General features: G+C 71.5%; 50 protein-coding genes and 1 riboswitch (1 of these 51 cut by a window edge). Of the genes, 14 read left to right on the top strand and 36 right to left on the bottom strand.

Annotation, left to right across the window (positions count from 1 at the left end):
- Positions 1–186 precede the first annotated feature (186 nt).
- The 4 genes from fxsA to ACFWU3_RS26960 form a co-directional block, all read right to left on the bottom strand.
- Positions 187–774 carry an FxsA family membrane protein gene (fxsA, locus tag ACFWU3_RS26945; protein WP_384442711.1) on the bottom strand — a complete coding sequence of 196 codons (588 nt, stop codon included), beginning with the start codon at positions 772–774 and terminating at the stop codon, positions 187–189.
- 92 nt (positions 775–866) lie between these two features.
- Complete coding sequence (locus tag ACFWU3_RS26950; RefSeq protein WP_384442714.1) at positions 867–1,658, bottom strand: polyprenol monophosphomannose synthase; 792 nt, start codon at positions 1,656–1,658, stop codon at positions 867–869.
- Between the two features lie 514 nt (positions 1,659–2,172).
- The gene (locus ACFWU3_RS26955; RefSeq protein WP_384442717.1) at positions 2,173–3,813 is read right to left on the bottom strand and encodes an amidohydrolase; all 1,641 of its coding nucleotides are present in this window, start codon (positions 3,811–3,813) and stop codon (positions 2,173–2,175) included.
- Between the two features lie 9 nt (positions 3,814–3,822).
- Positions 3,823–4,263, bottom strand: coding sequence for an Lrp/AsnC family transcriptional regulator (locus ACFWU3_RS26960; RefSeq protein WP_313947529.1), 441 nt, complete (start codon positions 4,261–4,263; stop codon positions 3,823–3,825).
- 203 nt (positions 4,264–4,466) lie between these two features.
- Here ACFWU3_RS26960 and ACFWU3_RS26965 point away from each other — a divergent pair, with 203 nt between their 5' ends.
- Both ACFWU3_RS26965 and ACFWU3_RS26970 read left to right on the top strand, forming a co-directional pair.
- A complete protein-coding gene (locus tag ACFWU3_RS26965) occupies positions 4,467–4,874 on the top strand; it encodes a hypothetical protein (RefSeq protein ID WP_384442720.1) in 408 nt (135 codons plus the stop codon).
- A 362-nt stretch (positions 4,875–5,236) separates the two neighbouring features.
- On the top strand, positions 5,237–5,533 hold the full coding sequence (locus ACFWU3_RS26970; protein WP_384442723.1) for a hypothetical protein: 297 nt from the start codon (positions 5,237–5,239) through the stop codon (positions 5,531–5,533).
- A gap of 59 nt (positions 5,534–5,592) precedes the next feature.
- Here the strand turns inward: ACFWU3_RS26970 and ACFWU3_RS26975 are convergent, their stop codons facing one another.
- Positions 5,593–6,765 (bottom strand): acyl-CoA dehydrogenase family protein, encoded by a 1,173-nt coding sequence (locus ACFWU3_RS26975; RefSeq protein ID WP_384442726.1) that lies wholly within the window; start codon positions 6,763–6,765, stop codon positions 5,593–5,595.
- A 339-nt stretch (positions 6,766–7,104) separates the two neighbouring features.
- Here ACFWU3_RS26975 and ACFWU3_RS26980 point away from each other — a divergent pair, with 339 nt between their 5' ends.
- Positions 7,105–8,370, top strand: coding sequence for a glycoside hydrolase family 18 protein (locus tag ACFWU3_RS26980; RefSeq protein WP_384442729.1), 1,266 nt, complete (start codon positions 7,105–7,107; stop codon positions 8,368–8,370).
- 125 nt (positions 8,371–8,495) lie between these two features.
- Here the strand turns inward: ACFWU3_RS26980 and ACFWU3_RS26985 are convergent, their stop codons facing one another.
- From ACFWU3_RS26985 to ACFWU3_RS26995, 3 genes are all read right to left on the bottom strand, one after another.
- Positions 8,496–9,164 carry a TetR/AcrR family transcriptional regulator gene (locus ACFWU3_RS26985; RefSeq protein WP_384442732.1) on the bottom strand — a complete coding sequence of 223 codons (669 nt, stop codon included), beginning with the start codon at positions 9,162–9,164 and terminating at the stop codon, positions 8,496–8,498.
- A gap of 60 nt (positions 9,165–9,224) precedes the next feature.
- Positions 9,225–9,368 carry an SCO1431 family membrane protein gene (locus ACFWU3_RS26990; protein ID WP_313947523.1) on the bottom strand — a complete coding sequence of 48 codons (144 nt, stop codon included), beginning with the start codon at positions 9,366–9,368 and terminating at the stop codon, positions 9,225–9,227.
- A 120-nt stretch (positions 9,369–9,488) separates the two neighbouring features.
- The gene (locus ACFWU3_RS26995) at positions 9,489–10,877 is read right to left on the bottom strand and encodes a peptidase C39 family protein (protein ID WP_384442735.1); all 1,389 of its coding nucleotides are present in this window, start codon (positions 10,875–10,877) and stop codon (positions 9,489–9,491) included.
- 175 nt (positions 10,878–11,052) lie between these two features.
- On the opposite strand from ACFWU3_RS26995, the gene ACFWU3_RS27000 reads away from it, so the two are divergent.
- Both ACFWU3_RS27000 and ACFWU3_RS27005 read left to right on the top strand, forming a co-directional pair.
- Positions 11,053–11,685 (top strand): uridine kinase, encoded by a 633-nt coding sequence (locus tag ACFWU3_RS27000; RefSeq protein WP_384442738.1) that lies wholly within the window; start codon positions 11,053–11,055, stop codon positions 11,683–11,685.
- A gap of 386 nt (positions 11,686–12,071) precedes the next feature.
- Positions 12,072–13,964, top strand: coding sequence for an AAA family ATPase (locus ACFWU3_RS27005; RefSeq protein ID WP_384442741.1), 1,893 nt, complete (start codon positions 12,072–12,074; stop codon positions 13,962–13,964).
- 3 nt (positions 13,965–13,967) lie between these two features.
- On the opposite strand, the gene ACFWU3_RS27010 is transcribed toward ACFWU3_RS27005, so the two are convergent.
- From ACFWU3_RS27010 to ribD, 10 genes are all read right to left on the bottom strand, one after another.
- The gene (locus tag ACFWU3_RS27010; RefSeq protein WP_313947519.1) at positions 13,968–15,059 is read right to left on the bottom strand and encodes a hemolysin family protein; all 1,092 of its coding nucleotides are present in this window, start codon (positions 15,057–15,059) and stop codon (positions 13,968–13,970) included.
- Entirely contained in the window at positions 15,056–16,396 is a 1,341-nt protein-coding gene (locus tag ACFWU3_RS27015; RefSeq protein WP_384442745.1) for a hemolysin family protein, read from the bottom strand. The genes ACFWU3_RS27010 and ACFWU3_RS27015 overlap by 4 nt, the downstream gene beginning before the upstream one ends.
- 202 nt (positions 16,397–16,598) lie before the next feature.
- The gene (locus tag ACFWU3_RS27020; protein WP_384442748.1) at positions 16,599–17,054 is read right to left on the bottom strand and encodes a PH domain-containing protein; all 456 of its coding nucleotides are present in this window, start codon (positions 17,052–17,054) and stop codon (positions 16,599–16,601) included.
- Positions 17,055–17,068: 14 nt separating this feature from the next.
- Positions 17,069–17,917 carry an ATP phosphoribosyltransferase gene (gene hisG / locus ACFWU3_RS27025; protein ID WP_384442751.1) on the bottom strand — a complete coding sequence of 283 codons (849 nt, stop codon included), beginning with the start codon at positions 17,915–17,917 and terminating at the stop codon, positions 17,069–17,071.
- Positions 17,918–17,967: 50 nt separating this feature from the next.
- Positions 17,968–18,240 carry a phosphoribosyl-ATP diphosphatase gene (locus tag ACFWU3_RS27030; RefSeq protein WP_142215995.1) on the bottom strand — a complete coding sequence of 91 codons (273 nt, stop codon included), beginning with the start codon at positions 18,238–18,240 and terminating at the stop codon, positions 17,968–17,970.
- A gap of 71 nt (positions 18,241–18,311) precedes the next feature.
- A complete protein-coding gene (gene ribH, locus ACFWU3_RS27035) occupies positions 18,312–18,797 on the bottom strand; it encodes a 6,7-dimethyl-8-ribityllumazine synthase (protein ID WP_313947514.1) in 486 nt (161 codons plus the stop codon).
- A 24-nt stretch (positions 18,798–18,821) separates the two neighbouring features.
- Positions 18,822–20,111: a bifunctional 3,4-dihydroxy-2-butanone-4-phosphate synthase/GTP cyclohydrolase II gene (locus ACFWU3_RS27040; protein WP_313947513.1), complete on the bottom strand. Its 1,290-nt coding sequence runs from the start codon at positions 20,109–20,111 to the stop codon at positions 18,822–18,824.
- Positions 20,108–20,761, bottom strand: coding sequence for a nicotinamide riboside transporter PnuC (locus ACFWU3_RS27045; protein WP_384442756.1), 654 nt, complete (start codon positions 20,759–20,761; stop codon positions 20,108–20,110). Before ACFWU3_RS27045 ends, ACFWU3_RS27040 begins: the two co-directional genes overlap by 4 nt.
- Positions 20,758–21,366 (bottom strand): riboflavin synthase, encoded by a 609-nt coding sequence (locus tag ACFWU3_RS27050; protein ID WP_384442759.1) that lies wholly within the window; start codon positions 21,364–21,366, stop codon positions 20,758–20,760. The genes ACFWU3_RS27045 and ACFWU3_RS27050 overlap by 4 nt, the downstream gene beginning before the upstream one ends.
- A 2-nt stretch (positions 21,367–21,368) precedes the next feature.
- On the bottom strand, positions 21,369–22,442 hold the full coding sequence (gene ribD / locus ACFWU3_RS27055) for a bifunctional diaminohydroxyphosphoribosylaminopyrimidine deaminase/5-amino-6-(5-phosphoribosylamino)uracil reductase RibD (protein ID WP_384442762.1): 1,074 nt from the start codon (positions 22,440–22,442) through the stop codon (positions 21,369–21,371).
- A 153-nt stretch (positions 22,443–22,595) separates the two neighbouring features.
- A riboswitch (FMN riboswitch) is annotated at positions 22,596–22,726 on the bottom strand.
- Between the two features lie 286 nt (positions 22,727–23,012).
- Between ribD and ACFWU3_RS27060 the strand changes: the two genes are divergently transcribed.
- Entirely contained in the window at positions 23,013–23,753 is a 741-nt protein-coding gene (locus ACFWU3_RS27060) for an SDR family oxidoreductase (RefSeq protein ID WP_384442765.1), read from the top strand.
- Positions 23,754–24,418: 665 nt separating this feature from the next.
- Here ACFWU3_RS27060 and ACFWU3_RS27065 read toward each other — a convergent pair.
- A complete protein-coding gene (locus ACFWU3_RS27065; protein ID WP_384442768.1) occupies positions 24,419–25,588 on the bottom strand; it encodes an ROK family transcriptional regulator in 1,170 nt (389 codons plus the stop codon).
- A gap of 91 nt (positions 25,589–25,679) precedes the next feature.
- Here ACFWU3_RS27065 and ACFWU3_RS27070 point away from each other — a divergent pair, with 91 nt between their 5' ends.
- Entirely contained in the window at positions 25,680–26,894 is a 1,215-nt protein-coding gene (locus ACFWU3_RS27070) for an MFS transporter (RefSeq protein WP_384442771.1), read from the top strand.
- A gap of 67 nt (positions 26,895–26,961) precedes the next feature.
- On the opposite strand, the gene ACFWU3_RS27075 is transcribed toward ACFWU3_RS27070, so the two are convergent.
- Positions 26,962–28,245, bottom strand: a complete 1,284-nt coding sequence (locus tag ACFWU3_RS27075) for an alginate lyase family protein (protein WP_384442774.1) — start codon at positions 28,243–28,245, stop codon at positions 26,962–26,964.
- Between the two features lie 171 nt (positions 28,246–28,416).
- Here ACFWU3_RS27075 and ACFWU3_RS27080 point away from each other — a divergent pair, with 171 nt between their 5' ends.
- A complete protein-coding gene (locus ACFWU3_RS27080) occupies positions 28,417–29,814 on the top strand; it encodes a uracil-xanthine permease family protein (protein WP_384442777.1) in 1,398 nt (465 codons plus the stop codon).
- A 79-nt stretch (positions 29,815–29,893) separates the two neighbouring features.
- A complete protein-coding gene (locus ACFWU3_RS27085; RefSeq protein ID WP_384442780.1) occupies positions 29,894–30,598 on the top strand; it encodes a DUF5995 family protein in 705 nt (234 codons plus the stop codon).
- A gap of 19 nt (positions 30,599–30,617) precedes the next feature.
- Here the strand turns inward: ACFWU3_RS27085 and ACFWU3_RS27090 are convergent, their stop codons facing one another.
- Both ACFWU3_RS27090 and ACFWU3_RS27095 read right to left on the bottom strand, forming a co-directional pair.
- Positions 30,618–32,309 carry a flavin monoamine oxidase family protein gene (locus ACFWU3_RS27090; RefSeq protein ID WP_384442783.1) on the bottom strand — a complete coding sequence of 564 codons (1,692 nt, stop codon included), beginning with the start codon at positions 32,307–32,309 and terminating at the stop codon, positions 30,618–30,620.
- A gap of 83 nt (positions 32,310–32,392) precedes the next feature.
- Complete coding sequence (locus ACFWU3_RS27095; protein ID WP_384442786.1) at positions 32,393–33,220, bottom strand: carbon-nitrogen hydrolase family protein; 828 nt, start codon at positions 33,218–33,220, stop codon at positions 32,393–32,395.
- Positions 33,221–33,547: 327 nt separating this feature from the next.
- Between ACFWU3_RS27095 and ACFWU3_RS27100 the strand changes: the two genes are divergently transcribed.
- Positions 33,548–34,111: a Repetin gene (locus tag ACFWU3_RS27100; protein WP_384442789.1), complete on the top strand. Its 564-nt coding sequence runs from the start codon at positions 33,548–33,550 to the stop codon at positions 34,109–34,111.
- 14 nt (positions 34,112–34,125) lie between these two features.
- On the opposite strand, the gene ACFWU3_RS27105 is transcribed toward ACFWU3_RS27100, so the two are convergent.
- The 5 genes from ACFWU3_RS27105 to ACFWU3_RS27125 all read right to left on the bottom strand — a co-directional run bounded on the left by ACFWU3_RS27105 (position 34,126) and on the right by ACFWU3_RS27125 (position 39,784).
- On the bottom strand, positions 34,126–34,581 hold the full coding sequence (locus ACFWU3_RS27105; RefSeq protein WP_384442792.1) for an Lrp/AsnC family transcriptional regulator: 456 nt from the start codon (positions 34,579–34,581) through the stop codon (positions 34,126–34,128).
- Positions 34,582–34,591: 10 nt separating this feature from the next.
- Positions 34,592–36,058 carry an amino acid permease gene (locus tag ACFWU3_RS27110; protein WP_313947499.1) on the bottom strand — a complete coding sequence of 489 codons (1,467 nt, stop codon included), beginning with the start codon at positions 36,056–36,058 and terminating at the stop codon, positions 34,592–34,594.
- A gap of 380 nt (positions 36,059–36,438) precedes the next feature.
- Complete coding sequence (locus ACFWU3_RS27115) at positions 36,439–36,807, bottom strand: DUF742 domain-containing protein (RefSeq protein WP_384442795.1); 369 nt, start codon at positions 36,805–36,807, stop codon at positions 36,439–36,441.
- 6 nt (positions 36,808–36,813) lie between these two features.
- Positions 36,814–37,236, bottom strand: coding sequence for a roadblock/LC7 domain-containing protein (locus tag ACFWU3_RS27120; protein ID WP_340472059.1), 423 nt, complete (start codon positions 37,234–37,236; stop codon positions 36,814–36,816).
- Positions 37,229–39,784, bottom strand: coding sequence for a nitrate- and nitrite sensing domain-containing protein (locus tag ACFWU3_RS27125; protein WP_384442799.1), 2,556 nt, complete (start codon positions 39,782–39,784; stop codon positions 37,229–37,231). The genes ACFWU3_RS27120 and ACFWU3_RS27125 overlap by 8 nt, the downstream gene beginning before the upstream one ends.
- Before the next feature lie 283 nt (positions 39,785–40,067).
- On the opposite strand from ACFWU3_RS27125, the gene ACFWU3_RS27130 reads away from it, so the two are divergent.
- Both ACFWU3_RS27130 and ACFWU3_RS27135 read left to right on the top strand, forming a co-directional pair.
- Positions 40,068–41,075, top strand: a complete 1,008-nt coding sequence (locus ACFWU3_RS27130; protein ID WP_384442802.1) for a GDSL-type esterase/lipase family protein — start codon at positions 40,068–40,070, stop codon at positions 41,073–41,075.
- Between the two features lie 46 nt (positions 41,076–41,121).
- Positions 41,122–41,523, top strand: a complete 402-nt coding sequence (locus tag ACFWU3_RS27135) for an ATP-binding protein (protein ID WP_384442805.1) — start codon at positions 41,122–41,124, stop codon at positions 41,521–41,523.
- Between the two features lie 221 nt (positions 41,524–41,744).
- Here ACFWU3_RS27135 and ACFWU3_RS27140 read toward each other — a convergent pair whose 3' ends face one another.
- The 4 genes from ACFWU3_RS27140 to rpe form a co-directional block, all read right to left on the bottom strand.
- Positions 41,745–42,617, bottom strand: a complete 873-nt coding sequence (locus ACFWU3_RS27140) for an RNA polymerase sigma factor SigF (protein ID WP_384442808.1) — start codon at positions 42,615–42,617, stop codon at positions 41,745–41,747.
- A gap of 266 nt (positions 42,618–42,883) precedes the next feature.
- The gene (locus tag ACFWU3_RS27145; protein ID WP_384442854.1) at positions 42,884–44,347 is read right to left on the bottom strand and encodes a GuaB1 family IMP dehydrogenase-related protein; all 1,464 of its coding nucleotides are present in this window, start codon (positions 44,345–44,347) and stop codon (positions 42,884–42,886) included.
- Positions 44,348–44,496: 149 nt separating this feature from the next.
- Positions 44,497–45,480, bottom strand: a complete 984-nt coding sequence (locus ACFWU3_RS27150) for a sugar-binding domain-containing protein (protein WP_313949087.1) — start codon at positions 45,478–45,480, stop codon at positions 44,497–44,499.
- Positions 45,481–45,615: 135 nt separating this feature from the next.
- Positions 45,616–46,302 (bottom strand): ribulose-phosphate 3-epimerase, encoded by a 687-nt coding sequence (gene rpe / locus ACFWU3_RS27155; RefSeq protein WP_384442811.1) that lies wholly within the window; start codon positions 46,300–46,302, stop codon positions 45,616–45,618.
- A 159-nt stretch (positions 46,303–46,461) separates the two neighbouring features.
- Here rpe and ACFWU3_RS27160 point away from each other — a divergent pair, with 159 nt between their 5' ends.
- Positions 46,462–48,600 carry an MMPL family transporter gene (locus tag ACFWU3_RS27160; RefSeq protein WP_384442814.1) on the top strand — a complete coding sequence of 713 codons (2,139 nt, stop codon included), beginning with the start codon at positions 46,462–46,464 and terminating at the stop codon, positions 48,598–48,600.
- An 85-nt stretch (positions 48,601–48,685) separates the two neighbouring features.
- Here the strand turns inward: ACFWU3_RS27160 and ACFWU3_RS27165 are convergent, their stop codons facing one another.
- Positions 48,686–50,119: an RsmB/NOP family class I SAM-dependent RNA methyltransferase gene (locus ACFWU3_RS27165; RefSeq protein WP_384442817.1), complete on the bottom strand. Its 1,434-nt coding sequence runs from the start codon at positions 50,117–50,119 to the stop codon at positions 48,686–48,688.
- A 32-nt stretch (positions 50,120–50,151) separates the two neighbouring features.
- A complete protein-coding gene (gene fmt / locus ACFWU3_RS27170) occupies positions 50,152–51,096 on the bottom strand; it encodes a methionyl-tRNA formyltransferase (protein ID WP_384442820.1) in 945 nt (314 codons plus the stop codon).
- A 250-nt stretch (positions 51,097–51,346) separates the two neighbouring features.
- Here fmt and ACFWU3_RS27175 point away from each other — a divergent pair, with 250 nt between their 5' ends.
- Positions 51,347–51,904 (top strand): hypothetical protein, encoded by a 558-nt coding sequence (locus ACFWU3_RS27175; protein WP_384442823.1) that lies wholly within the window; start codon positions 51,347–51,349, stop codon positions 51,902–51,904.
- A 123-nt stretch (positions 51,905–52,027) separates the two neighbouring features.
- On the opposite strand, the gene ACFWU3_RS27180 is transcribed toward ACFWU3_RS27175, so the two are convergent.
- The 3 genes from ACFWU3_RS27180 to coaBC form a co-directional block, all read right to left on the bottom strand.
- Positions 52,028–54,172, bottom strand: coding sequence for a primosomal protein N' (locus ACFWU3_RS27180; protein ID WP_384442826.1), 2,145 nt, complete (start codon positions 54,170–54,172; stop codon positions 52,028–52,030).
- A gap of 123 nt (positions 54,173–54,295) precedes the next feature.
- The gene (gene metK, locus ACFWU3_RS27185; protein ID WP_384442829.1) at positions 54,296–55,516 is read right to left on the bottom strand and encodes a methionine adenosyltransferase; all 1,221 of its coding nucleotides are present in this window, start codon (positions 55,514–55,516) and stop codon (positions 54,296–54,298) included.
- A 253-nt stretch (positions 55,517–55,769) separates the two neighbouring features.
- Positions 55,770–56,587, bottom strand: the 3' portion of a protein-coding gene (gene coaBC, locus ACFWU3_RS27190; protein WP_384442832.1) for a bifunctional phosphopantothenoylcysteine decarboxylase/phosphopantothenate--cysteine ligase CoaBC. Its footprint extends 385 nt past the window's final position; only the last 818 of its 1,203 coding nucleotides appear in the window; its start codon lies beyond the right edge, outside the window; its stop codon occupies positions 55,770–55,772.

Consider the following 56,587-nt stretch of genomic DNA (forward strand, 5'->3'; position numbering starts at 1 on the left):
GACCTGGTGAGACGGCCCGCGGCTCTGCTGTGTCCGGGGTGCGGGTCCGGCGTCCGAGCTAAGGGCTGCGGGGTCCAGAGGGCGACGCCTCAGGTCCGGAACGGGTGTGCGTCCCGGACAGGTGCGCGCCGGGCCGCACGCTCAGGAGCCTGAGGACCGGCCCGATCGCCGCACATCGGGCGCCGCTCAGGGCGTGAGCGGCGGCCTCGGGCCCGGGTCACCCTCGCCCTGGTGTCCGCCCGCCGGATGCCCCGCGTCCTGACGGATGACCTCACCCTGCACGACCTTGCCGTCGGGGCGGTGAATACGGGCCTGCTGGAAGGCGTCTCCCAGGCTGCCGGGTCCCGCCGCCCGCATACGGCGGTCGAGGGACCGCTCGGCGCGGCGCCCGAGGTACGCACGGACGGGCGGCACCAGCAGGGCCAGGCCCACCACGTCGGAGATCAGGCCGGGCAGCATGATCAGCAGTCCGCCGAGCATCACGAAGCCGTTGCCGGTGCTGCCGCTCTCCGGGGGCGGCGCCTGGCCGCTCTGTTGCCTCTGCACGGTCTCGGTGAGATTGCGGAAGGCCCGTCGGCCGGCGCGCTTCACGACGGCGCCGCCGACGATGCCGGCGCCGATCAGCAGGGCGAGCACGGTCAGCCCCCCGGCCGCCCCGGCGACCAGGGTCAGCAGCCAGATCTCGAGCACCAGCCAGACGGCGACGGCGAGGGGAATCAGGTTGCGGGCGCGTGAGCGCTTGGGGGCTGTCGGGGGCATTGAGCCGGTCGTCATGCTCCCAGTGTGCCTGGGCGTCCGCCGGAGTGGCGTAAGCGGGTGATCAAGAAGATCGCGGTCCGGACCGGAGGGTCGTCAGCCCGTCGCCGCTACGAGGATTTGCGGCCGAGGAGGCGATTCGCCCGGTCGCCGACACCCCATGCGGTGACGCGCCACAGGGCCTCGACGACGATGTCGCGGTTCATCTTGGAGTCGCCCAGCTCCCGCTCGACGAACGTGATCGGCACCTCGACCACGTGATAGCCCTCGGCCACCGCGCGGCGGGCCAGATCGACCTGGAAGCAGTAGCCCTGGGAGGCGACCTCGCCGAGTCCGAGACCCTTCAGCGTCTCGGCCCTGAAGGCGCGGAAGCCGCCCGTGACGTCGCGGATCGGGACGCCGAGGAGCAGGCGGGAGTAGGTGCTGCCGCCGCGGGACAGGAACTCTCGGTACTTGGGCCAGTTGACCACCCGGCCGCCGGGAACCCAGCGCGAACCGAGCACCAGGTCGGCGCCCTTCAGAGCGGTCAGCAGCCGGGGCAGTTCCTCGGGCTGGTGCGAGCCGTCGGCGTCCATCTCGATCAGTACGCCGTAGCCGTGCTCCATGCCCCAGGCGAAGCCGGCGAGGTAGGCGGCGCCGAGGCCTTCCTTGCCCTTGCGATGCAGGACGTGCACCTGCTCGTCGTGGCCCGAGAGTTCGTCCGCGATCTTGCCGGTGCCGTCGGGGCTGTTGTCATCGGCGACGAGGATGTCCGCGTCGGGCACGGCCTCGCGCACCCGGGAGACGATCGTCTTGATGTTCTCGGCCTCGTTGTAGGTCGGGATGATCACCAAGGATCTGCCGAGCGGTTCGTACCGCCTCCCCTGGGCTTCGCCTTGGGTAGACCCAGCGCCGTCGTTCACTACTGCCCCTTAATGTCCGTGCACAGAGCCCCACCATAGCGATCGCGCGGCGGGAGGCTGCGGCGGCACGGACCTGGGGTGTCGTGTGCCGTGCGGCGGGGGAGGCAGGGGTGCGGATCAGGGCCCGGCGTCCTTCGGGCCGACCTGGGACCCGCTGGCTGCGGGTCGACCGAGAGCCGTTGTCTACTGAACGCCGGGCCCTACCCGGGTCGCACCTGCCGGCCGGCTGAAACCTTCCCTCGCCCCCGAGGCGCGGGCGCTGGACCTGGCTCCCAGTGGCAGTGCACCGGTGCGGTGCTCTGCCCCATGGCCCAGCGGCGTTCGACGACTGGGGGGAAGTTCTCCGGTCGGACGTCCTGTGGTGGACTCGGCCGAACCTACCGGCCGGTGGGCGCTCCGTGTCAACAGTCGGGCGATCTGCGCGATTTGCCCAATTCCCCAGGTGGGAGACGAAGATCCGCAGGTCGTGGCCGAACCTCGAAAGCACCGGTCGGCGGTACGAAATGTCCGGACGTCACTCTTTCGGCCGCTCAAAGATCGTTTGTCCGGATACCACCGTTCGCAGGCAGACCGGCAGCTCGGTGCCGGGGGTGAGGTCGGGCAGGCCGGGGGTGCCGGAACGCGGGTCCGTCGACCACCGGGCGACCCGGTCGTCGGGCGCCTGGACGATCAGTTCGTCGGTGTGCCACAGGGCGTAGTCGGCCGGCGCCCCGGGCACCAGGACGCCCGCGTCGTCGCGACCCACGGCCCGCCAGCCGCCCCGGGTATGGGCGGTGAAAGCGGCCCGTACGGACACCCGGTGCTCGGCGGTGCGGTGGAAGGCCGCGGCGCGGATGGTGCCCCAGGGGTCGAGCGGCGTGACGGGGGCGTCGGAGCCGAGAGCGAGCGGGACGCCGGCGCGCAGCAGGGCGGCGTACGGATTGAGGGTGCGCGCCCGCTCCACACCGAGTCGCTCGGCGTACATGCCCTCGTCGCCGCCCCAGGCCGCGTCGAAGGCGGGCTGCACGGAGGCGGTGAGGCCGAACTCGGCGAAGGCGGCGATGGTTTCGGGGGTCAACATCTCGGCGTGCTCGACGCGGTGCCTGGCGGCGCGGACGCGGGCGAGGCCGAGCGTGTCGGCGACGGCCCGGATGCCGTCCACGACGGTGGAGAGAGCGGCGTCGCCGATGGCGTGGAAGCCGGCCTGGAGCCCGGCCTCGGTGCAGGCGGCGACATGGGCGGCGACGGCCGCGGTGTCGAGATGCGCGGTTCCGGTGTGGGCGGCGTCGGCGTAGGGGGTGTGGAGGCAGGCGGTGTGGGAGCCGAGAGAGCCGTCGACGAACAGATCACCCGCGGCCCCGGCCGCTCCGAGCTCCCTGACGCGCAGGGCGTCCTTCTCGTCGGCCACGCGCTCCGCCCAGTAGCCGACGACGCGTGGAACGTCTCCGCCGCGCGCGAGTGCGAGCAGACCGGTGAAGTCGTCCTCGTCCGAGATGTCGGGCCCCGCGCACTCGTGCACCGTGCCGATGCCGAGGGACGCGGCGTGCTCGAGCGCGGCCCGCTGGACCGCCTCGCGCTGGGCGGGAGCGACGGCGGCGTGCGCGGCTGCCCGCACCGCGTGGTGGGCGGCGCCGGTGAGCGGCTCGCCCGGGTGGTAGCCGGACAGACCGGTCACCGAGGGGACGAGGTCGAGCAGCGCCGTGGTGACCACGGCGGAGTGGACGTCGATACGCGGCAGATAGAGCGGGCGGCCGCCGGCCGCCTCGTCGAGTTCGGCGCGGGAGGGGTGACGCCGTTCGGGCCAGCGGGTGCTGTCCCAGCCGTGGCCGAGGAGGACGGCGGCGCCGGGGTGCGCCGCACTGTGCTCGCGTACGAGACGAAGGGCGTCGGCCAGGGTGGCCGCGCCGGAGAGATCGAGCCCGGTGAGCGCGAGGCCGGTGGCCGTGGTGTGCACATGGGCGTCGGTGAACGCCGGAGTGACGAGGGCCCCTTCGAGGTCGACGATCTCGTCGACCCCGTCGGCGAAGCCGTCGGCCGCCCCCTCGGAGCCCACCCAGGCGATGTGGCCTCGTTCGACGACCATCGCGGTGGCGAAGGGGTCGGCGGGGCTGTGGACTTCTCCGCCGCGCAGCAGGACGGTGCGGTCTTCGGCGCGGGGGGCGGTGCTCTCGGTCATGGGACCAGCCTAGATACGCGGCGGGCGTGCCTCGTACGGGGTCGACAGGACGACCGTGGTGCGGGTGGAGACCCCGGAGAGGGTACGGATGCGGGCGAGCAGGTGCTCGAGGTCGTGCGGGGTGGAGACACGCACCTTGAGGATGTAGTTCTCGTCGCCGGCCACGCTGTGGCATGCCTCGATCTCGGGTACGTCCGCGAGCCGTTCGGCGATGTCGTCGGGGGCGCTGGGGTCGAACGGTTTGACCGAGATGAACGCGGTGATCGGGAGCCCGACCGACTCGGGGTCGACGACCGCCGCGTATCCGCGGATGACGCCGCGCTGTTCGAGACGGCGGACGCGCTGGTGCACCGCCGATGTGGACAGGCCGGTGGCCTTGCCCAGGTCGGTGTAGCTCATCCGCCCGTCCTTGACGAGCAACTCCACGATCTGACGATCCAGCTCCTCCATGCGGATCAACCTAATTGCCCAGGTGGCTTCCGGCACAGCCGAAAGTGGCGTGGGAGGGCACCTGCGGGGGGCATGTGACGAACACCACAGTCCCGGCGGCGCCTCCGCCGTGACCGCACGGTTACCTGCCGGGCGCGTGGGGAAGTGCTTGCTGTGGTCGAGGCCGCACGTGCCTGGTCGGCCCACCCGAGGGGGAGATCTCCATGCAGAGTGTCAAGAACACCGGCCGTACCGAACCGGAGCCCGTTGATCCGGCTGAGCCCGCCGAGATGGACGAGCTGGACGCGTACGACACCTACGAGATGTACCGGGTCATCTGCCCGGACTGCGTGCAGCCGATCGCACTGCTGGCCGACGAGGACGTCCTTCCGGAGCACGCGCTGTGCCCGACTCCGTGGAACCCGTTCGGTCTCACCGTGTGCACCGGCACCGGCCGGCCCGCCTCGCAGGCGAGCGCCGCGGACGAGTCGCTGGAGGTCCAGGAGCAGGACACGGCACTGCTGTTGACGCTGCCTCAGGGTCTGGACTGGCGGATGCAGCCCTTCTCGCACGTCGGCGGCCCGGGCTCGCGTCCGGTGCGGATGCCGGCGATACGCAGCCACCGCGTCTGACGCCAAGTCCCGGCAGGCTTCGCCCTGTCGAGGCACGAGATTCCCGGCAGAAGCCGTAACGCGCAGCCCAGGACGGGCAGTTCGGGCTGCGCACTGCCGCACGGCGGGGTCCCGTCGGCCGCACTGCCGGCCTCCGGGGCTCGCACCGCGGCGGGAAGACCTGAACTCCCTTCCCGCGCACGCACGTTGCCATGTCCGCGCTCCGCATCTCCCGGACCCGTGGTGAATCAGTGGCGGAAACACGGCACTTGACGGGTTCGGGCCGGTGCGCTCCGCCCGTCCGCTCCCCGCCCGCGTGCTTACGTGGGACCACCCGCGAGCCGCTTCGGGCGCGGCCCGCAACCGGTGGAGGGAGCCGGCGGATGACGCACAGACGGACGGCCACGGTGCTCGGTGCGCTCGCGACGGCGGCGGCGCTGACGCTCGCGATTGCGAACTCCGCCTACGCGGCCCAGGGCACGCTGATCATCAACCGGGTCGCCTACGAGAATCCGAGCGGGTGTTACCCGGTCACCTGGTTCCCGTCCTCGATCACCAACAGGACCAACGCGACGGCCACGGTGTGGACCGGCGCCGACTGCCGGGGGACCATCGACGCGATCGTGTACCCCGGCCGGACCCACTACACGGAGATGGCCCACAGCGTCTCCATCCGCTGACGCAGGGCGGGGACCGACGCAGCCGCGGCCCGCCCGGGGCGGGCCGCGGCGCGGTCGGTTCAGCGGGTCTCGGGACCGGCCAGGTGGCGCGCGATGACCATGCGCTGGATCTGGTTGGTGCCCTCGACGATCTGCAGGACCTTGGCCTCGCGCATATAGCGCTCGACGGGGAAGTCCAGGGTGTAGCCGTAGCCGCCCAGCACCTGCACGGCGTCGGTCGTCACGCTCATCGCCGTGTCCGTGCAGAAGAGCTTCGCCATGGCCGCCTCGCGGGAGAACGGACGTCCCGCGTCCCGCAACCTGGCAGCCGCCAGGTAGAGGGAACGCCCCGCCTCGATCCGGGTGGCCATGTCGGCCAGCATGAAGCGCAGGCCCTGGAAGTCGGCGATGGGCCGGCCGAACTGGAGACGGCCGGTGGCGTACGAGACGGCCTCGTCGAGCGCGGCCTGCGCGACACCGATGGCGCACGCGGCGATGCCGAGGCGGCCGGAGTCCAGCGCCGAGAGCGCGATCGCGAAGCCCTGCCCTTCGTCGCCGATGCGGCGGGCGTCGGAGACCCGGACGCCGTCGAAGTTGATCTGGGCCGTGGGCGACCCCTTCATGCCCATCTTCTTCTCGGGCGCGGCCGCGTTCAGGCCCTCGGCGTCGCCGGGCACCAGGAAGGCCGTGATGCCGCGGGCGCCCTCCCCGCCGGTGCGGGCGAGCACGGTGCAGAAATCGGCGATCCCGCCGTGGGTGATCCATGCCTTCGTGCCGGTGATCACCCAGTCGTCACCGTCGCGGACGGCCTTGGTGCGCAGGGAGGCGGCGTCCGAGCCCGACGAGGGCTCCGACAGGCAGTAGGCGCCGAGCAGTCCGCCGCCGAGCATGGCGGTCAGGTGGTCGCTCTGCTGCTGCTTGCTGCCGTATCCGGCCAGTGCGTGGCAGGAGAGGGAGTGGACGCTGACGCCGAGGCCCACGGTGAGCCGTGCGGCGGCGAGTTCCTCCAGGACCTGGAGGTAGACCTCGTACGGCTGGTCCCCGCCGCCGTACTCGCTGTCATAGGGAAGGCCGAGCAGACCTGCCTCGGACAGGAGGGTGAAGAGCTCGCGGGGGAAATGTCCCGCCTCCTCCTCCTCGGCCGCCCGTGGAGCGATCTCCCGCTCGATGATGTCGCGCACCAGGGCGATGAGATCCCTGGACTCCTCGGTGGGCAGTTGACGGTCCACCGGCTGCGGGGCGCGGTCGGGCATTGCGGCGCTCTCCTCCCTGTCGGGCGATGCGGCGGTCGCGCGCGAAGGGTGTGTGCGCGCCGCCGGGTCTTCCTGCCAGGCCGATGCTGCCTTTCCGGGTCACGGATGGGGCTGGACGGCGGCTGTGGCGGGTTGAGTATGCCCGATCAGCGGGCTTCCGTCACGGGTGGAGCCGTCCGGCCCGGCCCCCGCTCCCCTGCACGGGAACTTGGTCCGAACCATTGACCCAATGGTCTAGTCCTTCTACCGTTCCTGCAACGCGTACCGCGTTCATGTCAAAAGAGTCAGACGGCCGACAGCACTCCCCCCACGTGTTCGCCTCCCCCACGAGGAGACCAGATGTCAGGTCCACACCGTCCCCGTGCCCGCCTGAGGGCACTGATCGCCGCCGCCTGTACCGCCGCGCTCGGCGCGACCCTGCTGACGGGGGCCCACGCCGCCGCCGCGGGCGGGAGCGCCCCGCAGGAGAAGACGTCGACGACGGCCGCCGCCCCGGCCGCCGCCGGCAGCAAGGTGATCGGGTACTTCACCGAATGGGGCGTCTACGACCGCAACTACCACGTCAAGAACATCCAGACGTCCGGGTCGGCCGCCAAGCTGACCCATATCAACTACGCCTTCGGCAACGTCCAGGGCGGCAAGTGCACCGTCGGCGACGCCTTCGCCGACTACGAGAAGTCCTACACCGCGGCCCAGAGCGTGGACGGCGTCGCCGACACCTGGGACCAGCCGCTGCGCGGCAGCTTCAACCAGCTGCGCAAGCTCAAGAAGCTGCACCCGAATCTGAAGATCCTCTGGTCCTTCGGCGGCTGGACCTGGTCCGGCGGCTTCGGACAGGCCGCCGCGAACCCGGCAGCCTTCGCCGACTCCTGCTACAAGCTCGTCGAGGACCCCCGCTGGGCCGATGTCTTCGACGGCATCGACATCGACTGGGAGTACCCCAACTCCTGCGGGCTCTCGTGCGACACCAGCGGGCGCGAGTCCTTCAAGAACCTGATGTCGGCGCTGCGCGCCAAGTTCGGCGGGTCGAACCTGGTGACCGCCGCCATCACCGCGGACGCCTCGTCGGGCGGCAAGATCGACGCGGCAAACTACGCGGGAGCCGCGCAGTACGTCGACTGGTACAACCCGATGACGTACGACTTCTTCGGCGCCTGGGCCGCGCAGGGCCCGACGGCGCCGCACTCGCCGCTCACGTCCTACACCGGCATCCCGCAGCAGGGCTTCAACAGCGACGCGGCGATCCAGAAGCTGAAGTCCCTCGGCGTCCCCGCCTCCAAGCTGCTGCTCGGCATCGGCTTCTACGGACGCGGCTGGACCGGCGTGACCCAGAAGGCGCCCGGCGGCACGGCGACGGGACCCGCGCCGGGCAAGTACGAGGCGGGTATCGACGACTACAAGGAGCTGAAGGCCAAGTGCCCGGCCAACGGGACCGTCGCCGGCACCGCGTACGCGCACTGCGGCAATCAGTGGTGGAGCTACGACACCCCCGCCACCATCACCGGCAAGATGAACTACAAGAACCAGCAGGGCCTGGGAGGCACCTTCTTCTGGGAGCTCAGCGGTGACACCGCGAACGGTGAGCTGATCAAGGCCATCAGCTGAGGGCTGTCCCGTAGGCCGAGAAGAACAGCGGGGCGGGGAGCCGGTCGGGCTCCCCGCCCCGCTGTCATGTTCCGGACGCACCCGGTCGGGCCCCGGAACCGCGCGTCAGGCCCGTACGCGCCGGGTCATGCCTGGACCGCGGTGTCCTGCGGATACGGCGGCGGCACGTGTTCGCGCGGCGGCTGCGGGCACTTCGGCTCGAACTCCTCGATGGTGCCGAGGGTGGCCCGGAGCTGGCGCATCAGCAGAGCGCAGACGAGCTCCCGCTCCAGTTCCTGGTGCGAGAGCCAGTCGAGCGTGATCTGCTCGACGCTGCTGAGCCAACCGAGCAGCGCCAGCCGGGCGATCATGGGAATGTCCCGCCTGCCGTACGCACCCTCGGCGATGGTGGCGATCAGTTCCTCGCGCACCGCCCCGCGTATGGACTGCACCTCGGTGTCGAACCCGACGCCGCCGGTGACGATGGTGCGGAAGGCGGCCTCGTGGTGCTGGGCGTAGCGCAGATAGCCCTCGACGGTGCGCTGCACCCGCTGGGCGCGCGGCAGTTCGGTGGCGCTCGCCGCGCCGGAGACGAGATCGGCCACCGAATCCTCGATGATCGCGAGGTAGTAGCCGCGTTTGCTCTTGAAGTAGTAGTAGATCAAACCCTTGGCGACACCGGCGTGTTTCGCGATGTCGTCCATCGACAGCGCGTCGTAGGACGTGTCGGCGAACAACTTCCGCCCGGTTGCGATGAGTTCAACGCGGCGTACCTGGGATCGTTCGGTCGCACCGCGTTGTTGACTATTATTCAAATTGCGCCCTAGTCTCCAACTGCCACAGGATTCCCGCAGTATGGCAGACCTGCGCAGCGGCTAGATCAGGCCGATCTGCGTCACGAGCATGGCGAACACGACGACGAGGGTCCAGCCGAGAATGTGCTCGAGGAGGTTCGAGTCCTCGTCGGGGCCGCCGGTACGGGTCCGGACGCGGTCTGCGGTGGTCGCGGAAGAAGTCATGGGGCTCTCGCTCGGTCGGCTGACAGGTGTGCGTCCCCCCGGTGACCCGACCACAGTGCCAAAGACCGGGGCCCCGACGGTAGAGACGTACGTCACTGCCCCCGGGGCCCGGTCCGCTCCTCAGTGGATGCCGAAGGCCTCCAGAGCCTTGCGCTGAGCGGCCGTCGGGCGCTCCGGCCAGTACAGGTAGCAGACGCCTCCTGTGCCGGAGGACACGTTCCCGCTCGCGTTGTACCGCTTGGTCCGCAGCCAGATGTTCTCGAACTCGCGGCGGCGGTAGACCCTGCGTACGGCCGCGTTCCCCGGCGACGCGGGGTCGTTCGCGATCACATCGCCCGCGGCTGTGAACCCGATCACGGTCATCAGATGGCCGGCGGTGCCGTAGCCCGCACCCGTCAGCTCCTCCTTGAGGAACGACTGCGACGTTATGGCCGGGATGCCCGCGCGTACGAGCGTCTCCAGGTCGGCGAGCGAGGACAGCCGGGTGACGACCGCGTTCATCTCCGGGTAGGTCGCCGCGTACGCGGCGTTGAACGGCCAGTTCCCGCAGCCGTTGTACTGGTGGTCGAAGGTGAAGCGGGCCGCGTGGCAGACCTGCGGGTCATCGAAGGCCGGGTTGACCCAGGCGAGGTCCGCCGGGGACGGCTTCCGGCCCCAGTACTCGATGATCATCTGCGAGGAGGTGGGGCTGCACCAGGCTTCGCCGCCGTTGTCGTACTCGGGGTACTGGCCGACGTGCGTGTTCTGCGAGTAGCGCGGCACGGCCAGCTCGCGCGCGAGCTTCGGGGTGGAGGCCGGGACGGTGAACCGGTCGGGAACATCCGAGGCCATCGCGCCGAGCCGCCGGACCGTGGGCGTCAGGCCGCTGCCGGGCTTGCGGTGGAGCCTGAGCCGCAACTGGTAGGTCGCGAGGCGCAGACCGCTCGCGGCGTTGTCGATCGAGAAGGTGTCGGTCCAGATGGACGCCTTGCCGTCGGTCTGGCCGTCGACCGAGGTCCGCCGGATGTCGCCGTCGCCCGCCGCCCATCGGCCCATCACGAACCAGGGACTGACGGTGCCGTCGGAGTAGTGGCCGCGCAGGTCGACCTGGATCCACGTGCCGGCGGGTGTGTGTGCGTTCCAGGAGGCGACGAGCTCCGTCGCCGGCACCCGGGCACGATGGACCGGGGAGGTCCAGGTGGCGTAGTCCCAGGCGGCGGTCTTCCCGGTGTGCGGGTCGGTGTAGTCGACGCGGCCGACGGGTGCGGCGATCACGACTCCGGGACGGCTGCCGGCGACCGCCCTGGTGCCGGCGGTCGTGCCGCCGCGCCAGTCGGTATACGTCGCCCAGAACCGGTTGTCGACGAACGGAATCGTTCCTGCACCTTTCCGAGCCGCAATTCCGGGCACGCCACCATCTCGCGCCCGGGGTGCGGTGGCCGCGACGGCCGACGAGGACAGGAGGCCCGCTCCCGCCGCTGCGGCGATCGCGGCTCCGAGCACGGTTCTACGGGAAGTGGCTCTGGCCATGGGACTCCCAAGTCGGTGCCTGCAGTGGGCCCACTATTACGGGTCCCTGCCAAGTTCTGCCAGCATCCCGGCATCGCGTCGCGCACCAATATTGGTCTTGTCCTTTGGGAGTTCCGCGGACCGATGCATAGGGAGTGACCTGCGGCATTCCAGCCGGCCCTCGTAGGGTGGCCGAATGGACGATCTCGAACAGCTGACGCCGGCCCTGCGGGCGCTGCCGCCTTCCTGCGGGCCGGTGCGGCTGATCGCCGTGGACGGCCACGCCGGATCGGGCAAGAGCACCTTCGCCGCACGGCTCGCGGAAGCCCTCGGGGGCGGAGTGCCGGTGCTGCATCTCGACGATCTGGCCAGCCACGAGGAGTTCTTCGACTGGACGGACCGGATGCTCGGCCAGGTCGTCGCCCCGCTCTCACGGGGTGAGGAGGCGCTCTACGAGCCGTACGACTGGGTCGAGCGGCGCTTCAGCTCGGCGCGGACGCTCGAACCGGCACCCGTGGTGCTGGTCGAGGGCGTGGGCGCCGGCCGGCGGGCACTGCGCCCTCATCTGGCATGGCTGTTCTGGATGGACAAGGACTCCGACAGCTCCTGGCGGCGGGGCCGTCTGCGGGACGGGGATGCGCTTTCGGCCTTCTGGGACGACTGGACGATGGCGGAGACTCGCCATTTCCTGACCGACCCCTCGTATTCATTCGCGAATTCCCTGGTACGCGAGTGTTCCGAGGGATACGAGGTACTGCCGAGGCCTTCTGCGACAGCACGATTGAACGGAATCATCACAGAGGGTCACCGGATTTCACCCCCATACTGAGCAGTCGGAAATCCGCCTCAAGAGTGCTCCAACTCTTCTTGACCGACGGGGCGTACAGGTCTTACGTTCTCAATGTGCGGCTTTCCGGAGTCGCCGCAGACGCGAAGCCCCCGGTTGTTCCCCCGTGATCGGGGGCTTCGTTCTGCCTTCTCCCCCACTTCACCGGCGCGACAGCCCACCTTCGCTCACCCTGGGTCACCGCCAATGGATCATTTGTGGTGCCCTTAGGCGCAACCCCTCTGCGCAGGTACGATGCACCTCGGTGGGGTCAATTCCCGTCCACGGCAAGGCGGTTCAGTGCATTGCCCACGGTCGCCCTCCCGGCGCCGGGGGTCCGGGGGCTCCCCCCGGAAAACACAGCACAGGTGCACTTTGTGGGGGACCTGATGGACATCGGCACTCAGGGCGCACCGGCCCCGGCCGACCTCGCCTGGGTGCGCGGCGTGGACGCCTACACCATGGGGGCATACCCCCAGGCGGAGGAGGAGTTCCGCAGCGCCGTGCGGCTCGACCCCGGGATGGCGGACGGCTGGCTCGGGCTGCATGCGCTGCGCGTCGACACGACGACCGCGTTGCTGCGCATGTACCGCAATCGCGAACGCTTCGGCGAGCAGCGCGCGCGGCACCGCCGCACGCTCAACTCCTGGTACTGGCTGGGCTGGTGGGTCCAGCCCGTGCTGGAGAGCCCCCGCGATCTCCTGCTGGCGCACGCCTCCCACTGGCTCGACGGCCGTCATGTGCCCGAGCTCGACCGGGCGCTCGCCGGACTGCCGCCGGTCGACGCCGATCCGCAGGTCCGGTTTCTGCACGCCTGCCGCGCCTATCTGGTCAAGGACTGGGAACAGCTCGTGCGCCACACCGAGCCGCTGGTCAACGATCAGGTGCTGGGCATCGAGGCGGGGCTCTTCGGCGGCATGGCCCGGGTGCGTCTGGAGATGTACGGACAGGCCGAGCCGCTGCTGTCGGCCGCGCTGATGCGCTGCCGCAGCGAGCAGCCGCAGCGCAAGGAGCTGCGGTACTGGCTGGCGCGCGCCCACGAGGGCACCGGGCGCAGCGCGGCCGCACTGCCGCTGTACCGGGCGGTGCACCGTATCGACCCGGCGTTCATGGACACCTCGGCCCGGCTCGCCGCGATCGCCGAGTACGACGGGATGGACGGCTTCGACGACTCGGCCGGGCTCGCCGTCTCCCTCGCCGGCTACGGGCAGGACGCGGTGGACGCGCAGGCCGAGGGCGAGGGCTCGCCGGCCGCCGACGCCCGTATCGGCGTCGATCCACAGACCCAGCTCCCCGGCTCGGTGCCCGCCGCTCCGCCCGAGACCATCCGTCACCGGGCGGCGGCGCCCGCCCAGCCGGCGCCCCCGCTCTTCCCGGCCGGCCCCACCGACCCGGACCTGCTCGCCGACGCTCTCGCCGAGCTGGACCGGATGGTGGGACTGGAACCGGTGAAGCGGCAGGTCAACGCCTTGTCGGCACAGCTGAGGATGGCGAGACTGCGGGCCGGCCAGGGTCTGCCCGTACAGCCGCCGAAGCGCCACTTCGTCTTCTCCGGCCCCTCCGGGACCGGCAAGACCACCGTGGCCCGCATCCTCGGCCGGGTCTTCTACGCGCTGGGGCTGCTCGGCGGCGACCATCTGGTGGAGGCCCAACGGTCCGATCTGGTGGGCGAGTTCCTCGGCCAGACCGCGGTGAAGGCCAACGAACTGATCGACTCGGCGCTCGGCGGTGTGCTGTTCGTGGACGAGGCGTACAGCTTGTCCAACTCCGGTTACAGCAAGGGCGATGCTTACGGCGACGAGGCTCTTCAGGTGCTGCTGAAGCGGGCCGAGGACAACCGCGACCATCTCGTGGTCATCCTGGCCGGCTATCCCGAGGGCATGGACCGGCTGCTCGCCACGAATCCCGGGCTGTCGTCCCGCTTCACCACCCGCGTCGACTTCCCCTCGTACCGACCGCTGGAGCTGACGGCGATCGGGCAGGTGCTGGCCGCCGACAACGGCGACATGTGGGACGAGGAGGCCGTCGACGAGCTGCGGTCCATCAGCGGCCATGTGGTCGACCAGAGCTGGATCGACGAGCTGGGCAACGGACGCTTTCTGCGCACCCTGTACGAGAAGAGCTGCGCGTACCGCGATCTGCGGCTGTCCGGTTACCCCGGCACGCCGACCCGCGAGGATCTGGCCACCTTGCGGCTGCCCGATCTCATGCAGGCGTACGGCGAGGTCCTGTCGGGCCGCGGTCCGCGGGACCGCGGCCCTCAGGAGCCTCCGCCGGTCTGAGCCTCAGCCGACCAGCGCGGTGTCCCGGGCCGGTGGTGTGGTCCGGGGCGTGGAGGGCACGGTGATCCGGTGGGACGGGTCACGGACCTCGCCGACCAGCATCTCCAGCACGTCCTCCAGCGCGACCAGGCCCAGTACCTGCCCCGACGCGTCCGCGACCTGCGCCAGATGGGTGGCGGCCCGTCGCATCACGGTGAGCGCGTCGTCCAGCGGCAGTTCGGCCCGCAGCGTCGCCATGGGCCGCCAGATGTGCTGGGGCACGGCCCGTTCGCGGTCCTCCAGGTCGAGGACGTCCTTCACATGGAGATAGCCCATGTACGGCCCCGGCCCCTCGGCGCTCACGGGGAAGCGGGAGTAGCCGGTGCGGACGGTCAGTTCCTCGATCCGGCGCGGGGTGACCGACGGCGGGACCGTGACCAGGGCCGCGCGGGTGATCAGGACGTCGCTCACCGGGCGGGAGCCCAGTTCGAGGGCGTCCTCCAGCCGCTCCTGCTCGGCCGGCTCCAGCAGTCCGGCCTGCCCCGAGTCCTCGACCAGCTGGCCCAGCTGGTCGCTGGTGAAGACCGACTCGACCTCGTCCCTCGGCTCGACCCGGAAGGCACGCAGGACCAGCCGGGCACAGGCGCCGAGTGCCGCGGTGACCGGACGGCACAGCCGGGCGAAGGCGACGAGGCCCGGGCTGAGCCAGAGCGCGGTCTTCTCCGGTGCGGCCATGGCGAGGTTCTTCGGGACCATCTCGCCGATGACGAGATGCAGGAAGACGACCACGGCGAGCGCGATCACGAAGCCGAGGGGATGGATCAGGCCCTCGGGGACGTGTGCCGCGTGGAAGACCGGCTCCAGCAGATGCGCGACGGTCGGCTCGGCGACAGCGCCGAGCGTCAGCGAGCAGATCGTGATGCCGAACTGCGCGGCCGCCATCATCTGCGGCAGATTCTCCAGTCCGTGCAGCACCTGGCGGGCCCGGGCCGAGCCTTCCGCGGCGAGGGGTTCGACCTGGCTGCGGCGGACGGACACGAGCGCGAACTCGGCCCCGACGAAGAACCCGTTCGCGAGTACCAGCAGGCCGGCGAAGGCGAGTTGGAGAACGCTCATCGTGCGGCCTCCGTGAGCACCGGGACGTCGGCGGTGCGCACGAGGCGCACCCGCTCGGCGCGGTAGCGCTCCACCTGGCGCACGGAGAGCCGCCAGCCGGGGAGTTCCGCGCGGTCACCGGGGGCGGGGATGCGGCCCAGCAGATCGGCGACGAGTCCGGCCACGGTCTCGTACGGGCCGTCGGGCACATCGAGACCTATACGGCGCAGGGTGAGCACCCGGCAGCTGCCGTCGGCCTCCCAGGCCGGCCGGCCGTCCTCGGCGGCCACCGGCGCGAGCTCGGGCTGGGCGTCGGCCTCGGCGTCGTGCTCGTCGCGGACCTCGCCGACGAGCTCCTCGACGATGTCCTCCAGCGTGACGACCCCGGCCGTGCCGCCGTACTCGTCGACCACGACCGCGATCGGCTGCTCGCTGCGCAGCCGCTCCAGCAGCTGCTGGACGGGCAGGGTCTCGGGGACCAGCAGCGGCGCGACGGCGACCCGGTCGACGGGGACGCGCGTGCGCTGGTCGGCGGGAACGGCGAGGGCGTCCTTGAGGTGCACCATGCCGACGATCTCGTCGATGCGTTCGCGGTAGACGGGGAAGCGTGAAAGCCCGGTCGCCCGGGTGAGGTTGAGGACGTCGGCCGCCGTGGCGTCGGTCTGGAGCGCGCTCATCTTCACCCGCGGCGTCATCACATGCTGCGCCGTGAGATGGCCGAGCGAGAGAGTGCGGACGAACAGGTCCGCGGTGTCCTGCTCCAGCGCGCCGGCCAGAGCCGAGTGGCGGGCCAGGGACATCAGCTCGCCGGGAGTGCGCGCGGACGCCAGCTCGTCGGCCGGCTCGACACCGAACAGTCGCACGAGACGGTTGGCGGCCGAGTTGAGCAGCGTGATGACCGGTCGGAAGAGGGTCGAGAACAGATGCTGCGGGCCGGCGACGAACCGCGCGACCTGGAGCGGCCGGGACACGGCCCAGTTCTTCGGGACCAGCTCGCCGATCACCATCTGCACGGCGGACGCCAGCAGCATGCCGATCACCACCGCGGCTCCGGAGACGGCCCCCGCGGGCAGCCCGGTGGCCGTCAGCGGCCCGTGGAGCAGCTGGGCCAGCGCCGGTTCGGCGAGCATGCCGACGACGAGCGAGGTGATGGTGATGCCGAGCTGGGTGCCGGACAGCTGGAACGACAGCTCGCGCAGCGCCCGGACGACGTTGCCGGCCCGGCGGTCGCCCTGGGCGGCGGCCCGTTCGGCGTCGGGCCGGTCGACGGTGACGAGACCGAACTCCGCCGCGACGAAGAAGCCGTTGGCGAGGATCAGAAGGAAGGCTGCGGTGAGCAGCGACAGGGGGATGATCATGCCGCCGCCTCCTGGGAGGGGGCGGCGCAGGTACTACCGGACGATCCGTCCATTGCTGGAGGGAGTCACTCCTCGGGTCGGTGGAGAGTCCCGCGGGCCGCGAGCGGCCGGGGGTGGGCGGGACGGGGCGCGCCGGGCGCCGCCGTCACCAGAGTAGACAAGCAAGCCGCGGACGCGGCAGGGGCATCGCCGCTCGAAACGCTCAGTGAGCGTCCGAGCTGCCGCGGGACTCCGACAACGCCCGCAGTGCGCGGGCGTCACGGATCGCGTGCTGCTTGGCGATTCCGGGCTGGATGCCCAGTACAGGCAGGCTGGTTCCGTCACTCAGATCCAGGAAGACCCAGGGGTCACCCGGACGGAGGTTGACACGGAGGATCTGCGCCCATTCCAGGCGCCGGGTGCTGGTGAGGTTGACGACGGTGACCCCGCTCGCATCGGCCACGACCTTGGGCCGGCTCAGCAGCGTCAGGACGCCGAAGAACAGCACCGCGGTGAAGACGAAGCTGCTCCGCTCCCCCACGCTGAGGTTCTCCAGCAGAAGGGCGACGGCCGTGATGACGACGAACATCACCGCACCCACCGTCAGCAGGACGACGCGGGTGCGCGTGGGCCGGAACGTGACCGGCAGCGCGGGGATTTCGGGCGCGGAAGCGGGCATGGTGTCGGGCATCCTCAGAGCCGGCAGGCGTGGATGGCGGTGGTGAGGATGGCGCGGGCGCCCAGGTCGTAGAGGTCGTCCATGATCCGCTGCGCCTCCTTGGCGGCGACCATGGAGCGCACGGCGACCCAGCCCTCGTGGTGCAGGGGCGAGATGGTCGGGGACTCGAGACCCGGGGTGAGGGCCACGGCCTGCTCCAGGTGCTCGACCCGGCAGTCGTAGTCCATCATCACGTAGCTCCGCGCGACCAGGACGCCCTGGAGACGGCGCAGGAACTGCTGCACCTTCGGGTCGTCGGTGTCCGCGCCGGTGCGCCGGATGACGACCGCCTCGGAGGTCATGATCGGCTCGCCGATGACTTCGAGGCCGGCGTTCCGCAGCGAGGTCCCGGTCTCCACGACGTCGGCGATGACCTGGGCCACACCGAGCTCGATCGCTGTCTCGACCGCTCCGTCGAGGTGGACGACGGAGGCGTCGATACCGTGCTCGGCGAGGTGCTTGGCGACGATGCCCTCGTAGGAGGTGGCGACCGTCATGCCGCCGAACTCGCCGACCCCGGACGCGGTGCCGGGCTTGGTCGCGTAGCGGAAGGTGGAGCGGGCGAAGCCGAGCTGGAGGATCTCCTCGGCGCTGGCGCCGGAGTCCAGCAGCAGATCGCGGCCCGTGATGCCGATGTCGAGCCGGCCGGAACTCACATAGATCGCGATGTCGCGCGGGCGCAGATAGAAGAACTCGACCTCGTTCTCGGGGTCGACGAGCACGAGCTCCTTGGACTCCTTGCGCTGCTGGTAGCCCGCCTCATGGAGCATCGCCGACGCAGGTCCGGACAGTGAACCCTTGTTGGGGACGGCGATGCGCAGCATGAGTCGGGCTTCCTTCGTGCGTAGGGAGTGTTCTGCGGTGACGGGTGTGCTCAGAGGTGGGCGTAGACGTCGTCGAGCGAGATCCCGCGCGCGACCATCATCACCTGGACGTGGTACAGCAGCTGCGAGATCTCCTCGGCGGCGGCTTCCTTGCCCTCGTACTCGGCGGCCATCCACACCTCGGCGGCCTCCTCGACGACCTTCTTGCCGATGGCATGCACTCCCTTGTCCACCAGTTCGGCGGTACGGGAGGTGGCCGGGTCGCCGTTCTTCGCCTTGAGCTGCAGCTCGGCGAAGAGCTCTTCGAAGGTTTTGTTCGCCATGATGGTCTCAGAGTAAGGGGTGCGGAACGGAGGACACGCAGCGCCTCGGCCGACGGGCGCCTGCCGGACGCTCAGCGCCAGGGTTCGCTGACGGTCCGGAGCGTGGCCGCGGTGGCCACGGCGGCGGTCACGGCTTCGTGCCCCTTGTCCTCGTGCGAACCCTCGATCCCGGCCCGGTCCAGCGCCTGCTCCTCGTTGTCACAGGTCAGTACGCCGAACCCGATCGGGACACCGGTGTCGATCGACACCTGGGTGAGGCCCTGGGTGACGCCCTGGCACACATACTCGAAGTGCGGTGTACCACCGCGGATGACGACGCCGAGCGCGACGATCGCGTCGTAGCCACGGCCGGCCAGCACCTTGGCGACCACGGGAAGCTCGAAGCTGCCGGGGACGCGCAGCAGTGTCGGCTCGTCGATGCCCAGCTCGTGCAGTGCGCGCAGAGCGCCGTCGACCAGCCCGTCCATGACCTTCTCGTGCCACTGCGCCGCGATCACCGCGACCCGCAGGTCGCCGCAGTTGCGTACGGACAGTTCGGGTGCACCCTTGCCGCTCATGTCTCTCCTTGACGCTTACTGGCTTTACTGGTTGCCGCAGGCGGACGCGCCGGTGGCGTCGAGCCGGGGCAGGTCGTGTCCCATCCGGTCCCGCTTGGTGCGCAGATACCGGAGGTTGTGCTCACCCGCGTGGACGGGCATGGGCTCGCGGCCGTGCACGGTGAGGCCGTGCCGGACCAGCGCGCTGATCTTGTCGGGGTTGTTGGTCATCAGCCGCAGGCTGCGGACACCGAGATCCTCGAGGATCTGGGCGCCGGCCGCGTAGTCGCGGGCGTCCGCGGGCAGCCCCAGTTCGAGGTTGGCGTCGAGCGTGTCGCGGCCGCGCTCCTGGAGTTCGTACGCCCGCAGCTTGGACAGCAGACCGATGCCGCGGCCCTCGTGGCCGCGCAGATAGACGACGACGCCCCGGCCGTTCTTGGTGATGTGCTCCATGGACTCCTGGAGCTGGGGGCCGCAGTCGCACCGCAGCGAGTGGAAGATGTCGCCGGTCAGGCACTCGGAGTGGACGCGCACGAGGACGTCCTCGCCGTCGCCGATGTCACCGTGGACGAGCGCGACGTGCTCGATGCCGTCGACGGTGGAGCGGTAGCCGTAGGCGGTGAACTGCCCGAAGGACGTGGGCAGGTTGACCGCGGCCTCGCGCTTGACCGTCGGCTCGGCGGAGCGCCGGTAGGCGATCAGGTCCTCGATGGAGATGATCGTCAGACCGTGCTTGCGGGCGAACGGGATCAGTTCGGGCAGCCGCAGCATCACCCCGTCCTCGCCGGCGATCTCGACGATCGCGCCGGCGGGACGCAGACCGGCGAGCCGGGCGAGGTCGACGGCGGCTTCGGTGTGACCGTTGCGGACCAGGACGCCGCCGGACTTGGCCCGCAGCGGGAAGACATGGCCGGGGCGCACGAAGTCGGAGGCTTCGGCGCGGCCGCCGGCGAGCAGCTGGAGTGTGGTGGCGCGGTCGGCGGCCGAGATCCCGGTGGTGACGCCATGGGCGGAGCTCGCGTCGACGGAGACGGTGAACGCCGTCTGCATGGACTCGGTGTTGTGCTCCACCATCTGGGGCAGCTCCAGCCGCTCCAGTTCGTCGCTCTCCATCGGCGCGCAGATCAGACCGCGGCACTCGCTCATCATGAAGGCGACGATCTCCGGGGTGGCCTTCTCGGCGGCGATGACGAGGTCTCCCTCGTTCTCGCGGTCCTCGTCGTCGACGACCACGACGGGACGTCCGGCGGCGATGTCACGGATGGCCTGCTCCACCGGGTCGAGTGCGAAGTCCTCGACGTTGTCGGTGGAGTACCAGGTGGGCTGTGCCGTCATGCTGCTGCTCCTTCCAGAGCGGGCTTGACGCTCCCACGGGAGCGCAGCCACCAGTCGCGCATGCCCCACAGGACGAGCGCGAAGTAGACCACGTAGACCAGGCCGGAGAAGGCCAGGCCGCTGTTGAAGGCCAGGGGGACGCCGACGAGGTCGACGAGCAGCCAGGCGAACCAGAACTCGACCAGCCCACGGGCCTGGGCGACCATCGCGACGAGTGTGCCCACGAAGATGTACGCGTCCGCCCACGGGCTCCACGACAGCGACGGGTAGAGGGTGAAGAGCCCGCCCACCGCGAGCGTGCCGACGACGGCACCGCCCGCGAGGAGACCGCGCTCCTTCCAGGTGGCGAAGCGGACGGCGATGGACCCGTCCTGGGCCTGCTCCCGGCCGCGGCGCCACTGCTGCCAGCCCCACAGCGCCACGCCGATGACGAGGAGCTGCTTGCCGACTCCGCCGCTGAGCTGGGCGGAGGCGTACGCCGCGACGAGGATGACACCGGAGGCGAACTGGGCCGGCCAGGTCCAGATGGAGCGCCGCCAGCCGAGCGCGAGCGCGAACAGCCCGACGCAGTTCCCGATCATGTCCGACCACAGGATGTGCTGGTCGAAGGCCGTGAAGGCCTCGGCGTTGAGCCAGGACAGAGCGCTCACCGGGCTGTCTCCTCGTTACCGGCGCCGAGCAGCCGCTCGACGTACTTGGCGATGACGTCGACCTCGAGGTTGACCGGGTCGCCGCTCTGCTTGATGCCGAGCGTGGTCAGCGCGAGGGTCGTGGGGATGAGGCTGATCGTGAAGTAGTCGGGTCCGGCGTCGACGACGGTGAGGCTGACACCGTCGACCGTGATGGAGCCCTTCTCGACGACGTAGCGCGTGAGGTCGGCGGGGAGCGAGATCTTGACGATCTCCCAGTTCTCGGAGGGCTTGCGCTCCAGGACCGTGCCGACGTTGTCGACATGTCCCTGGACGATGTGCCCGCCGAGCCGCCCGCCGACGGCCATGGGCCGTTCGAGGTTGACGCGGGAACCGGCCCGAAGCGCACCGAGGCTGGAGCGGTCGAGTGTCTCGGCCATGACGTCGGCCGTGAACTCGCCGTCGGCGGTGTCGACCACGGTGAGGCACACGCCGTTGACGGCGATCGAGTCGCCGTGCTTGGCGCCGTCGGTGACGACGGGTCCGCGCAGTCGGAAACGCGAGGAGTCGCCGAGGTTCTCGACGGCGGTGACCTCACCCAGTTCTTCGACGATTCCGGTGAACACGCTCAGCGCTCCTTCGGTGTGGCAGTGATACGCAGATCGGGGCCGATACGGACGGCTTCCGTCACGTCGAGGCGCAACGCCTCGGGGAGAGTGGAGATTCCGGCGTCGGCGAGGGCCGCGGGGCCCGCGCCGAGGAGGACGGGGGCGAGATAGCCGACGACCTCGTCGACCGCTCTTTCGGCGACGAAGGCGCCGGCGAGAGTGGGCCCGCCTTCGAGTAGTACGGAACGGACGCCGCGTTCATGAAGGGCCGCCAGCAGGGCCGGCACGGACAGCCCGCGCCCGGCCCTCGGCAGCCGTACGACATCGGGGAGATCGGTGGTCGCGTCGTCGGCGATCGCGACCAGGGTGGGCGCGGCGTCGTCGAGGACCCGGGCGCCGGGCTTCACCGCGGTGGCCTCGGTGTCGAGAACGACGCGCAGGGGCTGGGTGGCGCCCTCGATCCCGCGGACCGCGAGGTGCGGGTCGTCCGCGCGGGCGGTGCCGGAGCCGACCACGACCGCGTCGGCCTCGGCGCGCAGCCGGTGGACGTCGGCGCGGGACTCGGGCGAGCTGATCCAGCGGCTGGTGCGGTCGGCGGCGGCGATACGGCCGTCCAGGGTGGCGGCGTACTTCCACCGCACGAAGGGGCGGCCGCGGCGCATGGCGGTGAGCCAGGCGGTGTTGCCCGCCGCGGCCTCCTCGGCCAGCAGGCCGGCCTCCGCCGGGATCCCGGCGGCGCGCAGGGTGTCACCGCCGCCGGTGGCCTGCGGGTTCGGGTCGGCGACGGCGTACACGACGCGGCCGATCCCGGCGTCGACGAGCGCCTGGGAACACGGGCCGGTGCGACCGGTGTGGTTGCAGGGTTCGAGGGTGACGTACGCGGTGCCGCCCCGGGCCCGGTCGCCCGCGTCGCGCAGGGCGTGGACCTCGGCGTGCGGGCCGCCGGCGCGCTGGTGGTAGCCCTCGCCGACGATCCGGCCGGAGGCATCGGTGATGACACACCCGACGACCGGGTTGGGGCTGGTGGAGCCGAGTCCGCGGGCGGCGAGCGTGATCGCTCGGCGCATGGCGGTGATGTCGGCTGCGGTGGCCACCGGGTCCTCCTGCCTCTTCGGGCACGGACTCCGGGGCCTGTCGACGAACGACAGAGAAGCGGGACGTCGCCGTACGGCTGCGCCTGGGCCGAGCACGCCGGTTGTCGTGAAACAACCAGCCACTACGGCCGGCATGCCGCGTAGGGCCGCCCGCCGCGCACTGCCTCCCATCCGGACTTTAACCGTCGGTCCAGGAATTTCACCTGGTCAACCGGCCGCTGGATGCGGACGGGTCGCGGACTGTAACCGCCGGTTCGGAATTTCACCGACCCCGGAGTGCGCTGCTGCTGATACAGGGCAATTCTGCCACGCCTGGGCGTGGGCCATGCGAGTGATCAGATGTGTGCTGACTCACAAGTCTAGACATGCCGCGCAAGAGGGCGAGTGCACGGCCGGGACCGCGGGGTGAACACCCCGCGAACCGACGTTGGTTCAGACCTATTGACGCACTGGTCTAGTCCTTTTAGTCTCAGCCCACCTCGGCATGCGCGCGGGGTGTGGACTGCCCGGCGGCGGAGTCCCGGCCCTTGCCGCCGTCGGGCTTCTGCCGGACCTGGCAGGGTGGGCGCCATGACCTCGATCCTGGTGACGGGCGGCACGGGAACCCTGGGCACTCTGGTGAGCGCGCGCCTGCGCCGCGACGGGCACGACGTCCGCGTCCTCAGCCGCCATGCGCACCCGTACGCCGTGGATCTGCGCGACGGTAGGGGCCTGGACGCGGCGGTCGAGGGGGTCGACACGATCGTCCACTGCGCGACGAGCCCGCGCGGGGGCGACGACCGATCGGCGGCCCGGCTGGTCGAGGCCGCGCGGCGGGCCGGCGTCGGACATCTGGTCCACATCTCCATCGTCGGTGTCGACCGGGTGCCGCTCGGCTACTACCGGGTGAAGCGCGAGACCGAGCGGCTGATCGAGCAGTCGGGCAGCCCGGGGTGGACGGTGCTGCGCACGACCCAGTTCCACGAGCTGGTGCTGAGCCTGCTGTCCGGCGCGTCCAGGCTTCCCGTACTGCCGCTGCCGTCGGGTGTGCGCGTCCAGCCTGTCGACGCGGGCGAAGTGGCCGACCGGCTGGCCGAGTTGGCCCTCGGACCGCCCGCGGGCCGAGTCGCCGACATGGGCGGCCCCCAGATCCGGCCGCTCGCCGACCTGGCCCGCGACTACCTCCGGGCGACGGGACGCCGCCGGGCGATCGTGCCGGTACGGCTCGCGGGCAAGGCGTACGCGGGCTTCCGCGCGGGCGGCCATCTGACACCGGAACGGGCCGTGGGGCGGGTCACGTTCGAGGAGTTCCTGGCACGGCGGAAGGGCTGAGCGTCGCGGTACGGCCGGGCTCGCGTTTTCGCGCTGAGCGTCCTGGTACCGCGGGGCTGCGTCCTCGCGCCGAGCGTTCTCGTACCGCGGGGCTCGCGTCCTCGCGAGGAGCACCTCCGGTACCGCCGGGCTTGCGTTTTCGCGCTGAGCGTCCTGGTACCGCGGGGCTCGCGTCCTCGGGCCGAGCGTTCTCGTACCGCGAGGTTGCGTCCTCGGGCCGAGCGTTCTCGTACCGCGAGGTTGCGTCCTCGCGCCGAGCGTTCTCGTACCGCGGGCTGCGCTGAGCACCCGGCGTCGAGCGCCCAGGTACCCCGGACCCGCGCCTTCGCGGGGAGCGCCTCCGGTACCGACAGGCTCACGACCGTACGCCGAGCGCCTGGTGCCGGGCCGGGCTGAGCACCCGGCGTCGAGCGGCCCTGGTACCGCCGGGCTCGCGCCTTCGCGCTCAGCACCCCGGTCCGCCGAGCCGGCGACCCGCAAGCCGGACGGGCATGCGCCTCAGAGCTGCGCCGAGCGCCCCGGTATCGCCAGGCCGGCACCTCGCACACTGAATGCGCGGGCGCCGCAAGCTTGCGTCAGCCCCCCTGGTACCGCCGGGCCCGCGGCTTCGCAAGGAGCACCCTGGTACTGCCGGGCCCGCGCCCGCGCGCGCCGCGCCCGAGAGCTCACGCCCCCGGTGCGAACAGCTCGTCCTGCGCCGCCTCCCGGGCCGTCAGCAGCGCGCCGTGCAGCACCGCGTCGCCGCCGAGATCACCCGCACGCACCTGGGTCGGCAGCGGAGTCAGCGCCGCCAGCTTGGCCTCGACCCTGGCGGCGAGCTCCTCACCGCCCGCGCGGCCGACCTCGCCGCCCAGGACGACACAGCCCGGGTCGAGGACCGAGGCCACCGCGGCCGCACCGAGCGAGAGGCGGTGCGCCAGTGCGTCGAGGAAGTCGGTGTGGCCCGAGGCGACCGCCTCGGCGACCAGTGCGGCCGCCGCGGGACCGGGCGCCGGAGCGGCCTCGATGCCGTACTTTCCGGCGAGTTCGCAGATCGCGGCGGAGCCCGCCAGCGAGTGGAAGCCGCCGTCGCAGTCGTTCGCCGACGGCAGCCCGGCCGTGCCCGGCACCGGCAGGAAGCCGATCTCGCCCGCGCCGCCCGATGCTCCGCGGCGGAGTCTGCCGTCCAGGAAGAGCGCGGCGCCGACGCCGTGGCCGAGCCACAGACAGACGAAGGTGTCCCGGTCGCGCGCGGCGCCGGCCCGCTGTTCGGCGAGCGCGGCGAGATTGGTCTCGTTCTCCACCACGACCCGGGCCGGCAGCCTCTCCTGGAGCGCCGCGACCAGGCGGCGGTGCCACGCCGGCAGTCCGGAAGTGTCACGCAGTTCGCCGCTCATCGGGTCGATGAGGCCGGGCGCCCCGATGCCGACGCTGTGCAGCCGGGCCGCGCCCGCCTCCCGCACGGTCCGTTCCAGGAGGGCGACCGCCCGCTCGACGGCGGGCTCGGTGCCGGTGTCGTCGCCGATGGGCAGCGACGCCTCGGCGAGGGTGACGCCGAGCAGATCGGCGACGACGAGGGTCAACCCCTGGGTGCGGACGTCGAGGGCGGCGAGGTGCGCGCGGTCGGCGACGATCCCGTACACCCGGGCATTGGGCCCGCGCCGCTGCTCCCCCGACTCTCCGACGACCTGGATCAGGCCGGAGCCCTGGAGCCGTTCCACCAGGTCGGCGACGGTCGGCCGGGACAGGCCGGTCATGGCCTTGAGCTGCCCTGCCGTCAACGGGCCCTCGCGCTGGAGCAGTTGAAGCGCGACCCGGTCGTTGATGGCCCGGGCGGTACTGGGGGATGCGGGCATGCCTGGATCCTTCCAGATCTGATCCGGCCACTATTTATCAGGCAGGGTTCCTGATAGTTTACGCGAACCAACCACGGGGAGGAGCAGCTTCATGGCGGAGGAAGCGGCCTACGGGCAGCGGCAGTTGCGACGGGCACGGTACGCCGTCGCCGCGGTCTTCTGTGTGCACGGCGCGGTCACCGGCAGCTTCGCCACCCGGATCCCCTGGATCCAGGACCATGCCGCGGTCAGCGCGGGGCAGCTGGGTCTCGCCCTCGCCTTCCCCGCGCTCGGCGCGTCGGTCGCGATGCCCCTCGCCGGCGCGGTCAGCCACCGCTTCGGCGCCCGCAACGCACTGCGCGGACTGCTCGCCCTGTGGACCCTCGCCCTGACACTCCCGGCCCTGGCGCCCAACCTGCTCGGTCTGTGCGCGGCGCTGTTCGTGTTCGGCGCGACGGCGGGCATGTCCGACGTGGCGATGAACGCCCTCGGCGTGGAGATCGAGAACCGTCTCGACCGCTCGATCATGTCCGGACTGCACGGCATGTGGAGCGCGGGCGCTCTGATCGGATCGGCCGGCGGAACCCTCGCGGCCCATCTGGGCAGCGACGCCCGCCTGCACCACACCCTGGCGGCGCTGACCCTGACCGTGCTCGGACTGATCGCCTGCCAGGGCGTACTGGATCTGCGCAGCGCGCCCGACGAGGAGCCGCCGCCGCGCTTCGCCCTGCCGCCCACATCGGCCGTCGTCATCGGGGCGATCGGCTTCTGCGCGGTCTTCGCGGAGGGCGCGAGCCTGGACTGGTCGGCCGTCTACCTGCGGGACGTGATGGACACATCGCCGGGTCTCGCGGCCGCGTCGACCACGGCCTTCGCCCTGACGATGGCGGTCGCCCGGCTCGCGGGCGACCGCATCGTGGACCGCTTCGGCCCCGTGCGTACGGTGCGCTGGGGCGGAGTCCTCGCGACGGCAGGCGGGCTCACCGTGGTCCTCGCACCGCATCCGGCACTGACGATGACCGGTTTCGGATTCATCGGACTCGGTGTCGCCGTCGTCGTCCCGCTCGCCTTCGCGGCGGCCGGACGCAGCGGCCCGAACCCCAGTCAGGCCATCGCCGGCGTCGCGACCATCACCTACACCTCGGGTCTCATCGCGCCGTCGGCGATCGGCGCGGTCGCCGACGCCACCAGCCTGGTGGTCTCCTTCTCCCTGGTGACGGCCCTGGCGTTCGGGCTGACCCTGGGGGCCGGAGTGCTGCGGTCGGCCGGGCGGGAGCAGGCCAAAGCGGGGACTCAGGACCGGGCCGTATCCGAGCCCCGGACCTGAGGCCCGGCCCTGAGCCGTTCATGGAGCCCGGCGGGCGCTGCGCGCGCCGGGTCATTCCGCCGCCGGGTCAGCCGGCGATCGAGTCGAGCTGTTCCGCCGCGGGCCGCAGCGCCCAGAGATCTCCGCCGGGAGGCGCCTGGAGCCGGGGGACGGCCGCCTTGGCCCTGCGGTCACCCGCGTCGGCCGCCGCATGGACGACGTCGGTGGCCGCGTACCGGTAGAACTCGAGCTCAGGATGCGGCCACGGGGCCGCGCCGGTCGCCGCGGGCAGCAGATAGTCGACGGCCTTGAACAGGCTCTGGCCCTGCGGTCCCCGGTGGGCCCACAGGTCGACGCCGACCTTGTCGCCGATGTCCGCGAGGCGGGTGTACGCGACCAGGTCGAAGGTCGAGTAGTGCCAGCTGCGGGTGCGGGCGAGCTCCTGCGGCTGGCTCCCGTCGGCGGCTATCTGCGGGTCGATGCGCTTGGCGCGTGCGTCGAGGACGGTCCGGCGGGCGAGCGCCTTGTCCCCGGTCGCGACGGCGAGAGCGGCGACCTGCATGTCGTGGAAGGTGCCGTGGTTGTTCTTGGCCGCCGCCTCCTCCTTGCCGAACGGGCTGTTCACCAGCCAGTCCAGGAAAGCGGTGTTCCAGGCACGCATACCGGCACGGTCCTTCCCGGACCAGCCGGGAGCGCCGGTGTCGAGGATCGCGATGGCGTCCAGCACGCTCGTGTACATCTGCGAGAAGTCGATGATGCCGATCGCCCGGCCGTCGTACTTGCAGGGGATGAACTGCCCGTGATTCAGATGGGGGTTCATCCGGGTGGCCGGGTCCACGAACCAGGTGCGCAGGATCTTCGAGGCGTGCTCGGCGTACTTCTTCTTGCCGGTGTAGTACCAGGCGAGGCTGAGCGTGGTGGTGGAGTTGACGACCTTGCCGATGTCGGGGCGGTCGGTGCCGGTGTCGACCTCGGGATTGCGCTCGCCGTCCCGCTGGACGTAGGGACAACCCCACGGGTTCTCGGGGGTCTTGGGCTGCGAGGGCCACCAGTAGGGCGCCTGGCTCAGATAGTCGTGGACATCGCCGCTCGGGGCGGGCTTGGGCTTGTCCACCACGGTCCACGGCCCCTGCCCGAGCCAGCCGTCCGCGCGGACGGTCAGATCCCTGGCGGCCCGGCGCAGGGCCGGATCACCGCGCTCCAGCCGCTTCCTGGCCTCCTCCAGCCTCTTGCCGTCGATGACCGGCGTCCTCGGCACCTGGTGGGAGCCGGTGGTGGCGGCCTGGGACGACGCGGTCGGTACGAGGACGGCGACACATCCGGCGAGGGCGGTCAGCACAACTGCCCAGCGGCGTCGGGGTCTTCCGGTCATCAAGCACTCCCATCAGATATGTGAATGAGATTCATGAACGGGGCCGTGCGAGCGTAGGGCCACCAGGTACGGGTGACAATGCCGCGCGCACGATTCACGGATGGGACTGCGGCGTTGATCGGCCACTACGATTGCGCCGATCATCGAACGACTGTGGAAGTGGAGCGGCCCGTGAATCTCGGCGTGCGCTGGACCCTGCACGGCGACGGGCGGACTCCCGCTCCGGGCGCCGTCGTACGCCCCGACGAGCGGCTCTCCTGGCCGCGTACCGCGGGGCTCGGCGCCCAGCATGTGGTGGCGATGTTCGGGGCGTCGTTCGTGTCCCCGATCCTGATGGGGCTCGACCCCAACCTCGCGATCATGATGTCCGGCATCGCGACGGCGATCTTCCTGCTGGCGACCCGCGGAAAGGTGCCCAGTTATCTGGGCTGTTCGCTCTCCTTCGTGGGTGTGGCCGCCACCATCCGGGCCTCGGGCGGCGACAGCGCCACCGTGACCGGCGCGGTCTTCGTCGTGGGCGCGGCGCTCTTCCTCGCGGGCCTCGCGGTGCAGCGCTTCGGGGCGCACATCATCCATACCGTGATGCCGCCCATCGTGACCGGCGCTGTCGTCATGCTCATCGGCTTCAACCTGGCGCCGGTGACGGCCACGACGTACTGGCCGCAGGACCAGTGGACGGCCCTGCTGACCATGCTGTTCACCGCGCTGGCCGTGGTGTGTCTGCGCGGCTTCTTCTCCCGGATCGCCATCTTCCTCGGCCTCGTCTTCGGCTATGTGCTGTCCTTCGCCCTCGACCGGATCTTCGGCAGGATCCACTCCCCCGCCGGCGGCGCCGAAGCCGTCGATCACTGGCGCCTCGACCTGTCGGGCGTGGGCCGGGCGGACTGGATCGGCCTCCCGTCCTTCCACGCACCGAGCTTCGAGTGGTCGGCGATCCTGGTCGCCCTGCCGGTCGTCATCGCGCTGATCGCCGAGAACGCCGGACACGTCAAGGCCGTCGGCGAGATGATCCGCGAGCCGCTCGACGACAAGCTCGGCACCGCGATCGCGGCGGACGGCGCGGCCTCCATGCTGTCGACGGCCGTCGGCGGCCCGCCGAACACGACGTACTCCGAGAACATCGGCGTCATGGCGGCCACGCGTGTCTACTCGACCGCCGCCTACTGGGCCGCGGCCTGCTTCGCCCTGCTCTTCGGGCTCTGCCCGAAGTTCGGCGCGGTGGTGGCCGCCATCCCCGGCGGCGTGCTCGGCGGGATCACCGTGATCCTCTACGGCATGATCGGCCTGCTCGGCGCCCAGATCTGGATCAACGCCAAGGTGGACATGCGCAATCCGCTGAACCTCGTACCGGCGGCGGCGGGCATCATCATCGGCGTCGGCGGCGTCAGCCTGGAGATCACCGACACCTTCGAGCTCAGCGGCATCGCCCTCGGCACCATCGTGGTCATCGCCGGCTACCACCTGCTGCGGGCCTTCGCCCCCGCCCATCTCAAGCAGCAGGAGCCCCTGCTGGACTCGGGCACCTCCACGTACGACGAGGCCGACAAGCACCCGGACGAGCGGCCGTAGCCACCCGCGTATTCCCTCGTTTCGGGGAAGCCCCGGCCGGTCACCGCGCCCGTGGGCCGGCGGCTGGGACGCTTCCGCCATGGCGCAGAGGGAACTGCTCGCATCGCCGGCCGGCCGCCGCCCGTCCCCGGTCGACTCCGTGGTGGAGCGGATGGTTTCGTTCCGCTCGATCTGGCCCGCGACGGACGGGGTCGCGGTCTTCAACCGCGTCTATCTGGCGGTCACCGAGGAGATCGACCGGCGCATCGCGGCGGGCGACTTCCCCGACCGGCGGGCCGCCGCCACGCTGGACGTGCTGTTCGCCCGGCGCTATCTGGCGGTCGTGGACGCGGCCGCGGTGGGCGAGCGGCCGCCGGCGTGCTGGCGGCCGCTGTTCCAGTACCGGCGCCACCCCGGCATCCACCCGGTGCAGTTCGCCCTCGCCGGGATCAACGCCCACATCGGGCACGACCTGGCGCTCGCCGTCGTCGACACCTGCCGGGTGCTGGACTGCGAACCGGCCGATCTGGAGGGCGAGTTCGACCGGGTCGGCGACATCCTCACGCTCCTGGAGGAGCGCATCAGGGAGGACCTGATGCCAGGACCAGATCTGCTGGAGGTCGCGGATCCGCTCACCCATCTGCTGGGCGCGTGGAGCCTGGACCGGGCGCGCGACGGCGCCTGGTCCGCGGCCCGGCTGCTGTGGGGCGTACGGTCCCTGCCGGAGCTGGCCGACGAGTTCACCGAGCGGCTGGACACGGGCGTCGGCCTGGTCGGGCGCTGCCTGCTGACGCCCTGGTCCTGACCGGCCCGGATCCGGGAGGTCAGTCCTCCGGCAGCTCGACGGGAGCGATCTCGTCGAACACGTCGCCGGGGCCCGGGTTGGTCGGGTCGGTCGTGCCGCCGAGATGCGCCATCACACCCCACACCGCGTTCAGCGCGGTCTGCACGGCGCCCTCCGCCCATCCCGCGGTCCACGAGATGTCGTCACCGGCGAGGAAGATGCCGCGCTTGTCGGCGGGCAGCGAGTCCTGCATGAAGTGGGTGAACAGCCGCCGCTGGTAGCGGTAGTGGCCGGGCAGGTTCGCCTTGAACGCGCCCATGAAGTACGGCTCGTTCTCCCACGAGACGGTGACGGGGTTGCCGATGACGTGGCTGCGGATGTCGACGTTCGGGTAGATCTCGCCGAGCGACTTGAGCATGACCTCCATGCGCTCGTTCGCCGACAGCGGCAGCCACTTCAGGCTGTCGTCGCACCAGGTGTAGGAGAGGCAGATGACGGCCGGCTTGTCGGGGCCGTTGTCCAGCAGATAGGTGCCGCGCGTCATCCGGTCGGTGAGCGTCATCGACATCGTGTCGCGGCCGGTCGTCTCGTCCTTGTCGAGCCAGAACGGCCGGTCGACCGGGACGAAGAGCTTGGACGACTCCATGTAGTGGGTGCGCTCCATCGCCGTCCAGTGGTCGATGGGGAAGAGCGAGTCGTCGCAGTCGATCTTGGAGAGCAGCAGCCAGGACTGCGCGGTGAAGATCGCCGCCTGGAAGGTGCGGATGTCGCCGGACGCGTCGGTGACCGTGATGCGGTTGCCCGCCGTGCGGTTGAGCCGGGTCACGGCCGGACGGGGCTCGCCGTCGTGCAGCGAGGCGAGCGAGGTGCCCAGCGGCCAGTGCACGATCTTCTGCGGCTCGCGCTCCCACAGGCGCACCGGCAGCTGCTGCGAACCGCCGACGATCCCGCGGTGGTGGTCGTCCGCCTCGGTGTAGACGACGCGGAGGATCTCCAGGATGGAGTTGGGGAAGTCGGTGTCCCAGCCGCCGGTGCCGAATCCGACCTGCCCGAAGATCTCGCGGTGCCGGAAGGACTTGAAGGCCTCCGAGTCGCACAGGAACCCGTAGAAGGTCTGGTTGTCGAGCTTCTCGACCAGCTTCGCCCAGATCTCCCGGATGCGGGGCACGTCGCGCTCCCGCATGGCGCGGTTCATGTCGGAGAAGTCGGCGCCCTCCTCCAGGCAGGCGTTCCAGGCCGCGGCGACATCGCGGTAGACCTGCGGCAGGTCGTCGATGGTCTCGGCGTAGTGGGACTCGCCCTTGAGATCGACCACGGTCGAGGGGGTCGCCTCGGACAGCGGGTTCGGGAACGGCTCGGTGACCAGTCCCACCAGGTCGATGTAGTGCTGGAGGGCCGTCGAGGACGGCGGGAAGCGCATGGCGCCCATCTCGGCGGTGAGCTCCGGGTCGCAGCCGTCGAAGCCGACGGTGCGCAGCCGGCCGCCGATCCGGTCCGCCTCGTAGACGACGGGCTTGAGGCCCATCTTCATGAGCTCGTACGCGGCGACGATGCCGGAGAGCCCGCCGCCGATGACGGCGACCTCGGTGCCGTGCTCGGTCGCGGGTATCTGGCCGAGGCCGGCGGGGTGGGCGAGGAAGTCGTCGTACGCGTACGGGAAGTCCGGACCGAACATGGTGATCGGCGGCTGAGCGTCGGTGTGCTGGACAGCGGTGGGCACCGTGGACGTCATGGGGTACGGACTCCTTGCGCAAAAAGGTGGGGCGGGGAAGGCCGGGCGGGCCCGGAAGGTCGTGGCGTGGGGAGCGCCGCGGCTCAGTTCAGTGAGGTGTACAGGCCCGGTCGGCGGTCCTGGAGATACGGATTGGCCTCGCGCGACGCGCTCAGGAAGGCGGGGTCCACATCGCCGACCACGAGTTCCTCGCCACGGCCGGCGCGGGCCCGGGCGGCGCCGTCAGGGCCGGCGAGACAGCTGAGTCCGACGAACTCGAACTCCCCCTCGGGGCCTGTCCTGTTGACGTACGCGATGTACATCTGGCTCTCGAAGGCCCGCACCGGTACCAGTGACTCGGCGACGAACTGGAAGGGGTGCATCTGCGCGGTGGGCACCAGCAGGAGGTCGGTGCCGGCGAGGGCGTGCGCGCGGACGTTCTCCGGGAATTCCACGTCGTAGCAGATCAGCATGCCGATCGTGATGCCGTCGAGCTCGGCCTGGACGACGGGCTGGTCGCCGGGGGTGAACCACTGCTGCTCGAAGCAGCCGAAGAGATGGGTCTTGCGGTAGTTCGCCAGTCGGTCGCCGTCGGGGCCGATCAGCTGGGCGGAGTTGAAGATCAGGCCCGGTCCGCCGGACCGGTCGCCGGCGGTGCCGCCGTCGCGCTCGGGGTATCCGTACACGACCGCGATGCCGTGGCGGACGGCGATCTCGGCGACGGCCGTGGCACCGGGGCCGTCGGCGGGCTCCGCCAGCACGGGCAGCTCGTCCCCGATCGCGTATCCGGTCAGGAACAGCTCGGGGCTCACCAGCAGACGGGCGCCGGTGGCCGCGGCGCGCGCGGCGGCCTCGTCGAGCGCCTTCAGATTCTCGGCGACCGAGCCCGGTCGGCCGGAACTCTGGAGCAGTGCGGTGCGCAGCGGCGGCATGGCTGACCTCGGACGGAGTGCGGGGTGGAGGAGACGTCAAAACGGTACGGGCCGGGCACCGGCCGGGACAAGGCGCGACCGTTGCGCGCCGATGAGCGATCCGTTGCGCCGACGGTCCCGGGAGCGGCGATTCGTTGCGCCCTGTGACCTGCGGCATGCGGAGCGGGGGTGAGACCGGCTGCGGACAGGGCCTACCGCTGCGGTCGTACCCGGCCGCCGGCTCCCCCGCCCGGACGGCGGAGCCGAGCACCGTCTTCGGCGCGATGTGCGGCGGGAGGCCCGCCGGAAGAGTGGTCGTCGTCCGGTTCACCTGCCGAAAGGACCGCCATGAAGGCTCCAGTCCACCGTCGTACGAAGATCGCCGCGATCGGCGCGGCCCTGCTGATCACCGCCGGGGCCACCGGGTCCGCCATGGCCTCGGACGACGCCGAGTCGCGCGGCGGCGGGCAGCGGGAGGCCGCGGCCCTCACCGGCTCCGCGAAGCTGTACCGCTCGCTCGGCGACGACATCACCTTCACCTTCGACGCGCATCTGGCGGCGAAGGACACCGACGACCCGCTCAAGGCCACCGGCACCTTCAGCTGGAGCCACTATCTGAACGGCGAGGGCGCCTGGGCGAAGGCCAGGGTCGACTGCCTGGTCACCGGCGGCAAGGTGGCCGTGGTCAGCGGCGTGATCACCGACACCGACCTGGAAGGAGCGAAGGGCACCCGGGTCGGCATCACCGTCCACGACGTCGGAGGGCGGGACCGGCTCGGCTACAGCTGGGCCGCCCAGGGCAGCCCGGTGGAGACCAAGGACCTGCCCCGATGCGTGGGCTCAGCGCCCTTCGAGAAGGTGAAGGGGGGCTCGGGCGACTTCCGGGTGGTGCCCTGGAACCCCAAGCTCTGACCGGGCCGGACGGTTCAGGCGGGTGAGCCCGACGAGTAGCGCCGCAGCAGCGGCGAGAGCACCAGAACCGACTTGGTGCGCTCGACGAAGGGCTCGCCCGCGATCCGTTCCAGCACCCGCTCGAAGTGGCGCATGTCGGCTGCGAAGACCTGCACGATCGCGTCCGCGTCCCCGGTGACGGTGGAGGCGGACGCGATCTCCGGGTACCGCTTCAGCCCGCGCTCGATGGCCTCGGGCGAGGTGTTGCGGCTGCAGTAGATCTCGATGAACCCCTCGGTCTCCCAGCCGAGGGCCGCCGGGTCCACCCGTACGGTGAAGCCGGTGATGGCCCCCACGGCGCGCAGCCTGTCCACACGCCGCTTCACGGCGGGAGCGGACAGGCCCACCATCGCGCCGATGTCGGCGTAGGAGCGGCGGGCGTCCTCCGCCAGAGCGTGGACGATGCGTTCGTCGAGATCGTTGAGTCGCACTACGAATGGGTCACTTCTCTGCGGTGGCCAGTCGGGAGCGGCGCATGCCGTAACCGAAGTAGAACACGAGGCCGACCGCCATCCAGACTCCGAAGACCGCCCAGGTGACGGCCGGGAGGCTGAACATCATCCAGACGCAGAAGGCGAAGCCCGCCACCGGGAACAGCGGCGAGAGCGGGACCCGGAACGTGCGGTCCATGTCCGGGCGCGTCCGGCGCAGCACCACGACCGCCACATTGACCAGGGCGAAGGCGAAGAGCGTGCCGATGCTGGTCGCGTCGGCGAGCTGGCCCAGCGGCACGGCGGCCGCCAGCACTCCGCAGAACACCGAGACGATCACGGTGTTGGCGCGGGGCACGCCGCTCTTGCGGTCGACCTTGGAGAAGACCTTGGGGACGAGTCCGTCGCGGGACATCGCGAACAGGATGCGGGTCTGTCCGTAGAGCACGGTGAGGACGACGCTGGCGATGGCGATCACCGCGCCGGCGGCGAGCAGGACGGCCCAGAACGTCTGGCCGGTCACGTCGCGCATGATGCCGGCGAGTGCGGCCTCCGACTCGCCGAAGCCCTTCCACGGCCGGGCGCCCACGGCGACGGCCGCGACCAGTACGTACAGGGCCGTGACGATGAGCAGCGAGAGCATGATCGCGCGCGGCAGGTCGCGCTGCGGGTTCTTCGCCTCCTCACCGGCCGTCGATGCCGCGTCGAAGCCGATGTAGGAGAAGAACAGCGAGGCGCCGGCGGCGCTGACGCCCGCCATGCCCAGCGGCATGAAGTTCTCGTAGTTGCCGGCCCGGAAGCCCTGGACGCCGACGGCGCAGAAGAGCACCAGTGCGGCGATCTTCACGACGACCATGATCGTGTTGGCGCGGGCGCTCTCGCGGGCGCCGCCGAGCAGGAAGACCATCGCCAGGAGCACGACGATGAGGGCGGGCAGATTGAACAGGCCGCCGTCGCCCGGCGGAGCGGACAGCACGTCCGGGATGGTCACGCCGATCGTGCCGTCGAGCAGTTCGTTGAGGTACTCGCCCCAGCCGACGGCCACCGCGGCCACCGACACCCCGTACTCGAGGATCAGACACCAGCCGCAGACCCAGGCGATGAGTTCGCCGAGCGTGGCGTAGGTGTACGAGTAGGAGGAACCGGAGACGGGGATCGTGCCGGCGAGTTCGGCGTAGGAGAGCGCCGAGAACAAGGCGGTGAGGCCGGCTATCACGAAGGAGACGGTGACCGCGGGCCCCGCCTCGGGAACGGCCTCACCGAGGACGACGAAGATGCCCGTGCCGAGCGTGGCGCCGATGCTGATCATGGTCAGCTGCCACATGGAGAGCGACCGGCGCAGCGATCCGCCTTCCCCCTGACCACTCTCGGCAACCAGGCGCTCGACGGGCTTGCGCCGCATCAGCCGGGCTCCGGCGCCGGGGCGCCCGCCCTGCGGTGGCTCGGTCGAGGGTGGGGCTGCGCCGTGGTCCAGCACTGCGGGTGCTCCTTCATTGCTGCGGATCGCGACGGGTGACCTGCGACGATCCACGGGCATGACGGAGGGGTCCGCATGAGGGGAGACCGCCGAGCAGACGGTCACCGCCACTCCTGGTACGGGGGATGAGCCTATGAGTCCGCGCTCGGAACCGGAAATGCACTGTCGTTGCGCATCGGCGGACGATCATTGCGCGATGACGGAGAGTACGTGGAAACATTGCGCTCCGCCGACCGCGGGCCTCATCGCGGCGGGGAACGCGGGAAGGGCGATCCGGTGAAACGCGCCGCACACCGTGGTGAACGCGGGCGCCGTCCCGCGGTGAAGGCAGACGTCATCCCGCGGTGAAGGCAGACGTCGTCCCGCGGTGAACACAGGTGTCACAACTCCCGCAGCCTGGCGGCGATTTCCCGCAGCAGCACGGGGTCGTGCAGGTTCCGGGGCGTCACCGGCTCGGAGATCCTGACGAGACCGGCCTCGGCGAGGTCGGCGAGCAGCACCCGGACGACGGTCAGTGGCAGATCGGCGTCGGCGGCGATCTCGGCGACCGGCCGCGGCTCGCGCCGCACCAGCTCCAGCAGCGCGCTGCGGGCGTGGTCGAGCGGCAGGTCCACGCCCTCCGGGTCCAGGGCCGTGACCTGGGACATCAGGTCGATGTTCTGCTCGGACGCGGGCCGGGTCCGGCCTCGGGTGACGGTGTAGGGCCGTACCAGGGGACCGGACTCGTCCTCGTACCAGTGGTCGCTCACGAGGACTCAGGTGCCGGTGTCCTCGGGGCCCGAGCGCGTGGGTACGGCCATGTGCCGTCCCACGCGGCGGACCAGCAGCGCCATTTCGTGGGCCAGCTGACCGACGTCCGTCTCGATGTCGGAGAGGACGGCCAGCCGGCTGCCGTCGCCGGCCGGGGTGATGAAGAGGAAGGCGTTGTCGAGCATCACCATCGTCTGTCGCACACTGCCCGCCGCGAAACGGTCGCCCGCCTCCTTCGCCAGGCTGTGGAAGCCCGCGCAGACGGCGGACAGATGCTCGATGTCCCGCCTGACCATGCCCCGCGACGCGCTGCCGACCAGGCCGTCCGCCGTGAGGAGCACCGCCTGCTGCACATGGCCGGTCCTGGCCACCAGGTCGTCGAGGAGCCAGCCCAGGCCGGTACTTTCTCCGGTGCCTTCGTCAGCCATCGTCGTCGGTCCCTTCATCGGTCGTGCGGGCTTGCGGTGCGGTGCTCGGCGCCTCGGGTCCGACGCTGTCGCCACGGCGGCCGCGGTCCAGTCCCCGCTGGAAGGATCCGAAGATCGAGCGCATCTCCTCGGCGGACACCTCACGGTCGGGCCCCCCGGCGGCGGACGGGGGCGCGTCCCGTAGCGGGGGCGCGAGGGACGCCTGGCGCACGCGGGTGGGGAGCCCGTGCAGCGGCGTCACGGGGGCAGCCGTCCCGCCGGGCCCGGCGGTCGGCACGGGTGGCGGCCTCTCGCCCGGCGCGGGTGCGGCGGTCGGGTCCGGCACGGGTGCCGGCCTCTCGCCCGGCCCGGCGGTCGGCGCGGGTGCGGCGGTCGGGTCCGGCACGGATGGCGGCCTCTCGCCGGACTCGATGTCCCCGTCCGACGCAGCTGCCTTCTCGCCGGACGCGGCGGCGGCGTCCGTCACCGGTGCCGCCTTCTCCGGGGTCGGGACAGTGCCGTCCCGTACAGGCACCGGCCTTGCGCCGGACTCCGTTGTCGCCGTCGTCCTCTCCGGCGCGGGTTCCGGATCGTCCGCGGCACGGTCGTGCACGAGAGGGACGGGTTCGAGCGTGCGCCGCGTGTCCTCGGCCCGTACGGCCCGCGGCCGGGGCGGCGGCGCGCTCTCCGGCTCCGCGGCCCTGCCCGGCTGCTCGACGGCGGCGAGGACCGCGTTGGGCAGGAACACCACGGCCGTGGTGCCGCCGTACGGGGAACGGGTGAGCGTGACACCGATGCCGTGCCGTTCGGCCAGGCGCCCGACGACGTACAGCCCGAGGCGGTCGTCCTGCGCCGGATCGAAGTCACCGGGCCGGGCAAGTGTCCGCCGGGCCTCCTCCAGCGCGGTCTCGTCCATGCCGAGTCCGCGGTCGTCGATCTCCAGCACGAAGCCGTTGCCGACCCGTCCGGTGCGCATGGTGACCTGGGTGTGCGGCGGGGAGTACACGGCGGCGTTCTCGACGAGTTCGGCGACCAGGTGCACCACGTCCGCCACGGCGTCGGCCGTGATGCCGACCGCGGGCATGGGCGGTACGACGACACGTGCGTAGTCCTCGATCTCGCCGACGGCCGCGGACACGATGTCGACGACCGGCACCGGCCGCCGCCACCGACGGCCGGGGGCGGCGCCGGAGAGGATGATCAGGCCCTCCGCGTGCCGGCGCATCCGGGTGGTCAGATGGTCGATACGGAACAGGTCGTCGAGCGTGTCGGGGTCGCTGGTGCGTCGCTCCAGGGTGTCGACGAGCTTCGACTGGCGGTGCACGAGCGCCTGGTTGCGGCGGGCGATGTTGAGCAGGACGGCGAAGATGCCCCGGCGCAGCGTGGACTGCTTGACGGCGGCCTCGACGGCGGCGAGCCGTGCGGCGTTGAGAGCCTGGCCCACCTGATCGATCTCGTCGGTCTCGTCCGGGCCGCGCTTCGGGTCGCCGAAGTCGAGGGGCGGAGCGGCGGCCGCCGCGTCGACCTCCTCGCCCGCGGCGAGCCTCTCCATCACGTCGGGCAGCTGGCGGGTGGCCAACAGGCCTGCGGCGTCCCGCAGTTCCTCCAGCCGGCGCGAGATGCGGCGTCCGCTGGCCACCGAGAACCAGATCGACAGACCGACCGCGGCCAGTCCCGCCACACCGACGACCGCTGCCTTGATCATCTCGTGGTAGGCGAAGGCGCGGCCCCGGTCGGACGCGTTGATCGCCGCGTCGGTGCACAGCAGCATGTACCGCTGGACCGCACGGTCCGTCGTGTCGCGCCACGAGTCGCCGGCCATCGCCTCACCGGCGCCCGCGGGACCGGCCCGCAGCAACGTGTCCTCCTGGGCGACCAGGGCCCGGTAGTCGTCGCTGCGCCCGAAGGCGGCGAAGAGCTGCCGGGAGTCGGCCGGGAGGTCGGGCACATAGGTGCGGTGGAAGACCCGGCGGTCCTCGATCGTGGCGGTGAGCGTGTCGTACTGCGCGTCGCTCAGCCGACCGGCGGCGTGGGCGCCCGCCACCAGGGCGTCCTGACGGGAGACGAACTCCCGCACCCGCACGAGTTCGACGACGACCTGCGCCTCGCGGGCGAGTTGGCCGGCCTGAAGTGCGGTGAGCGTGGACTGCACGTCGAAGGTGGGTTCCAGCATCGCCGTGTACTCCTCGATCGCGCGGTCCCAGGAGATCGTCCGGCTCACGACCTTCTCGCGCAGCGCCTCCAGATCGTCCGTCGCGTCCGTCATCGCGTCCAGGGACTCCCGCTGGCGTGCGGAGAGATCCTCACGCCGCTCCCGGTCGCCGATCGCCTCGCGCATCGCGCGCACCGCCCGGTCGGTGGAGCGCTGCTGCTGGGTCAGACCGGCGACGGCGGCAGCGCTGCCCTGCGGTCCCGCCCCCAAGTACGCGGCGGAGAGCCGCCGTTCGATCTGGATCTGTCCCACGGCGGTGTCGACCGGCGTTCCGAAGCTCTCGTACATGCTCTGGAGCCGTATGAGCGCGCGGAGATCACCGGTCACGGAGACCATGGCGAAGGTCCACAAGGACATCAGAGCAATGACGGGTATGACCGTCAGTGTCACGATCCGTCCCCGGATCGTGGGGCGGCGAAGTCGCCGGCGCATGGTCTCCCCTGGGCAAGAGAGCAACTGAACAGCGGTGATTACCCCCGAGTAGGGGGCAGTCAAGTTACGCGACGCAGCATGTGCAACGCAACGTTCCTGGGGGTAACCGGCCGTTCAGTAAGCGCGGTATTTTCTGACTTCCCGTCAGGTCGTTGCGTGGTGTGCAAGCACTGCTCCACGACCCGCAACCCGACCCTTGGAGGCCCCGGTGACCTGGCTCGATCCTCATCCATTCCTGCGCGGAGTGGCCTGGCTGGACCGAGGACGGCCGGTGCGTGCGGACCCGGCGGACGCGCGCCGGCTGCCCTGGGACACCTGGGAGCGGGCCACCCTGCCCATCGGCGTACGCCTGGAGTTCACGTCCGAGGACGCCGACGCGGTCGAGATCCGCTACCGCGCCTCGCCGCCGGGTGAGAACGACGCGCTGCGGGACCTGCCGCACTGTTTCGCGCTGTGGCAGGACGACCGGTGCGTCTCGGAGACGATCACCGAACCCTCCGCCGAGTCGGTGGTCACCGTGGCGCTGCCGGGCAGTTCCGCCGCGCCCTTCACCGTGCATCCGCCCGAGTCCGTGGCACCCGAGATCCTCGGGCTGCGCGCGGTCGGCGGCTCGATCACGCCCGCCCCACGACAGCCCCGCTGGCTCGTGCACGGGGACTCCATCACCGAGGGCTGGTGGTCCACCCGCCCCGCCCACTCCTGGCCGGCCACCGCCGGCCGGCGGCTGGGCCTGGACACCGTCAACCTGGGATACGCGGGGTGCGCCCACGGCGAACCGGCCCTGGCCGAACAACTGGCATCGCTGGAAGCGGACGCCATCACCCTCGCCTTCGGCACCAACTGCTGGTCCAGCACCCCCTGCTCGGCGCCGTTGCTGTACGAGACGGTCCGCACCTTCCTCACCCTCGTACGCCAGGGCCACCCCCGCACACCGCTCCTGGTCGTCTCCCCCGTCCTGCGCCCCGGTGCGGAGAACACCCCGAACAGGCTGGGCGCCACGCTCTCGGATCTGCGTGCGGCGATGGAGCAGGCGGTCACCGGCCGCAGGGAGGGCAGTGACGGACAGGACCCGGACGACTGGCTCGCCCTGCTTCCCGGTCGCGACCTGCTCGGGGCGGGGCAACTGGCCGACGGGGTGCATCCCGACGACGAGGGGCATGCCGTTCTGGCGGCCGCGGTGGCCGAGGCCCTCCCCTCGGCGCGTCCGAACGGATGAGGTGCAAGCGCAAATACATGCTCCGGGACGGGGTACGCGAGCTGCGATGAACACTGAACCGCGGATGGTGACCGACCCCCCGCTCCCCAGCGACAGCGCGCGGGCCCGCAGGGCGACCGCGGACTTCCTGGCGCGCCACTGCCCGTGGGCCGACCTGGACGCCGTACTGCTGGTCGTGTCCGAGCTGGTCAGCAACGCGGTGCAGCACACGGCCGGCTGGTGGCGGCTCCATCTGGCGGCGGCCCAGGACACGCTGGTGGTCGAGATCGACGACTCCAGCCCGGCGATCCCGGTCTCCCGCGAGCCCGACTTCAGCGGCAGCGGCGGGTTCGGCTGGAACATGGTGAACCAGCTCGCCGGACAGGTGGAGATCAGCCCCCTGCCCTGCGGCAAGCGGGTCCAGGCGACGTGGGTGAGGAAGATCCCCGCGACGGCGCCTGCCTGCTGACGGCATCCGAGAGGGGCGGGCACGCTGCCGGCCCATGGGCACTACAGCCATCGGTCGGTACACCACGCTGCGGTTACGCAAGAACGGCGCGCGCCCGTCTGGGAAACACAGAAGGCGGCGCGCCCTCCCGGGGAACACAGGAGGCGGCGCCCCCTGTCAGGTGGGGCGCCGCCTGTCCCGTGGGGGGATCTTCCCGTGGGGGGAAGTGTGAGGGCGGGAGTTCAGGCTCCCGCGAGCAGGCCCTCGCGAAGCCGCGAGGTGATGCGGTTCAGCAGCCGGGACACATGCATCTGCGAGACGCCGAGCTCGGCACCGATCTCCGCCTGCGTCAGCTCCTGGCCGAAGCGCATGGCGAGGATCAGCCGGTCCCGGTCGTCGAGTTCCTGGATGAGCGGCTTGAGCGCCTGCACGTTCTCGGCGATCTCCAGATCGGCGTCCGGTGCGCCGAGCCGGTCGGACAGCGGTGCCGACGCGTGGTCGGAGGTGTCGTCGACGGGGGTGTCGATGGAGCCGGCGGTGTAGCCGTTGCTCGCGACGATGCCCTCGATGACCTCTTCCTCGTCGAGCTTGAGGTGCGCGGCGAGCTCCGCCGTGCTCGGCGCCCGGTCGAGCCGCTGGGAGAGCTCGTCGGCCGCCTTCGCCAGATCTATCCGCAACTCCTGGAGCCGCCGCGGCACATGGACCGCCCAGCTGGTGTCACGGAAGAACCTCTTGATCTCACCGACGATGTACGGGACGGCGAAGGTCGCGAACTCCACCTCACGGCTCAGCTCGAACCGGTCGATCGCCTTGATCAGGCCGATGGTTCCGACCTGGATGATGTCTTCCATCTGCTCGGCCCGGTTCCGGAACCGGCCGGCCGCGTACTTCACCAGAGCGAGGTTCAGCTCGATGAGGGTGTTCCGCACGTACTGGTAGTCGGGGGTGCCTTCCTCCAGCGAGGACAGGCGCACGAAGAAGACCTTGGAGATCTCCCGTGCGTCCTTCGGAGCGACCGCCCTGGGGTCCCGCACCTCCGGAAGCTCGAGCTCGCCGCTCGGGCACCGTGTTCCCGGCTCTGTGCGTTCGGTCGCAACCGTACTCGCCGTGGACACTAAGTCCTCCCCTGCTCCGTGGTCAGTGCAACGGCCCGTCTACCCCCAGTCCTCCCAGACATGCCTACGAATTCCAAAGTCGTGGAAACACCTGGTGGGAGCGGCCCGCGGGGCCGGCTGATCGGGCAAACGCCGGATGCGGGCGCACACAAAGACGTCCGGCCCCGGACGATGCCGGGACCGGACGCGAACGGCCGTGCGGGCGAACGCTTGTCGCCCTGGCTCCTGTTGCCGGAAGGTCGGGCGCCGTCAGGCCCCGCGGTCCCCTAGCTCCAACTGGCGTGCAGCGGCTTGCCCTCCGCGTATCCCGCGGCGCTCTGCACACCCACGATCGCCCGCTCGGCGAACTCCTCCAGGGAGTTGGCGCCGGCGTACGTGCAGGACGAGCGGACGCCGGCGATGATCGAGTCGATCAGGTCCTCGACGCCGGGACGGGTCGGGTCGAGGAACATGCGCGAGGTGGAGATGCCCTCCTCGAACAGCGCCTTGCGGGCCCGGTCGTACGCGGATTCCTCACTCGTACGGTTGCGGACGGCCCGCGCGGACGCCATACCGAAGGACTCCTTGTAGAGCCGTCCGTCCGCGGTCTGCTGGAGATCGCCCGGGGACTCGTACGTACCGGCGAACCACGAGCCGATCATGACGTTGGACGCGCCCGCGGCGAGCGCCATGGCGACATCGCGGGGGTGGCGGACACCGCCGTCGGCCCAGACGTGCTTGCCGTACTTCTTCGCCTCGGCCGCGCACTCCAGCACCGCCGAGAACTGCGGCCGGCCCACGCCGGTCATCATCCGGGTGGTGCACATGGCGCCGGGGCCCACGCCGACCTTGATGATGTCCGCGCCGGCCTCGACGAGGTCGCGCACGCCCTCGGCAGCCACGATGTTGCCCGCCACGATGGGCACGTGCGGGTCCAGACCGCGGACCGCCTTGATCGCGGCGATCATCGATTCCTGGTGCCCGTGCGCCGTGTCGACGACGAGGGTGTCGACGCCCGCGTCGAGAAGCTGCTTGGCCTTGCCCGCGACATCGCCGTTGATGCCGACGGCCGCGGCGATGCGCAGCTTGCCCTGGGCGTCGACGGCAGGGGTGTAGAGAGTCGCGCGCAGGGCGCCCTTACGGGTGAGGATGCCGACGAGGCGGCCTTCCCGGTCGACCGCGGGGGCGTAGCGCCGGTTGGCCGCGTCCAGGGTGTTGAAGGCGTCGCGCGGGTCGATGTCCGCGTCGATCAGCAGCAGGTCCTTGGACATGACCTCGGACAGCTGGGTGAAGCGGTCGACCCCGGTCAGGTCGGCGTCGGTGACGACACCGACGGGCCGGTGGTCGGCGTCGACGACCACACCCGCGTCGTGGGCACGCTTGGGCAGCAGGGCCAGCGCGTCGGCGACGGTCTGCGTGGGGGCGAGCACGATCGGGGTGTCCAGGACGTGGTGACGCGTCTTCACCCAGGCGATGACCTCGGTGACGACCTCGATCGGAATGTCCTGGGGGATGACGACGAGTCCGCCGCGGCGGGCGAGCGTCTCCGCCATCCGGCGGCCCGCGATGGCGGTCATGTTGGCGACGACCAGCGGGATGGTGGTGCCGCTTCCGTCGGGGGACGAGAGGTCCACACCCAGACGGGAGCCCACGGCCGAACGGCTCGGCACCATGAACACGTCGTCGTACGTCAGGTCGTACGGCGGCTTCAGGTCATTGAGGAAACGCACGTGCTGATCATCCCAGTCGATCGGAGTTGGCCCCCGGTCATCTCAGCCGGGGAAATCGCACGTACTTCATTGTCCCATGCCCACCCGCATGCACGGCCCGGACGATTCCTCCAGGTCAGCGCGGGTGGGCTGGTGCGATCGTCCAAGTCGGTCCGTCCGGCCCGCACCCGTCAGTCGTCGGGGTCCGCGCGCTCCAGCGCCGGGCGCGGCCCCGCCTGCACCGAGAGCAGGTGGTCGGCGGCCGCCGTGTCCGTCACCAGGCTGGTGACGAGACCGGAGCGCAGCACGGCCGCGATGGCCTCCGCCTTGCGCTGGCCGCCCGCGATGGCCACCACCTCGGGGATCCGGCGCAGCCGGTCGGCCTCGACGGTGATGCAGCGTTCGCCCAGGTCACGCCCGACACGTCGGCCGTCCCGGTCGAAGAGGTGCGCCGACATCTCGGCGGCCACACCGAAGGAGGCGTACCGGGCGCGCTCCTCGTCGCTGAGCATGTCGTACACCGTCGAGATGCCCGGCTCCCAGGAGCCGATGGAGACAGCCGCGACGGTGACCTTGTCGAAGTACTCGAAGGCGCGCGCGATGCCGGTCTGGTTGCGCAGCGCGGCCGCGGTGGCGGCGTCGGGCAGCAGCATCGGCGCGTAGATGGGGTGGGCGTCGCCGCCGGAGACCTGGGCCGCGCGTCTGACTGCCTCCACCGAGCCGCGCTCGGCGGTGCCCGCGTCGTAGACGCCCGTGAGCTGGACGACGGTGCAGGGCGGCAGCCGGTCCAGCGCGGCGGCCATGTGGATGGTGGACCGGCCCCAGGCCAGGCCCAGCACATCGCCCTCGTTCACGAGCTCGCCGAGCAGGTCGGCGGCCACCTCGCCCAGGTTCTCCGGATCCGGCGACTCGTCGGCCGCCTCGGCCGGTGACTCGACCACGACCGCGTGACGCAGTCCGAAATGGGCACGGAGGGCGTCGGAGCGCTCGGCGTCCAGTTCCGCCGGGACGCGGATCTCGATCCTGACGAGATCGCGTTCCAGGGCGGTCTCCAGGACGCGCGCCACCTTGAAGCGGCTGACGCCGAACTCCTCCGCGATCTGGATCTTGGACTTGCCCTCGAGGTAGAAGCGGCGGGCCATGGCCGCCGCCTGCACCAGCTCCGCGGGTCCCATCCGCAGGGCAGACCGTCCCGCCGACCTTGCAGACACCGCGATCTCCTCACTGCTGTTCGCACTCCAGATCTGCAATCCTGTCAGATCCGGCGGTTGTCGATCAGCCCCGAAGGGCCGAGTTCACTTGCTTGTGGCTCAGTGGTTGCAAGCCCAGCTCGCCGAGGCGATGCTCCGCTCGCCCTTGGCCCGCAGGGCGCGCACGGCCTGCGCCGGGTCCTCGGCGCCGTAGACCGCGGAGCCCGCGACGAAGACGTCCGCGCCCGCCTCGGCGCACCGCTCGATCGTGGCGTCCGAGACTCCGCCGTCCACCTGGAGCCACAGGGCGAGGCCGTGCTTGGAGATCAGCTCACGGGTGCGGCGGATCTTGGGCAGCATGATGTCGAGGAAGGCCTGACCGCCGAAGCCGGGCTCCACGGTCATGATCAGCAGCATGTCGAGCTCGGGCAGCAGATCCTCGTACGGCTCGATCGGGGTGGCCGGCTTGAGCGCCATCGAGGCACGGGCCCCCTTGGCGCGGATCTCGCGGGCCAGCCGGACCGGGGCGGCGGCTGCCTCCACGTGGAAGGTGACGGAACCGGCTCCCGCCTCGACGTACTGCGGTGCCCACCGATCGGGGTCGTCGATCATCAGATGGCAGTCCAGCGGGGTGTCCGTCGCCCGGCTGAGGGATTCCACGATCGGCACGCCCAGCGTCAGGTTGGGCACGAAGTGGTTGTCCATCACGTCGACATGGAGCCAGTCGGCGCCCTCGACGGCCCGGGCCTCTTCCGCCAGGCGGGAGAAGTCGGCGGAGAGGATACTGGGGTTGATCTGTACGGCCATGGCCCAAGCCTGCCATGTTCCGGGGGTCTTCCCCTCCCCGGTACGGGTTCCGGTCCGGACCAAAGCGCTCCGTGATCACCACAGTCCGTGCAATCCTGGCGTTTTCGGCCAGGGTCGAGGCCAATTGGGGGCGTCATGCCGGACGGGAACACGGGACAGATGCGGCCTCGTCGAGGCGTCGCCCACCTGGTCTGCGGGCGACGTGCCAAGTGGGTCGTGGTCGTGCTCTGGCTCGCGGTGATGGTGCTGGCGTTCCCGCTCGCGCAGAAACTCACCGACGCCCAGGACAACGACGCCGCGTCCTGGCTGCCCGGCAGCGCGGAATCCACTCAAGTCCTGCATGAGGCCGAGGAGTTCAGGCCCGAGGTCATCCCGGCCATCGTCGTCTACGCCCGCGAGAGCGGCCTCACGGCGGCCGACCGCACGCGCATCGCCGAGGACGTCGCCGAACTGAGGCAACTGAGCGCGCACGGCGTGCTGGGCGACGAGGTGCGCGGTCCGGTGCTGGACCGGCCGGTGGATCCGCGGGCGGCGCAGGTCTTCGTCCCCATCGTCATGGACGAGAAGGGCTGGGAACGGATCGGCCCGGCCGTGGACTCGATCCGCGGGGTGACCGGCACAGCGGCCGCGGGCCTCGCGGTGCATGTCACGGGTCCGGGCGGCACGGCCGCCGACTCCTCCGCGGCCTTCGAGGGCATCGACTCGACCCTGCTGCTCTCGGCGCTCGCCGTGGTGATCGTGATGCTGCTGATCACCTATCGCAGTCCGACGCTGCTGCTGGTGCCGGTGATCGCGGCCGTCGCGTCGCTGTCCACCGCGCAGGCGCTGATCTATCTGCTGGCGGAGCACGCCGGTCTGACCGTCAACGGACAGAGCGCGGGGATTCTGACGGTCCTCGTCTTCGGCGCGGGGACGGACTACGCCCTGTTGTTGATCGCGCGCTACCGCGAGGAGCTGCGCCGTCACGAGGACCGGCACGAGGCGATGGCTCGCGCGCTGCACCGTGCGGGCCCGGCGGTGCTGGCGAGCGGCGCCACGGTGGTACTCGGCATGCTGGTCCTGGTCTTCGCCGAGATGAACTCCACCAGTGGCCTCGGCCCGGTTGCCGCGATCGGGGTGGCGGTGGCGCTGATCGCGATGATCACGCTGTTCCCGGCGCTCCTCGTCATCTTCGGCCGCTGGATCTTCTGGCCGGTGATCCCTCACTTCGGCTCGCTCGAGCCGACGGAGCGCGGAGTGTGGGCGCGGATGGGCCGGTGGATCGCCAGGCGGCCACGGGCGATCTGGGCCGGCACGGCGGTCGTGCTGGTGGCCTTCTCGATCGGCCTGACCCAACTGCGTGCCGAGGGCATCAGCAACGCCGACTCCTTCACGGAGAAGCCCGACTCGATCGTCGGCCAGGAGGTCCAGGCGACGTACTTCCCCGCGGGCAGCGGCGACCCGCTGATCGTCATCAGCGATGCGGCACAGGCAGGACAGGTGCGGGCGGCCGTGGCGGCCACGCCCGGTGTGGTCCCGGCCTCGATCGCCGTTCCGCCCGGCACCAAGCCCGTGCACGAGGGCCGGGTGCTGATCGAGGCGACGATGACGGCGCCCGCGGACAGCGCGGCCGCGAAGGACACCGTGGAACGCGTACGGGACGCGGTGCACGCTGTCCCGGACGCGGATGCGCAGGTGGGCGGCGGCACGGCCGCCCTGCTGGACATGGACACCGCCACCCGGCACGACAACCTGCTGATCATCCCACTGGTCCTGCTGGTCGTCCTGCTCGTGCTGACCGTCCTGCTGCGGGCCCTGGTGGCACCGCTGCTGCTGATCGCGACGGTGGTGCTGTCGTTCGCGGCCGCGCTGGGACTCAGTGCGCTCGCGTTCCGCTACATCTTCGACTTCGCGGGCGAGACGACGGACTTCCCGCTGTTCGTCTTCGTGTTCCTGGTGGCGCTGGGCATCGACTACAACATCTTCCTGTCCACCCGTATCCGCGAGGAGGCCGGCCGCCAGGGGACGCGCGCGGGCGTGGTGACGGGCCTCGCCGCCACGGGCGCGGTGATCACCTCGGCGGGCCTGGTCCTTGCGGGCACGTTCGCGGCGCTGGGCACCCTCCCGATCGTCGCCTTCGCCGAAATCGGCTTCGCGGTGGCGCTCGGCGTCCTGCTGGACACATTCGTCGTCCGCTCGGTCCTGGTCACGTCCCTGTTCCTGGACGCGGGCCCGAAGGTGTGGTGGCCGCACCCGATGTCACGCGAGGAGGACCCGAAGGAACCCCCGACGAAGACGGAGGAACCGGCGAAGGTCTGACGCCGACGTCCCCCAGCGCGGGCGGGGGGCCGCGTCTGCCCGCCCGGGGCCGGCGGACCTGCCGGGCCAGTCGGCCCGGCCGGCCTCACCCCGTGCGCCTCAGCAGTGCCAGATACATCGCGTCCGTGCCGTGCAGATGCGGCCAGAGCTGGACGTCCGGGCCGTCGCCGAGGGCCGGGACGTCCGGCATCAGGGGCCTCGCGTCCAGGAGTTCCGCCTCGATCGGGTCGCCTCCGCGGCCGCGGAGGACGTCGTCGACGACCACCCGCGTCTCGGCGAGGTGCGGCGAGCACGTCGCGTACCCCACCACTCCCCCGATCCGGACCGCGCTGAGCGCCTCGCGCAGCAGGGCGCGCTGGAGGGGGGCGAAGCCCTCCAGGTCCTCCGGGCGGCGGCGCCAGCGGGCCTCCGGGCGGCGGCGCAGGGCGCCGAGGCCCGTGCAGGGGACGTCGACCAGCACCCGGTCGAACGAGCCCGGCAGCCACGGCGGGCGTGTGCCGTCCGCGGCGATGACCTGGTACGGGCCGGGGTTGCCCGCCAGCGCCCGTTCCACCAGGCGCGCACGGTGCGGCTGCTTCTCGGCGGCCAGGAGTGAGGCCCCCCGCTGCGCCGCGAGCGCCGCCAGCAGGGCCGCCTTGCCGCCGGGGCCGGCGCAGGCGTCGAGCCAGCGCTCGTCGGAGCCCTCCAGCTGCGCACCGGCCAGCGCGATCGCGACGAGCTGGCTGCCCTCGTCCTGCACGCCCGCCCGGCCCTCGCGCACCGCCTCCAGCGCGCCCGGCTCGCCGCCCTCCGCCATCCGTACGGCATACGGGGACCAGCGGCCCGGCAGCCCGGACTCCTCGCCCACCGCCGCCAGCAGCTCGTCCGTCGTGGAGCGGCCCGGCCGGGCGACGAGGGTCACCTCGGGGCGCTCGTTGTCGGCCTCCAGCAGGTCCTCGATGCCGGCGCGGCCACCGCCGAGCGAGTCCCACAGCGCGGAGACGACCCACCGGGGGTGCGAGTGCACCACGGCGAGATGGTCCTCGGCGTCCTCGTCGTAGGGCGGGGCGACCCGCTCCACCCAGGTGTCGAGGTCGTCCTGCGAGATCTTGCGCAGCACGGCGTTGACGAACCTGGCGCGCCCGTCGCCGAGCACCACCCGCGCCAGCTCCACGCTCGCGGAGACCGCGGCGTGCGTCGGAATGCGGGTGCCGAGCAGCTGGTGGGCGCCGAGCGCCAGCACATCGAGCACCGGCGGATCGACCTCACGCAGCGGCCGGTCGATACAGGTGGCGATGATCGCGTCGTAGGTGCCCTGCCGGCGCAGCGTCCCGTACACCAGCTCCGTCGCCAGCGCCGCGTCCCGCGCGTCGAAGTCACCCTGCTCGCGGGCCTTCTTCAGCAGCGGCGGCAGGACGAGGTTGGCATACGCGTCCCGCTCGTCGACGGCCCGCAGTGCCTCGAAGGCGAGGATCCGCACCGGATCCTTCTTCGGGCGGCGGTAGGGCTTGGGGGTACGGCGACGTGCCTGCTCGTTCAAAGGTGCTCCGCGATCGAAAGGGTCCAACCCCCTCAGCCTACGTCGGCGACTCCGACGTGCTCACCGGGGGCGATGCGTACCCCGCGGGCCCAGTCGGCGGCGCGCATCGGCTTCTTGCCCTGCGGCTGGACCCAGAGCAGTTCGACCGCGTGGGACCCGGTGCCGACATGGACGTTGTTCTTGCCGGCCGCGAGTTCACCGGGCGCGAGGTCCGTGCGGTCGGCGGCCGGCCGAGCGTTCACGATCTTGAGCCGCTCGCCGCGGAACTCCGTCCAGGCGCCCGGCGCGGGCGTGCAGGCGCGGATGACGCGGTCCACCCGCAGCGCCGGGGTCCGCCAGTCGACGCGGGCGTCCTCGACGGTGATCTTCGGCGCCAGCGACACGCCCTCCGCGGGCTGCGGCACCGCGTGCAGGCTGCCGTCCTCGATGCCGTCCATGGTCGCCGAGAGCAGCCCGGCGCCGGCGAACGCGAGCCGGGTGAGCAGATCGCCGCTCGTGTCGGTGGACCGCACCTGCTCGGTGATCACGCCGTAGACCGGGCCCGAGTCGAGTCCCTCCTCGATCAGGAAGGTGGCGGCGCCCGTCATGTCGTCCCCGGCGAGCAGGGCGTGCTGCACCGGCGCGGCACCGCGCCAGGCCGGGAGGAGCGAGAAGTGGAGGTTCACCCAGCCGCGTGCGGGCACGTCGAGGGCGACCTTCGGCAGCAGCGCGCCGTACGCGACGACGGGGCAGCAGTCGGGCGCGATCTCCCGCAGCCGGGCCAGGAAGTCCTCGTCCCGCGGCTTGGCGGGCTTGAGCACCTCGATCCCGGCCTCTTCGGCGCGCTGCGCGACCGGACTGGCGACCAGGTGCCGTCCGCGTCCGGCGGGCGCGTCCGGCCGGGTGACGACAGCGGCCACCTCGTGCCGCCCGGAGGCGATCAGGGCGTCCAGAGCGGGTACGGCGACCTCGGGGGTGCCTGCGAAGACGAGCTTCATGGGTGGCTGACTGCCTCTCAGGCTGGATGGTGCGGTGGGGCGGCGACGCGTGCGTCGACGAGCAGCACACCAGTCTATGGGCCCCTGGCACAGGGGGCGTACGGAGCACCGCGCGCCCCGCGCATACGCGTCCACGCCCCCGAGGCGTGACCACATCGCCCGCTGGAGCGTTGGTCAAGAGAGATTGACCGAAACGGGCCGCCAGGATGCGGCCCACCCCCTTTTCAACGCCGGTTCGAGAGGCTTGCCAATGGCCGACCACGCAACCCATGACGCCCAAGCCCGGGCAAGTCTGCATCTGTTGGTGCGGGACATCGAGCGGGTCCGCCGGCAGGTGGACGCATTGCGCACGCTCACCGCACAGCTGGGCAATGTCTACCGGCCCCGCCGCTCCGGCCCCTCCGCGGGCTTCGTCGTCTACGGCCGGGCTCCCGCGCCGACCGTCCGTCTCGCCCAGGAGCTGCGGGACAGCGTCGAGACGCTGGTGACGGCGGCGGTGGACTTCGACCGTTCGCTGGGTTTCTCGTGGGACGCGGTGGGGTCGGCGCTCGGGGTCACCAAGCAGGCCGTCCACCGCCGTTACGGCGCCCGCAGGGCCACGCAGCAGGCGGCCGTCGACGGGGACCACGCCGTGGAGACGACGACGCGCACGCTCCCGCCGCCGGGAATCCCCTCGCCGGCGCTGCCGGCGCCCGGCCTGCCCGCGGTGCCCGCCGCCCGCACCATGCCGCCGCAGCCGACGGCCACCAGCCAATCCCTCCGGGAGGAGGCCCGCCCGAGCGCCTTCCCCGGCCCGCGCAACGGTTGACCCTCCGCCCCGGCTGCTGCCCCCGCCCGCGAGGACGGGGGCAGCGGTCTGTCGGCCGCGTACGACCGCGGGTGCGGCGGGACGCGCGGCCGGGAAGGGCCGGGCGCCACGCGGGGCGGGCCCTCAGCCGATGTCCGGGGGGTCGATCCTGATCCGCACCTGGTCCGTGCCCCCGCGTGCCATCCGGGCCGCCTGCGCCGCCTTCAGAGCGGCCGCGAGCGCCGCCCCGCTGCCCGGCGGGACACGCAGCAGCGCCCGCTCCCAGGTCTCCCCCACCGGCGGATCCCCCGGCCGCCGCGGCCGGCCGGGATCCGCTACGGGCAGCGGTACCGGGCCCAGCACCTCGACGTCCGGCGGGAGTGCGGCCGACGCGACGAAGGCGGCCACGACGTCCGCCCTGCCGGTCACGGCCGCCATCCGCGACACGGGCGGGAATCCGAGCTCGGCGCGCTCGGCCAGCTCCCGCTGGGCATGGCCGACGGGGTCCCAGCGGACGAGCGCCTGGACGGGCCGCAGGGTCGGTTCGGCGACGACCACCACGGTGCCGCCCTCGCTCTGGCCGCGAACCAGGGCCGATGCGTCGATCCAGCGTCTGAGCGCGTCCTCGCCGGCGCGAAGATCGGGCCGTCCCAGCATCGCCCAGCCGTCGAGCAGCAGTGCCGCCGCGTATCCGCCCTCGGCGACGGGCTCGGCGCCCGGGGTGCTCACCACCAGCGCCGGCCGCGCCGGGACGGTGTCCAGCACATGGTCGCGGCCCGAGGTGCGCACCGGGACCGCGGGAAAGGCCCGGCCGAGCTCCTCGGCGGTGCGCCGAGCGCCCACGACGCTCGCCCGCAGCCGCGTGGCCCCGCAGGCCACGCAGTGCCAGTCCGTGGCGCCACGTCCGCACCAGCGGCAGGTCAGATCGCGCGCGTCCGGTGCCTCGAGCGGTCCCGAACAGTGCCGGCACCGGGCCGGCGTACGGCATCGCTCGCAGGCGAGGCTGGGCGCATAGCCACGCCGGGGGACCTGCACCAGCACCGGTCCGCTCTTCAGCCCGTCCCGCACGGCCTGCCAGGCCACGCTGGGCAGCCGCGCGGCCCGGGCGGCCTCGTCCCGTGCCAGGTCCTGGTCGCCGACCGTACGGACCAGCGGTGCGGCGGAGCGCACCTGCTCCCGGTCGGCGGCCAGCGGCAGCGCCCAGCCGCTCTCGACCAGCTGGGCGGCCTCCACCGTGCAGCTCGTGCTGCCCAGCAGGAACGCGCAGGTCTCGTGGGTGGCGCGGAGTTCCAGTACCTCTCGGACGTGCGGGAAGGGGGCATTCTCGTCGCTGTGGCTGGAGTCGCCGTCATCCCAGACGGCGACCAGTCCGAGGTCCTGCACGGGGGCGAACATCGCCGCCCGCGTCCCGACGACGGCCTTCACGGAGCCTCTGCGCACGGCGAGCCACTGGCGGTAGCGCTTCTCGGGCCCGGACTCGGCGGTCAGCAGCGCATGCCGGCCTGCTCCCAGCAGCTCGGTGAGCGCGGCGTCGACCCGCGCCGCCCGCCGCCCGTCGGGCACGACCACCAGGGCGCCCCGGCCCGATGCGAGGGTGGCGGCGACGGCACGCGCCAGCTCGTCGGGCCAGCGGGGCCCCGGCAGCGCTGTCCACACGGCCCGGGGCGTCCCGCCCGTCGCCAGCGCCTCCAGGAACGCCGGCCCCCGGCCGTACCGCGTCCAGCTGCCGGGCTCGGGGGCCGGCGGCGCGGGCAGCGGCTCGGGCGACGGCTTGGACTCGGCCCGTCCGTTCCTCGGCGGGATCGCGAGCTGGAGCACGTCCGCGAGGCTCCCCGCGTACCGGTCGGCGACCGCGCGCGCGAGCGCCAGCATCTGCGGGCCGAGCACGGGCTCGGGCGAGACGACATAGGCGAGCGCTGCGAGCGCCCCGCCGTAGTCGCTCTCGGCACGCCGCTCGATCAGGAAGCCGTCGATCAGACCGCCGCCCTCGCGCCGTCCGTCGCGCACCCGGTGCGCCCCGGCGCCGAAGCGCACGCGCACCCGCACTCCCGGCTGCGCGTCGGCGTCGAGCTCCTCGGGCACGGCGTAGTCGAAGTACTGGTCGAGGTGCAGCACGCCTTTGTTGACCATCACCCGCGCCACGGGCAGGTCCCGGGCGAGCGCGGCTCCCCGCCAGGTCCGCGGTTTGGCCTTGGGCACGTTGGCCTTGCGGACGGTCTCCCGGATGAGCGCAAGCTGCTCCGGCCCACCGGCGGCGGGCTCGTCGGGCTGCTCGTTGTCGCTGCTCACAGCCAAATTCCTACCAGATGCCACCGACAGCGGGCCCGGGCCGTGGTGCGGCCCAGGCGCACGGCCGAGGCCCGGCGCCCCCTGAAGGGTGCCGGGCCTCGGGCCGTGCGGGAGATACGGGGGCTACAGACCCGCGGCGGTACGCAGCGCGTCCACGCGGTCCGTGCGCTCCCAGGTGAAGTCCGCGAGCTCGCGGCCGAAGTGTCCGTACGCGGCCGTCTGCGCGTAGATCGGGCGCAGCAGGTCCAGGTCGCGGATGATCGCGGCCGGACGGAGGTCGAAGACCTCGCCGATGGACTGCTCGATCTTCTCGACGTCGACCGTCGCGGTACCGAAGGTCTCGACGAAGAGACCGACGGGCTCGGCCTTGCCGATCGCGTACGCGACCTGGACCTCGCAGCGGGCGGCGAGGCCGGCGGCCACGACGTTCTTCGCGACCCAGCGCATGGCGTAGGCGGCCGAGCGGTCGACCTTGGACGGGTCCTTGCCGGAGAAGGCGCCGCCGCCGTGGCGGGCCATGCCGCCGTAGGTGTCGATGATGATCTTGCGGCCGGTGAGGCCGGCGTCGCCCATCGGGCCGCCGATCTCGAAGCGGCCGGTCGGGTTGACCAGCAGGCGGTAGCCGTCGGTGTCCAGCTTGATGCCGTCCTCGACGAGCTGCTTCAGCACGTGCTCGACGACGAACTCACGGATGTCGGGAGCGAGCAGCGAGTCCAGGTCGATGTCCGACGCGTGCTGCGAGGAGACGACGACGGTGTCCAGCCGGACCGCCTTGTCGCCGTCGTACTCGATGGTGACCTGGGTCTTTCCGTCGGGGCGCAGGTACGGGATCGTCCCGTTCTTGCGGACCTCGGACAGACGGCGGGAGAGCCGGTGCGCCAGGTGGATCGGCAGCGGCATCAGCTCGGGCGTCTCGTCGCAGGCGTAGCCGAACATCAGGCCCTGGTCGCCGGCGCCCTGCTTGTCGAGCTCGTCCCCCTCCGCACCTGCGGCGGCACCGACCCGCTTCTCGTACGCCGTGTCGACACCCTGCGCGATGTCCGGCGACTGCGCGCCGATGGAGACCGAGACTCCGCAGGACGCGCCGTCGAAGCCCTTCTTCGAGGAGTCGTAACCGATCTCGAGGATCTTGTTGCGCACGAGCGTGGGGATGTCGGCGTAGGCCTTGGTGGTCACCTCGCCGGCGACGTGCACCAGGCCGGTGGTGATCAGGGTCTCCACGGCGACGCGGGACGTCGGGTCCTCGCGCAGCAGTGCGTCGAGGATGGTGTCGCTGATCTGGTCAGCGATCTTGTCGGGGTGACCCTCGGTCACGGACTCCGAGGTGAAGAGACGGCGGGACACATCGCTCCCTGGGGTTGCAGCGGCTGCTGGCTGATCATTGGCGGACCGGCAGGGGGCTGCGCCCCGCGACGTTCCATGGGCAGTTTATCCGTCGACCTCCTCCGGCAGTCCACCTGTCTCGCTCCGTGGGAGTCCGATGGGACCACTCCCACCTGCGGCGGAGGGGTGACAGCAGGGCAGGAGGGCTGGATTTCACCGCCGGTACGCCTGGTTTGGCCGATTTTCGCCCAGCTGTCGATCCGCCATCAAGAATTCATCCGAGCCTGGGGGCCACCAGGTCCCAGACGATGTCCGCGAGGGCCTCCTTGGGCCCGTACGGCACGGGTGTCTCGCCGCCGTCCGCGCTGAGCACCACCGCCTCGTTCTCCTCCGAGCCGAAGGTCTTGCGCTCGCCGACCTCGTTGACCACGAGCAGGTCGCAGCCCTTGCGGCGGAGCTTGTCGCGGCCGTTGGCGAGGACGTCGTCGGTCTCGGCGGCGAAGCCCACGATCACCTGATCGGCTCGGGCCCGTTCGTGGCTGATCTCGGCGAGAATGTCGGGATTGCGGACCAGAGCGATGGGCGCGGGCTCCTGCCCGTCCTTCTTCTTGATCTTGCCGGAGGCGTAGGCGGCGGGCCGGAAATCGGCCACCGCGGCGGCCATCACGACCGCGTCGGCGTCGGCGGCGGCCTTGATCACGGCCTCCCGCAGCTGCACGGCCGTGCCGACGTGGACGACGTCGACCCCCGCGGGATCGGTCATCCCGGTGTTGGCCTCGATGAGCGTGACCCGGGCACCGCGGGCCGCGGCCGTGCGGGCGAGGGCGTAGCCCTGCTTGCCGGAGGAGCGGTTGCCCAGGTACCGCACCGGGTCGAGCGGTTCCCGGGTGCCGCCGGCGCTGACGACGACATGGTGGCCGGCCAGATCCGGCTCGGCCGCGCCGCGGGCGAGCACCCGGCGGCACACCTCGAAGATCTCGCCCGGATCGGGCAGCCGGCCCTTGCCGGTGTCGACGCCGGTGAGCCGGCCCACCGCGGGCTCGATCACCACGGCGCCGCGGCGCCGGAGCGTCGCCACGTTCTCCTGGGTCG

The sequence above is a fragment of the Streptomyces sp. NPDC058685 genome (assembly GCF_042714725.1).
GTDB lineage: Bacteria > Actinomycetota > Actinomycetes > Streptomycetales > Streptomycetaceae > Streptomyces.

Excerpts from the sequence above, each read along its gene's own strand:
- ACFWU3_RS27095 (WP_384442786.1), bottom strand. The coding sequence starts at position 33,220 with ATGCCGCCGCTGCGCACCGCACTGCTCCAGAGTTCCGGCCGACCGGGC.
- ACFWU3_RS27010 (WP_313947519.1), bottom strand. The coding sequence starts at position 15,059 with ATGAGCGTTCTCCAACTCGCCTTCGCCGGCCTGCTGGTACTCGCGAAC.
- ACFWU3_RS26970 (WP_384442723.1), top strand. The coding sequence starts at position 5,237 with ATGACGCACAGACGGACGGCCACGGTGCTCGGTGCGCTCGCGACGGCG.
- ACFWU3_RS27015 (WP_384442745.1), bottom strand. The coding sequence starts at position 16,396 with ATGATCATCCCCCTGTCGCTGCTCACCGCAGCCTTCCTTCTGATCCTC.
- ACFWU3_RS27135 (WP_384442805.1), top strand. The coding sequence starts at position 41,122 with ATGAACACTGAACCGCGGATGGTGACCGACCCCCCGCTCCCCAGCGAC.
- ACFWU3_RS27040 (WP_313947513.1), bottom strand. The coding sequence starts at position 20,111 with ATGACGGCACAGCCCACCTGGTACTCCACCGACAACGTCGAGGACTTC.
- ACFWU3_RS27020 (WP_384442748.1), bottom strand. The coding sequence starts at position 17,054 with ATGCCCGCTTCCGCGCCCGAAATCCCCGCGCTGCCGGTCACGTTCCGG.
- hisG (WP_384442751.1), bottom strand. The coding sequence starts at position 17,917 with ATGCTGCGCATCGCCGTCCCCAACAAGGGTTCACTGTCCGGACCTGCG.
- ACFWU3_RS27150 (WP_313949087.1), bottom strand. The coding sequence starts at position 45,480 with ATGGGACCCGCGGAGCTGGTGCAGGCGGCGGCCATGGCCCGCCGCTTC.
- ribH (WP_313947514.1), bottom strand. The coding sequence starts at position 18,797 with ATGAGCGGCAAGGGTGCACCCGAACTGTCCGTACGCAACTGCGGCGAC.
- ACFWU3_RS27160 (WP_384442814.1), top strand. The coding sequence starts at position 46,462 with ATGCGGCCTCGTCGAGGCGTCGCCCACCTGGTCTGCGGGCGACGTGCC.
- fxsA (WP_384442711.1), bottom strand. The coding sequence starts at position 774 with ATGACGACCGGCTCAATGCCCCCGACAGCCCCCAAGCGCTCACGCGCC.
- ACFWU3_RS27175 (WP_384442823.1), top strand. The coding sequence starts at position 51,347 with ATGGCCGACCACGCAACCCATGACGCCCAAGCCCGGGCAAGTCTGCAT.
- ACFWU3_RS26990 (WP_313947523.1), bottom strand. The coding sequence starts at position 9,368 with ATGACTTCTTCCGCGACCACCGCAGACCGCGTCCGGACCCGTACCGGC.
- ACFWU3_RS27030 (WP_142215995.1), bottom strand. The coding sequence starts at position 18,240 with ATGGCGAACAAAACCTTCGAAGAGCTCTTCGCCGAGCTGCAGCTCAAG.
- ACFWU3_RS27120 (WP_340472059.1), bottom strand. The coding sequence starts at position 37,236 with ATGGCTGACGAAGGCACCGGAGAAAGTACCGGCCTGGGCTGGCTCCTC.
- ACFWU3_RS26975 (WP_384442726.1), bottom strand. The coding sequence starts at position 6,765 with ATGCCCGACCGCGCCCCGCAGCCGGTGGACCGTCAACTGCCCACCGAG.
- ACFWU3_RS27075 (WP_384442774.1), bottom strand. The coding sequence starts at position 28,245 with ATGACCGGAAGACCCCGACGCCGCTGGGCAGTTGTGCTGACCGCCCTC.
- fmt (WP_384442820.1), bottom strand. The coding sequence starts at position 51,096 with ATGAAGCTCGTCTTCGCAGGCACCCCCGAGGTCGCCGTACCCGCTCTG.
- ACFWU3_RS27070 (WP_384442771.1), top strand. The coding sequence starts at position 25,680 with ATGGCGGAGGAAGCGGCCTACGGGCAGCGGCAGTTGCGACGGGCACGG.
- ACFWU3_RS27000 (WP_384442738.1), top strand. The coding sequence starts at position 11,053 with ATGGACGATCTCGAACAGCTGACGCCGGCCCTGCGGGCGCTGCCGCCT.
- rpe (WP_384442811.1), bottom strand. The coding sequence starts at position 46,302 with ATGGCCGTACAGATCAACCCCAGTATCCTCTCCGCCGACTTCTCCCGC.
- ACFWU3_RS27090 (WP_384442783.1), bottom strand. The coding sequence starts at position 32,309 with ATGACGTCCACGGTGCCCACCGCTGTCCAGCACACCGACGCTCAGCCG.
- ACFWU3_RS26960 (WP_313947529.1), bottom strand. The coding sequence starts at position 4,263 with ATGGAGGAGCTGGATCGTCAGATCGTGGAGTTGCTCGTCAAGGACGGG.
- ACFWU3_RS26995 (WP_384442735.1), bottom strand. The coding sequence starts at position 10,877 with ATGGCCAGAGCCACTTCCCGTAGAACCGTGCTCGGAGCCGCGATCGCC.
- ACFWU3_RS27085 (WP_384442780.1), top strand. The coding sequence starts at position 29,894 with ATGGCGCAGAGGGAACTGCTCGCATCGCCGGCCGGCCGCCGCCCGTCC.
- ACFWU3_RS27005 (WP_384442741.1), top strand. The coding sequence starts at position 12,072 with ATGGACATCGGCACTCAGGGCGCACCGGCCCCGGCCGACCTCGCCTGG.
- ACFWU3_RS26965 (WP_384442720.1), top strand. The coding sequence starts at position 4,467 with ATGCAGAGTGTCAAGAACACCGGCCGTACCGAACCGGAGCCCGTTGAT.
- ACFWU3_RS27060 (WP_384442765.1), top strand. The coding sequence starts at position 23,013 with ATGACCTCGATCCTGGTGACGGGCGGCACGGGAACCCTGGGCACTCTG.
- ACFWU3_RS27125 (WP_384442799.1), bottom strand. The coding sequence starts at position 39,784 with ATGTCCTTGTGGACCTTCGCCATGGTCTCCGTGACCGGTGATCTCCGC.
- ACFWU3_RS27100 (WP_384442789.1), top strand. The coding sequence starts at position 33,548 with ATGAAGGCTCCAGTCCACCGTCGTACGAAGATCGCCGCGATCGGCGCG.
- ACFWU3_RS26955 (WP_384442717.1), bottom strand. The coding sequence starts at position 3,813 with ATGACCGAGAGCACCGCCCCCCGCGCCGAAGACCGCACCGTCCTGCTG.
- ACFWU3_RS26980 (WP_384442729.1), top strand. The coding sequence starts at position 7,105 with ATGTCAGGTCCACACCGTCCCCGTGCCCGCCTGAGGGCACTGATCGCC.
- ACFWU3_RS27065 (WP_384442768.1), bottom strand. The coding sequence starts at position 25,588 with ATGCCCGCATCCCCCAGTACCGCCCGGGCCATCAACGACCGGGTCGCG.